The 57671-nt window shown below is 71.8% G+C and carries 48 protein-coding genes and 1 tRNA gene (1 of these 49 cut by a window edge); 35 read left to right on the top strand and 14 right to left on the bottom strand.

Features of this window, described 5'->3' with window-relative positions:
• Nucleotides 1-98, top strand: partial view of a hypothetical protein gene (locus tag K7G59_RS24595; RefSeq protein WP_225837741.1) — the end only. The gene continues 1165 nt to the left of window position 1, outside the view; only the last 98 of its 1263 coding nucleotides appear in the window; the start codon falls outside the window, past its left edge; it ends in the stop codon at nucleotides 96-98.
• A 50-nt stretch (nucleotides 99-148) separates the two neighbouring features.
• Here the strand turns inward: K7G59_RS24595 and K7G59_RS24590 are convergent, their stop codons facing one another.
• Entirely contained in the window at nucleotides 149-1141 is a 993-nt protein-coding gene (locus tag K7G59_RS24590; RefSeq protein ID WP_225837740.1) for an ATP-binding protein, read from the bottom strand.
• A 100-nt stretch (nucleotides 1142-1241) separates the two neighbouring features.
• Here K7G59_RS24590 and K7G59_RS24585 point away from each other — a divergent pair, with 100 nt between their 5' ends.
• Nucleotides 1242-2066, top strand: a complete 825-nt coding sequence (locus K7G59_RS24585) for a Fic family protein (RefSeq protein WP_225837739.1) — start codon at nucleotides 1242-1244, stop codon at nucleotides 2064-2066.
• Between the two features lie 339 nt (nucleotides 2067-2405).
• Here the strand turns inward: K7G59_RS24585 and K7G59_RS24580 are convergent, their stop codons facing one another.
• Nucleotides 2406-3251, bottom strand: a complete 846-nt coding sequence (locus K7G59_RS24580) for an HAD family phosphatase (protein ID WP_225837738.1) — start codon at nucleotides 3249-3251, stop codon at nucleotides 2406-2408.
• 568 nt (nucleotides 3252-3819) lie between these two features.
• Between K7G59_RS24580 and ssd the strand changes: the two genes are divergently transcribed.
• The 7 genes from ssd to K7G59_RS24545 all read left to right on the top strand — a co-directional run bounded on the left by ssd (nucleotide 3820) and on the right by K7G59_RS24545 (nucleotide 9087).
• On the top strand, nucleotides 3820-4926 hold the full coding sequence (ssd, locus tag K7G59_RS24575; protein WP_225837737.1) for a septum site-determining protein Ssd: 1107 nt from the start codon (nucleotides 3820-3822) through the stop codon (nucleotides 4924-4926).
• A complete protein-coding gene (locus K7G59_RS24570) occupies nucleotides 4923-6146 on the top strand; it encodes a TadA family conjugal transfer-associated ATPase (protein WP_225837736.1) in 1224 nt (407 codons plus the stop codon). The genes ssd and K7G59_RS24570 overlap by 4 nt, the downstream gene beginning before the upstream one ends.
• A gap of 22 nt (nucleotides 6147-6168) precedes the next feature.
• Nucleotides 6169-7017, top strand: a complete 849-nt coding sequence (locus K7G59_RS24565) for a type II secretion system F family protein (protein WP_225837796.1) — start codon at nucleotides 6169-6171, stop codon at nucleotides 7015-7017.
• Nucleotides 7014-7796, top strand: coding sequence for a type II secretion system F family protein (locus tag K7G59_RS24560; protein ID WP_225837735.1), 783 nt, complete (start codon nucleotides 7014-7016; stop codon nucleotides 7794-7796). Before K7G59_RS24565 ends, K7G59_RS24560 begins: the two co-directional genes overlap by 4 nt.
• A gap of 157 nt (nucleotides 7797-7953) precedes the next feature.
• Nucleotides 7954-8190 (top strand): DUF4244 domain-containing protein, encoded by a 237-nt coding sequence (locus K7G59_RS24555; protein ID WP_225837732.1) that lies wholly within the window; start codon nucleotides 7954-7956, stop codon nucleotides 8188-8190.
• A 22-nt stretch (nucleotides 8191-8212) separates the two neighbouring features.
• Nucleotides 8213-8569, top strand: coding sequence for a TadE family type IV pilus minor pilin (locus K7G59_RS24550; RefSeq protein WP_225837730.1), 357 nt, complete (start codon nucleotides 8213-8215; stop codon nucleotides 8567-8569).
• Nucleotides 8566-9087 carry an Rv3654c family TadE-like protein gene (locus tag K7G59_RS24545; protein ID WP_225837728.1) on the top strand — a complete coding sequence of 174 codons (522 nt, stop codon included), beginning with the start codon at nucleotides 8566-8568 and terminating at the stop codon, nucleotides 9085-9087. Before K7G59_RS24550 ends, K7G59_RS24545 begins: the two co-directional genes overlap by 4 nt.
• On the opposite strand, the gene K7G59_RS24540 is transcribed toward K7G59_RS24545, so the two are convergent.
• Nucleotides 8990-11506: a DEAD/DEAH box helicase gene (locus K7G59_RS24540; RefSeq protein ID WP_225837726.1), complete on the bottom strand. Its 2517-nt coding sequence runs from the start codon at nucleotides 11504-11506 to the stop codon at nucleotides 8990-8992. The genes K7G59_RS24545 and K7G59_RS24540 overlap by 98 nt on opposite strands.
• Nucleotides 11507-11588: 82 nt before the next feature.
• Between K7G59_RS24540 and bldG the strand changes: the two genes are divergently transcribed.
• The 13 genes from bldG (at nucleotide 11589) to K7G59_RS24475 (ending at nucleotide 34058) form a co-directional block, all read left to right on the top strand.
• The gene (gene bldG, locus K7G59_RS24535) at nucleotides 11589-11930 is read left to right on the top strand and encodes an anti-sigma factor antagonist BldG (RefSeq protein WP_010986038.1); all 342 of its coding nucleotides are present in this window, start codon (nucleotides 11589-11591) and stop codon (nucleotides 11928-11930) included.
• Nucleotides 11931-12091: 161 nt separating this feature from the next.
• Complete coding sequence (locus K7G59_RS24530) at nucleotides 12092-12520, top strand: ATP-binding protein (RefSeq protein WP_225837725.1); 429 nt, start codon at nucleotides 12092-12094, stop codon at nucleotides 12518-12520.
• Between the two features lie 297 nt (nucleotides 12521-12817).
• Nucleotides 12818-15226, top strand: a complete 2409-nt coding sequence (locus tag K7G59_RS24525; RefSeq protein ID WP_225837724.1) for a sodium-translocating pyrophosphatase — start codon at nucleotides 12818-12820, stop codon at nucleotides 15224-15226.
• A gap of 272 nt (nucleotides 15227-15498) precedes the next feature.
• Nucleotides 15499-16113, top strand: coding sequence for a small secreted protein (locus K7G59_RS24520; protein ID WP_225837723.1), 615 nt, complete (start codon nucleotides 15499-15501; stop codon nucleotides 16111-16113).
• Nucleotides 16114-16133: 20 nt separating this feature from the next.
• Nucleotides 16134-17663, top strand: coding sequence for a methyltransferase (locus tag K7G59_RS24515; protein ID WP_225837722.1), 1530 nt, complete (start codon nucleotides 16134-16136; stop codon nucleotides 17661-17663).
• 466 nt (nucleotides 17664-18129) lie between these two features.
• Nucleotides 18130-18327 (top strand): hypothetical protein, encoded by a 198-nt coding sequence (locus K7G59_RS24510; RefSeq protein WP_225837721.1) that lies wholly within the window; start codon nucleotides 18130-18132, stop codon nucleotides 18325-18327.
• Nucleotides 18328-18606: 279 nt separating this feature from the next.
• Nucleotides 18607-21438: a type I DNA topoisomerase gene (gene topA, locus K7G59_RS24505; RefSeq protein WP_225837720.1), complete on the top strand. Its 2832-nt coding sequence runs from the start codon at nucleotides 18607-18609 to the stop codon at nucleotides 21436-21438.
• Nucleotides 21439-21729: 291 nt separating this feature from the next.
• Nucleotides 21730-25104: a dTMP kinase gene (gene tmk, locus K7G59_RS24500; protein ID WP_225837719.1), complete on the top strand. Its 3375-nt coding sequence runs from the start codon at nucleotides 21730-21732 to the stop codon at nucleotides 25102-25104.
• A gap of 128 nt (nucleotides 25105-25232) precedes the next feature.
• Nucleotides 25233-26438, top strand: a complete 1206-nt coding sequence (locus K7G59_RS24495; protein WP_225837718.1) for a DNA polymerase III subunit delta' — start codon at nucleotides 25233-25235, stop codon at nucleotides 26436-26438.
• A gap of 109 nt (nucleotides 26439-26547) precedes the next feature.
• Nucleotides 26548-28164, top strand: coding sequence for an alpha/beta hydrolase (locus K7G59_RS24490; protein WP_225837717.1), 1617 nt, complete (start codon nucleotides 26548-26550; stop codon nucleotides 28162-28164).
• Nucleotides 28165-28272: 108 nt separating this feature from the next.
• Nucleotides 28273-28349: transfer RNA gene (locus tag K7G59_RS24485), tRNA-Thr, on the top strand.
• A 533-nt stretch (nucleotides 28350-28882) separates the two neighbouring features.
• Nucleotides 28883-29455 (top strand): hypothetical protein, encoded by a 573-nt coding sequence (locus tag K7G59_RS24480; RefSeq protein WP_225837715.1) that lies wholly within the window; start codon nucleotides 28883-28885, stop codon nucleotides 29453-29455.
• A gap of 769 nt (nucleotides 29456-30224) precedes the next feature.
• The gene (locus K7G59_RS24475) at nucleotides 30225-34058 is read left to right on the top strand and encodes an AfsR/SARP family transcriptional regulator (RefSeq protein WP_225837713.1); all 3834 of its coding nucleotides are present in this window, start codon (nucleotides 30225-30227) and stop codon (nucleotides 34056-34058) included.
• 19 nt (nucleotides 34059-34077) lie between these two features.
• Here the strand turns inward: K7G59_RS24475 and K7G59_RS24470 are convergent, their stop codons facing one another.
• From K7G59_RS24470 to K7G59_RS24455, 4 genes are all read right to left on the bottom strand, one after another.
• Nucleotides 34078-35778, bottom strand: coding sequence for a bifunctional 3'-5' exonuclease/DNA polymerase (locus K7G59_RS24470; protein ID WP_225837711.1), 1701 nt, complete (start codon nucleotides 35776-35778; stop codon nucleotides 34078-34080).
• A gap of 48 nt (nucleotides 35779-35826) precedes the next feature.
• Nucleotides 35827-36573 carry a Clp protease N-terminal domain-containing protein gene (locus tag K7G59_RS24465; protein WP_225837708.1) on the bottom strand — a complete coding sequence of 249 codons (747 nt, stop codon included), beginning with the start codon at nucleotides 36571-36573 and terminating at the stop codon, nucleotides 35827-35829.
• A gap of 60 nt (nucleotides 36574-36633) precedes the next feature.
• Nucleotides 36634-37257: a LysE family translocator gene (locus tag K7G59_RS24460; protein WP_225837705.1), complete on the bottom strand. Its 624-nt coding sequence runs from the start codon at nucleotides 37255-37257 to the stop codon at nucleotides 36634-36636.
• 81 nt (nucleotides 37258-37338) lie between these two features.
• A complete protein-coding gene (locus K7G59_RS24455) occupies nucleotides 37339-37872 on the bottom strand; it encodes a winged helix-turn-helix domain-containing protein (protein ID WP_225837703.1) in 534 nt (177 codons plus the stop codon).
• Between the two features lie 116 nt (nucleotides 37873-37988).
• Between K7G59_RS24455 and K7G59_RS24450 the strand changes: the two genes are divergently transcribed.
• Both K7G59_RS24450 and K7G59_RS24445 read left to right on the top strand, forming a co-directional pair.
• A complete protein-coding gene (locus K7G59_RS24450) occupies nucleotides 37989-38870 on the top strand; it encodes a S41 family peptidase (RefSeq protein WP_225837699.1) in 882 nt (293 codons plus the stop codon).
• 72 nt (nucleotides 38871-38942) lie between these two features.
• Nucleotides 38943-40049, top strand: a complete 1107-nt coding sequence (locus K7G59_RS24445; protein WP_225837696.1) for a DUF2786 domain-containing protein — start codon at nucleotides 38943-38945, stop codon at nucleotides 40047-40049.
• Between the two features lie 15 nt (nucleotides 40050-40064).
• Here K7G59_RS24445 and K7G59_RS24440 read toward each other — a convergent pair whose 3' ends face one another.
• Nucleotides 40065-40574: a DUF4232 domain-containing protein gene (locus tag K7G59_RS24440; protein ID WP_225837693.1), complete on the bottom strand. Its 510-nt coding sequence runs from the start codon at nucleotides 40572-40574 to the stop codon at nucleotides 40065-40067.
• A gap of 111 nt (nucleotides 40575-40685) precedes the next feature.
• Entirely contained in the window at nucleotides 40686-41141 is a 456-nt protein-coding gene (locus K7G59_RS24435; protein WP_225837794.1) for a hypothetical protein, read from the bottom strand.
• Nucleotides 41142-41557: 416 nt separating this feature from the next.
• On the opposite strand from K7G59_RS24435, the gene K7G59_RS24430 reads away from it, so the two are divergent.
• A complete protein-coding gene (locus K7G59_RS24430) occupies nucleotides 41558-41827 on the top strand; it encodes a DUF397 domain-containing protein (protein ID WP_030781778.1) in 270 nt (89 codons plus the stop codon).
• A 146-nt stretch (nucleotides 41828-41973) separates the two neighbouring features.
• On the opposite strand, the gene K7G59_RS24425 is transcribed toward K7G59_RS24430, so the two are convergent.
• Nucleotides 41974-42528, bottom strand: a complete 555-nt coding sequence (locus tag K7G59_RS24425) for an ATP-binding protein (protein ID WP_225837690.1) — start codon at nucleotides 42526-42528, stop codon at nucleotides 41974-41976.
• A gap of 345 nt (nucleotides 42529-42873) precedes the next feature.
• Here K7G59_RS24425 and K7G59_RS24420 point away from each other — a divergent pair, with 345 nt between their 5' ends.
• The 4 genes from K7G59_RS24420 to K7G59_RS24405 all read left to right on the top strand — a co-directional run bounded on the left by K7G59_RS24420 (nucleotide 42874) and on the right by K7G59_RS24405 (nucleotide 46551).
• On the top strand, nucleotides 42874-43698 hold the full coding sequence (locus K7G59_RS24420; protein WP_225837792.1) for a helix-turn-helix transcriptional regulator: 825 nt from the start codon (nucleotides 42874-42876) through the stop codon (nucleotides 43696-43698).
• 69 nt (nucleotides 43699-43767) lie between these two features.
• Entirely contained in the window at nucleotides 43768-45228 is a 1461-nt protein-coding gene (locus K7G59_RS24415) for an aldehyde dehydrogenase family protein (protein WP_225837688.1), read from the top strand.
• A 117-nt stretch (nucleotides 45229-45345) separates the two neighbouring features.
• A complete protein-coding gene (locus tag K7G59_RS24410) occupies nucleotides 45346-45885 on the top strand; it encodes a DinB family protein (protein ID WP_225837685.1) in 540 nt (179 codons plus the stop codon).
• A 24-nt stretch (nucleotides 45886-45909) separates the two neighbouring features.
• Nucleotides 45910-46551 (top strand): PadR family transcriptional regulator, encoded by a 642-nt coding sequence (locus K7G59_RS24405; protein ID WP_225837683.1) that lies wholly within the window; start codon nucleotides 45910-45912, stop codon nucleotides 46549-46551.
• A gap of 16 nt (nucleotides 46552-46567) precedes the next feature.
• Here the strand turns inward: K7G59_RS24405 and K7G59_RS24400 are convergent, their stop codons facing one another.
• The gene (locus K7G59_RS24400) at nucleotides 46568-47974 is read right to left on the bottom strand and encodes a glutamate decarboxylase (RefSeq protein WP_225837681.1); all 1407 of its coding nucleotides are present in this window, start codon (nucleotides 47972-47974) and stop codon (nucleotides 46568-46570) included.
• Nucleotides 47975-48123: 149 nt separating this feature from the next.
• Here K7G59_RS24400 and K7G59_RS24395 point away from each other — a divergent pair, with 149 nt between their 5' ends.
• Nucleotides 48124-48885, top strand: a complete 762-nt coding sequence (locus K7G59_RS24395; protein ID WP_225837679.1) for a MerR family transcriptional regulator — start codon at nucleotides 48124-48126, stop codon at nucleotides 48883-48885.
• 16 nt (nucleotides 48886-48901) lie between these two features.
• On the opposite strand, the gene K7G59_RS24390 is transcribed toward K7G59_RS24395, so the two are convergent.
• The gene (locus tag K7G59_RS24390; RefSeq protein ID WP_225837677.1) at nucleotides 48902-49267 is read right to left on the bottom strand and encodes a YbjQ family protein; all 366 of its coding nucleotides are present in this window, start codon (nucleotides 49265-49267) and stop codon (nucleotides 48902-48904) included.
• Nucleotides 49268-49408: 141 nt separating this feature from the next.
• On the opposite strand from K7G59_RS24390, the gene K7G59_RS24385 reads away from it, so the two are divergent.
• A complete protein-coding gene (locus tag K7G59_RS24385) occupies nucleotides 49409-50353 on the top strand; it encodes a DedA family protein (protein WP_225837675.1) in 945 nt (314 codons plus the stop codon).
• 10 nt (nucleotides 50354-50363) lie between these two features.
• Here K7G59_RS24385 and K7G59_RS24380 read toward each other — a convergent pair whose 3' ends face one another.
• On the bottom strand, nucleotides 50364-52028 hold the full coding sequence (locus tag K7G59_RS24380) for a threonine/serine exporter ThrE family protein (RefSeq protein WP_225837673.1): 1665 nt from the start codon (nucleotides 52026-52028) through the stop codon (nucleotides 50364-50366).
• Between the two features lie 102 nt (nucleotides 52029-52130).
• A complete protein-coding gene (locus tag K7G59_RS24375; RefSeq protein ID WP_029381130.1) occupies nucleotides 52131-52622 on the bottom strand; it encodes an inorganic diphosphatase in 492 nt (163 codons plus the stop codon).
• Between the two features lie 79 nt (nucleotides 52623-52701).
• On the opposite strand from K7G59_RS24375, the gene dacB reads away from it, so the two are divergent.
• From dacB to hpt, 4 genes are all read left to right on the top strand, one after another.
• The gene (dacB, locus tag K7G59_RS24370) at nucleotides 52702-54339 is read left to right on the top strand and encodes a D-alanyl-D-alanine carboxypeptidase/D-alanyl-D-alanine-endopeptidase (protein ID WP_374114274.1); all 1638 of its coding nucleotides are present in this window, start codon (nucleotides 52702-52704) and stop codon (nucleotides 54337-54339) included.
• Nucleotides 54340-54461: 122 nt separating this feature from the next.
• A complete protein-coding gene (locus K7G59_RS24365) occupies nucleotides 54462-55595 on the top strand; it encodes a zinc-dependent metalloprotease (RefSeq protein WP_225837671.1) in 1134 nt (377 codons plus the stop codon).
• A gap of 196 nt (nucleotides 55596-55791) precedes the next feature.
• A complete protein-coding gene (gene tilS, locus K7G59_RS24360) occupies nucleotides 55792-56823 on the top strand; it encodes a tRNA lysidine(34) synthetase TilS (RefSeq protein WP_225837669.1) in 1032 nt (343 codons plus the stop codon).
• Nucleotides 56824-56919: 96 nt separating this feature from the next.
• Nucleotides 56920-57480 carry a hypoxanthine phosphoribosyltransferase gene (gene hpt / locus K7G59_RS24355; protein WP_031165039.1) on the top strand — a complete coding sequence of 187 codons (561 nt, stop codon included), beginning with the start codon at nucleotides 56920-56922 and terminating at the stop codon, nucleotides 57478-57480.
• The last annotated feature ends 191 nt before the right edge of the window (nucleotides 57481-57671 follow it).

Genomic DNA, 57671 nt, shown 5'->3' with positions numbered 1-57671 from the left:
TGGGCGAGGCGCCCAGGCAGGGCTGGGCGTCCTTCCTCTCCGGCGGCCCGGCCCCGGCACCGAAGGGCGTGCCCGGGGCGCCGGCGGTCGCGCAGTAGGCCGTAACGGTCAGGCGGGAGCTGTCACACGGGAGTCGTCAGAAGGTCTGTCACGCGGGAGCCGTCACGCCCGCGTCGATGGCCTCGCCGAGCACGAACCCGGGGTCGACCTGCGCCGCCAGGTCGACCCCGGTGCGCTCGTTGCCCCACGCCTCGGCGTTCTTCAGGTGGAAGTGCACCATCTGCCGGGTGTAGCGCTCCCAGTCGCGCAGCTCGTACGTCGTGTCGACGGCGTCCCGAAGGATCTGCAGGGCGCGGGAGTTGGTCGCTTCCAGGAGGTCGAACCGGGGCGGGCGTCCCTTCTCCATGGCGCGCACCCACTCCGAGTGCCCGACCGTCACGAGCAGGTCGTCCCCGACCTCCGCGCGGAGGAAGTCGATGTCGTCCTGCGCCTGGACCTTGTTGCCGACGACCTTCAGCGTGATGCCGAAGTCGCGTGCGTACTCCTTGTACTGGCGGTAGACGGAGACCCCCTTCCGGGTCGGCTCGGCGACGAGGAACGTCATGTCGAAGCGAGTGAACATGCCGGAGGCGAAGGAGTCCGAACCGGCCGTCATGTCGACCACGACGTACTCGTCGGGGCCGTCGACGAGGTGGTTCAGGAACAGCTCCACCGCTCCTGTCTTCGAGTGGTAGCAGGCGACCCCCAGGTCGGCGTCCGTGAAGGGCCCTGTGACCATCAAACGGACGGCACCCCCGTCGAGTTCCACTGGACGCGCGCAGGCGTCGTAGATCGGGTTCGGCTCCCGGACCCGCACCAGCCGCGAGCCCGCGCCGGGCGGAGTCGTCTTGATCATCGTCGCGGCGGAGGCGATGCGCGGATTGCCGCCACGCAGGTGGTCCTTGATCAGCGGCAGCCGCTCGCCCATGGCCGGCAGCGCGGCGGCCTCGGCTTCGTCGAGGCCGAGCGCGGGGCCGAGGTGCTGGTTGATGTCGGCGTCGATGGCGACCACCGGGGCGCCGACAGCCGCGAGGTGGCGGATGAAGAGGGAGGAGAGCGTGGTCTTGCCGCTGCCGCCCTTCCCGACGAAAGCAATTTTCATGTTCACCAAGAGTAGTCAGGTGATCGCTGGGAGTGTCAGGTGGAGTGAAGAAGACCACTCCTTCGTGGGGTGAGGCAGTGAGGTGGCTACTGTCGTACTCATGAGTACGACAGGCGCGACCGCCGATCCGCTCGCGGCCCTGGGCTCCCTGCCCGGTGTGGCCGAGTCCGTGGAGTCCGTGCGCAAGGCCGTGGACCGGGTCTACGGGCACCGGGTCATGCGGCGCCGCAGCAACGAGATCACCTCCGAGGCGGCGCTGCGCGGCGCCCGCGGCTCCGCGGCGCTGTCCGGCGCCGACTGGGCGCTGGAGGAGGTGCGTCGGCGCACGGACTTCAGCGCCGACCCTGAGGCCCGCGTCGTGGGTGCGGCCCTGCGGTTGACCGCGGAGGCGGGCCAGCTGCTGTCCATCTGGCGGCAGTCGCCTCTCAGGGTGCTGGCCCGGCTGCACGTGGTGGCCGCCGCGGAGCCGGGTGACGAGGTCGGCAGGCCGCGTCAGGCGGGCGAGGCCGTGGACGAGCCGCTGATCGAGCTGCCACTGCCGGAGGTCCAGGAGGTGTCCGGCCGACTGGAGGGGCTGGCAGACCTGATCATCGCGGGAACCTCCGCGCCCGCGCTGGTGACGGCCGCCGTGGTGCACGGCGAGCTGCTGGCGCTGCGCCCCTTCGTCTCGCACAACGGTCTGGTCGCGCGCGCGGCCGAGCGGATCGTTCTCGTCGGCAGTGGCCTGGACCCCAAGTCCGTCTGCCCGGCCGAGGTGGGCTACGCCGAACTGGGAGGCGCTTCCTACCTGGCCGCACTGGAGGGGTACGTCTCCGGGACCCGTGAAGGCATGGCGGCCTGGATCGCCCACTGCGGCAAGGCTGTCGAGCTGGGCGTGCGCGAGTCGACGGCGGTGTGCGAGGCGCTGCAGCGCGGCGCGGCCTGAGCGAAGCTCCCTGAACGGGTTGCGGCGGTACGAGTGCTCGTACCGCCGCTGGCATGCTCACCCGGTTACCAAGCGTCCTCGATATTTCGCCCATCAGGTCGGGGTGCTTTGCCCGTCACCTGGTGCGGCTGGCCCGTAATCGACGGGTCGACGTCGCGTGGGTGCCGGATGGTCATGCGGGGTCCGTGGGGCCAGGTGCGTACAGACAGGTCATCCTCTCGGATGTCCTTTGGTCTCGCGGGCCGCTGACTCCTTTGTACTGCAGAACGGGATCAAGCGGTACCCCTGTGTGCACTTCTTTGCCATCAGGTGCAAACAGGGGTGAATAGGGCACATCGATCAGGATATGGTTCCGCGTCGCCGGTTGGAATACCACACGAAGCCGGCCGTCGCGGCGGCTGCGCCTATCGCCGCCGCCGCGACCAGGGCTGGACGCGGCGGCACGGACAGGGCGGGCAGCCGCTGCTTGAGCCGCACCGGCCGGCGGAACTCCAGAACCGGCCAGTCGCGCGCGAGCGCCTCCCGGCGCAGCGCGCGGTCCGGGTTCACGGCGTGCGGGTGCCCGACCGCCTGGAGCATCGGCAGGTCGGTCGCCGAGTCGCTGTAGGCGTAGCAGCGGGCCAGGTCGTAGCCCTCGGAGGCGGCCAGTTCCCGGACCGCTTCGGCTTTGGTCGGGCCGTAGGCGTAGTACTCCACCTCTCCGGTGAAGCAGCCGTCGGGGCCGACGACCATGCGGGTGGCCACCACCCGGTCCGCGCCCAGCAGTTCGCCGATCGGCTCGACCACCTCCGCGCCCGAGGTGGACACGATCACGACGTCGCGTCCGGCCGCGTGGTGCTCCTCTACGAGGGAGGCGGCCTCGTCGTAGATGATCGGGTCGATCAGGTCGTGCAGTGTCTCGGCGACGATCTCCCGGACCTGCTGGACGTTCCAGCCGCGGCACAACGTCGACAGGTACTCGCGCATGCGCTCCATCTGATCGTGGTCGAGACCGCCGACCAGGAACACGAACTGGGCGTATGCGGTGCGCAGTGCGGCCCTGCGGTTGATCAGTCCGCCTTGGTAGAAGGACTTGCTGAAGGTGAGCGTGCTCGACTTCGCAATGACCGTCTTGTCCAGGTCAAAGAAGGCGGCTGCGCGGGGCAAGGAGTGGTTTTCCACGACCTGAGCATATGCGCCCACCATTCGGCGTAAGGTGGGGCGCGTGGGTTTGCCTGAGAGGGCTCTCGGGTACACCATGGAAGTCACGGATCGTTCGCGACCGTGCTAACCCGGTCCGACTCCTCCCCCCCCGAGTCGGCCGTGGGGACGACCCCCGCTCTCCCCCCCGGCGGGGGTCGTCGCATGTCCGGGTGGGTTTTCCCTTTCCTTGCGTCCGTCACGGGACTGCGGCGAGCGGCTTCGGCCGCTTTTCGTCATGCGCATGATCTGTTACTCAGGGTAATCATGGAGCTGCTCTGCGGAAGTCGTACGGGGATCAGCGCAGGGGTCACCGGTATGGGTGACATCGATATTCACAGCCGCTGAGTTGTCCACAGATTTCCACCAAGATCCACATGATTTCGAGGTTCGCTCCATCGTGATTCCAGCGCGGTCCGGGCCGGCGAGTTCATGGCCGGTTCGCATTGCCGGAAGGCGTATGTCCGGTTTCTGAGGGCCGCTCATATGGAGGCCGTATGCCGGTTCTCCACACGTTCGGGAATCGCGGGACCGCAGCGGTCCGCGCGGAACACGCAGCGAAGGGGGAGCACACATGACCGGAACCGTCACCCACGACCCGCCGCCCACCGGCGCGGGCCGACCGGGCCGGCCGCTCATCGTCACCGAGGACGCGGAACTGCTGGACGACCTGCTGCGTCTGTGCGCGGCGGCCGGAGCCACACCCGAGGTCCACCACGGCGTTCCGGAACGCGGCGGCGGCTGGGAAACGGCCCCGCTCGTCCTGGTCGGCGACGACGCCGCCGGCCGGCTGCGCGGTGCCGCCCGCCGACACGCAGTGGTGCTGGTCGGCCGCGACCAGGACGACTCCGAGGTGTGGAAACGGGCCGTCCAGATCGGCGCCGACCACGTCCTGATGCTGCCCGACGGCGAGCAGTGGCTGGTCGACCGGATCGCCGACGTCGCCGAGGGTGTCGGCCGCCCGGCCCTCACCGTCGGCGTGATCGGTGGCCGGGGCGGGGCCGGTGCGTCCACCCTTGCCTGCGCACTCGCCGTCACCTCCGCGCGCGAGGGACTGCGCACCCTGCTCGTGGACGCCGATCCGCTCGGCGGCGGACTCGACGTACTCCTCGGCGGTGAGAACACGGAGGGGCTGCGCTGGCCCGCCTTCGCCGCCTCGCGCGGCCGGGTCGGGGGCGGCGCCCTGGAGGAGTCGCTGCCCGAGCTGCACGCGCTGCGGGTGCTCAGCTGGGACCGCGGCGACTGCGTCGCCGTCCCCCACCAGGCCGTCCGCGCGGTGCTCGCCGCCGCCCGGCGGCGCGGCGGCACCGTCGTGGTCGACCTGCCCCGCCGCCTGGACGACGGGGTTGCCGAAGCCCTCGCCCAGCTCGACCTGGCGCTGCTCGTCGTCCCCGGCGAACTGCGGGCGGTCGCCGCTGCAGGACGCGTCGCCTCCGCCGTCGGCATGGTCGTGCGCGACCTGCGGGTGGCGGTGCGCGGCCCGTACGCGCCCGGCCTCGACGACCGGGAGGTGGCCCGGCTGCTCGGCCTGCCCCTGGCCGGCGAGGTCCCCGTCGAACCGGCGCTGCTGCGTCCGCGGGGCGGGGCGAAACCACCCGCCGCGGCCGGACGCGGCCCCCTCGCCCGCTTCTGCGCGAACTTCTGGGAGCGGACCCTGGTCGAGACGGGAGCCACCGGATGACGTCTCCCGGACTGCTTCCCGGACTGCGTCCCGCACTCGAGCGGGCCGACGGCGCCGCCCTGCTCGACGGCGTCCGGCGCCGGCTGGCCGAGAGCGGCGCCGAACCCACCCCCGCACGCGTGGCCCAGGCACTGCGCGAACAGGGCCGCGTGCTGGGCGACGCCGAGGTGCTCGGCGCAGCCGAACAGCTGAGGTCCGAACTCGTCGGCACCGGCCCGCTGGAACCGCTGCTCGCCGCCGACGACGTCACAGACGTCCTGGTGTCCGCCCCGGACCGGATCTGGGTGGACCGGGGCGGCGGCCTCGAACTGACGCCGGTCACCTTCCCCGACGCGACCGCCGTCCGACGCCTGGCGCAACGCCTGGCCTCCGTGGCCGGACGCCGTCTGGACGACGCACGGCCCTGGGCGGACGCCCGGCTGCCCGACGGGACCCGGCTGCACGCGGTGCTGCCCCCGGTGGCCGTCGGCTGCACCTGCCTGTCCCTGCGGGTCGTACGGCCCCGGGCGTTCACCCTCGACGAACTCGTCACGGCCGGCACCGTGCCGCCCGGCGGTGACCGGATCCTGCGGGCGCTGCTGGCGGCCCGGCTGTCCTTCCTCGTCAGCGGCGGCACCGGAAGCGGCAAGACGACCCTGCTGAGTGCCCTGCTCGGCCTGGTCGGACCGGGCGAGCGGATCGTGCTCGCCGAGGACTCGGCCGAGTTGAGACCGGACCACCCGCACGTCGTACGGCTGGAGACCCGGCCCGCCAACCAGGAGGGCGCCGGCCTGGTCACCCTGGAGGACCTCGTCCGGCAGGCGCTGCGGATGCGGCCCGACAGGCTGGTCGTCGGCGAGGTGCGCGGTCCCGAGGTGGTGCATCTGCTGGCCGCGCTCAACACCGGCCACGAGGGCGGGTGCGGCACCGTCCACGCCAACGCCGCCGCGGACGTACCCGCCCGCCTGGAGGCGCTCGGCACGGCGGCCGGGCTCGACCGGGCGGCGCTGCACAGCCAGTTGGCGGCGGCGGTCGCCGTGGTGCTCCACCTCGTACGGGACCGGTCCGGACGGCGCCGGATCGCCGAAGTGCACGTCCTGGAGCGCGAGGCCGCAGGACTGGTGCGGACGGTTCCCGCCCTGCGCTGGGGCGAACGGGCCTTCGCCCCGGAGCGCGGTTGGGAGCGGCTGCGGCAGCTGCTCAGCGGATCGAGTGATTCCAGCGACTGGGAGCGAGAGTGAAGTGACCAGAGGGATCGGTGAGATGTGGGTGGCGGCTGCGCTGTGCCTCGGTGTCGCCATGTGGGTGCTCGGCGGGCGCCACTCCGGGGTGCGGCGGGCGCGGCTGCTGCTGGCGGGCGGCGGAGTGGTGGCCACCGGGCCGCCGTCATGGGAGTGGGCGCTCGGCGAACTCCGTCGGCGGTCCGACGGGTTGGGCGCCGAGTGGTGGTCGCTCGCCGTCGGGCTGCTGCTCGCACTGCTGGGCGCCTCGGTGCTCCCGGTCTTCGTGGGGGCCGCAGGAGTGCTGATGCTGCGGCGGGTACGGCTGGCCCGGCAGGCCAGGCGCGAGCGGGAGCGGCGGGTGGACGCGGTGATCGCCCTGTGCGGTGCCCTCGCCGGGGAGGTGCGTGCCGGGCGGCAGCCCGGCGAGGCGCTGCTGCGGGCCGCGGGGGACTCCGGCGGGCTGGGGGACGCGCAGCCCGCCGTGGCCGCCGCCGCCAGGTTCGGTGGGGACGTGGCGGGCACGCTCGCCGCGGCGGCCCGGCAACCGGGCGCCGAGGGTCTGCTGGGGCTCGCCGCGTGCTGGCGGGTTGCTGTGGACCAGGGCGCCGGTCTCGCGGCCGGCCTGGACCGGCTGGACGGGGCACTGCGCGCCGAGCGGGACCAGAGGGCCGACCTGCGTGCTCAGTTGGCGGGCGCCAGGGTCACCGCGCTGCTGCTCGCAGCGCTGCCCTCCCTCGGGCTGCTGCTCGGCGCGGCCATGGGTGCCCACCCGCTGCGGGTCCTGCTGCACACCGGGGCCGGGCTGGGCTGCCTGGCGGCCGGGGCGGTGTTCGAGGCGGCAGGGGTGTGGTGGGCGGCCCGGATCGTACGGGGAGCGGAGGCGGTGTGAGCGGGGAGTTCGTCCACAGGCTGGGGACGGCGGTGGCCGTGGTGACCGCCCTGGGCTGGTCGGTGCACCGGCTGGACCTGGCGCGGCGCCGACGCCGGGCGCGGCGCCGGGTGGCCGAGCTGCTGCCCCGCGAACCGGCGGTGACACCCAGGCGGCGCCACGAAATCGTCGGCACGCTACGGCGATGGCTGCCCCTGGCCGGGGCGGTCTGCGGGGTCTGGGCGCTGGTCGGCGGGTTCGCCGGGGCGCTGCTCGGTCTGGGCGCGGGCGCGGCGCTGTGGCGATGGCGCCGGTGCCGGCCGGAGGAAAACCGCGTGACGGAGGCCGACACCGCGCGCGCCGCCCGGCAACTCCCGCTGGCGGCCGACCTGCTGGCGGCCTGCATCGAGGCCGGTGCCGGCCCGGTGATCGCCGCCCAGGCGGTGGGGGAGGCCCTCGGCGGGCCCGTCGGCCTGGAGCTGGCACGGGGTGCGGCGGAGGTGCGGCTCGGCGGCGAACCGGCGGATGCCTGGCGGCGGCTGGCCGCGCTGCCGGGTGCCGCGGCGCTGGCGCGGCTGCTGCGACGGGCCGACGAGTCCGGGCTGCCCGCGGCCGGACCGGCCGCCCGTCTCGCCTCGGACGCACGTGCGGAGTGGGCCCGCACCGCCACGGCCCGGGCGCGCCGGGCGGCCGTGCTGGTCTCCGCGCCGGTCGGGCTGTGCTTCCTGCCCGCCTTCGTCGCGATCGGCGTGCTGCCCGTCGTGATCGGGCTCGCGGGTGGCGTGGTGGGAGGAAGGTGATGCGGGTGGTGGCGGCGCGCACAGGTGATCGCGAAGAACAGCAGAGCCGAACGACGAAGGGCGAATGGCGAAGCCGAGCAACTAGCCGAACGACAAAGCCGAACAACAGGGTCGAACGCAGAGCCGAGCGACGGAACCGGACCTCACGGGGGTTGAGATGAGCAAGAAGGCCGGCAGGACGGTCAGCAGGACGGTCGGGACAGCCGTGGCGTGGCTGCGGGGGCTGTGCCGCCGGGGTGCGGGACGGGACGCGGGGATGGTGACGTCCGAATATGCGATGGGGATCATCGCGGCGGTCGGGTTCGCGCTGCTGCTCTACGAGGTCGTCACCAGCGGCCAGGTCAAGGCGGAGCTGCAGTCCATCGTGAAACGAGCCCTCAGTGCGCGGATGTGAGCGGGCGGGGGACCAAGGGTTCGTGACCGCGGAGGCCGCCGTGGTGCTGTCCGTGCTGGTGGCGTTCACCATGACGCTGGTCTGGGGGCTGCTCCTGGTGGCAGCGCAGATCCAGTGCGTGGACGCCGCCCGCACGGGCGCCCGGTCCGCGGCCCGCCAGGACCCGGCCGAGGCGGTGGTGAAGGTGACCCGGGACGCGGCGCCGCGTGGGGCGCGGGTGACGGTCGGGCGCGAGGGCGACAGGGTCCGGGTGACGGTGGTGGCGAAGCCGCCGGTGCTGAGTGGACTGCCGTTCGAGGTACGAGAGGAGGCCGTGGCGTTGGCCGAGGACACCGTGGAGGCGATGGACGCCGTCGGGACCGAAGGGGCGGGGCGGTGAGGCGCGGATGCGGAAGCGGGGCCCGTCCGGGTGGCTCCGACCGGGGCTCAGCGACCGTCTGGAGCCTCGGGGCGATCGCGCTGCTGTGCGGGGTGTTCGGCGCCGTGCTCGGCCTCGGGCAGGCCGTGGTCGTCCGGCACAGGGCAGCCGGCGGTGCGGATCTGGCGGCGCTCGCAGCGGCGGACCACTGGGCCGAGGGCGGCACGGAGGCCTGCGCCCGTGCGGGGCGGGTGGCGGCGGCCCAGGGCGTACGGCTGGTGCGGTGCGCGATCGTGGGCGACACCTCGGACGTGACCGCGGCCTCGGGCCGGGGACCCTTCGCGGCGGAGGTCAGGGCGAGAGCGGGTCCTGCGGATCCTGTGGGTCCCGCGGGTCTGGTGGTTCCGGTGGACCCGGACCGCGGCTCCTCATCCGTTCGGCCTAACCTCTCGACGAATCCTCTCCCGGCTGCTGATCCGAATGCTCCGGCTGCTCCAGCGGGTCCGGGTGGTCCGTTGCCCCTCGCAGCAGGACCGTGAGGAGGCGTACCGCGCCCCTCTTGTGCAGCGGTTCGTTGCCGTTGCCGCACTTGGGGGACTGGATGCAGGACGGGCAGCCTGCCTCGCACTCGCAGGAGGCGATGGCCTCACGGGTGGCGGTGAGCCAGGCCCGGGCGGTACGGAAGGCGCGCTCGGCGAAGCCCGCGCCGCCCGGGTGGCCGTCGTAGACGAACACCGTCGGCAGGAGGGTGTCGGGGTGCAGCGGGACCGAGACCCCGCCGATGTCCCACCGGTCGCAGGTCGCGAACAGGGGCAGCATGCCGATGGAGGCGTGCTCGGCGGCGTGCAGGGAGCCGCCGAGGATCTCCGGGCCGATCCGGGCCTCGTCCAGCTGGTCCTCGGTGACCGTCCACCACACCGCGCGTGTGCGCAGCGTACGAGGAGGGAGGTCGAGTTTCGTCTCGCCCAGCACCTCCCCGGTGATCAGACGCCTGCGGAGGAAGGAGACGACCTGGTTGGTGACTTCGACGGAGCCGTAGCACAGGCGGCCGGCGCCCCACGGGATCTCGGTGTCCGTCTCCAGGACGGCGATCGACGTGGTGTCGCGGGCGACCGTCGAGTACGGGGGGTCGGCCTGCTCGACCAGGGCCACGGAGTCCTCCAGGTCGAAGGAGCGGACCAGATAGGTGCGGCCCTGGTGCAGGTGCACCGCGCCCTCGTGGACCGTGGAGTGCGCGGCGGCGGCGTCGACCGTGCCCAGCAGGCGTCCCGTGCCGGACTCCACGACCTGGACCGGGCGCCCGCCGGTGCCGCGGATGTCGGTCAGGTCGGCGGCTCGTTCCCGGCGGGTCCAGTGCCAGGCCTTCGTCCGGCGGCGCAGCAGCTTCGCGGCCTCCAGCTGCGGCAGCAGCTCCGCGCAGGCGGGGCCGAAGAGGTCCAGGTCCTCCTCGGTCAGCGGCATCTCCGCGGCGGCGGCGCACAGGTGCGGGGCGAGGACGTAGGGGTTGTCGGGGTCGAGAACGGTGGATTCGACCGGCCGGTCGAACAGGGCCTCGGGGTGGTGGACGAGGAAGGTGTCCAGGGGATCGTCGCGGGCGACGAGGACCGCCAGGGCGCCCTGCCCGGAGCGGCCCGCGCGGCCCGCCTGCTGCCACAGAGAGGCGCGCGTGCCCGGGTATCCGGCGATCACCACCGCGTCCAGGCCGGAGACGTCCACGCCCAGCTCCAGGGCCGTCGTGGCGGCGAGGCCGAGGAGTTCACCGGAGTGCAGGGCGCGTTCCAGGGCACGGCGCTCCTCGGGGAGGTAGCCGCCACGGTAGGCCGCGACACGCCGGGCCAGGGAGCGGTCGACCTCGGCCAGTTTCTCCTGGGCGATCACCGAGATCAGCTCGGCGCCGCGCCGGGAGCGTACGAAGGCGACCGAGCGCACGCCCTGCACGGTGAGGTCGGTCAGCAGGTCGGCGGTCTCGGCGGTGGCGGTACGCCGAACGGGGGCGCCCTTCTCACCGTGCAGCTCGGTGAGCGGGGGCTCCCACAGGGCGAAGACGAGCTCTCCACGCGGGGAGGCGTCGTCGGCGACCTCGACCACCGGCAGGCCGGTCAGCCGGCGGCCGGCGGCAGCGGGCTCGGCGGCGGTCGCGGAGGCCAGCAGGAAGACGGGCGAGGCGCCGTAGCGCGCGCACAGGCGGCGCAGCCGGCGCAGCACCTGGGCGACGTGCGAGCCGAAGACACCCCGGTAGGTGTGGCACTCGTCGATGACGACGTACTTCAGGGACTTCAGGAAGGAGGACCAGCGCGGATGGGAGGGCAGTACACCCCGGTGGAGCATGTCGGGGTTGGTGAGGACGTAGTTGGCGTACTGGCGGATCCACTCGCGTTCCTCGAACGGAGTGTCGCCGTCGTACACGGCCGGGCGTACGGCGGTGCCCAGCGGTCGTGACAGTTCCTTCACCGAACGGCACTGGTCCGCCGCGAGTGCCTTGGTGGGGGCCAGGTAGAGGGCGGTGGCGCCGCGGCCGTTCGGGGCCTCGGAGCCGTCCAGGAGAGCGGACAGGACGGGCACGAGGTAGGCGAGGGACTTGCCGGAGGCGGTGCCGGTGGCGACGACCACCGACTCCCCGTCCAGGGCGTGCTCGGCGACCTGCGCCTGGTGTGCCCACGGGTGCTCGATGCCGCACGCCCGGACGGCTGCGATCACCTCGGCCCTGATCCGGTCGGGCCAGATGGCATGGCGGCCCGCGCGCGGGGGCAAGTGCTCCGTATGAGTGATGCGTGCAGCCCGGCTCGGCCCGGAGGCGAGCCGGCCCAGGACCACGCCCGGAGACGGGCGGGACGCCGGGTCCGCCAGGGGTCGATCGGATCGGTGATTCTCGGCCATCGGGACCGAGTGTGTCACTGGCGTGACGGACAATGGGGCCAAGGCGTCGTGCACGCCTGCCAGTAAGTGATTGAATGCCATCGCGGCTGGCGATGCGTCCCGGGGGCCGCAAGCCCAGGTGTCCCGAGGGGCGACCGCTCGATAGCAAGGTGCTGGAGGATCCGTGGACCTGTCCCTGTCGACCCGTACCGTCGGCGATCGTACGGTCGTCGAGGTCGGTGGCGAAATCGACGTATATACCGCGCCCAAGCTGCGTGAACAGCTGGTCGAGCTGGTGAACGACGGGAATTTCCACCTCGTCGTCGACATGGAGGGCGTGGACTTCCTCGACTCCACCGGACTCGGCGTGCTCGTCGGCGGCCTGAAGCGAGTGCGCGCCCATGAGGGCTCGCTGCGCCTGGTCTGCAACCAGGAGCGCATTCTCAAGATCTTCCGTATCACCGGCCTCACCAAGGTGTTCCCGATCCACACCTCGGTCGAGGAAGCGGTGGCGGCCACCGACTGACCCGGGCCGCACACACCGACACCGGGTCGCCGACCGGCCCGTACGTCGGTCGGCCCAACCCCGCCCGGGCCCGTTCGGCCGGAGCGCAGAAGTTCATCAGGGGGCTCGGGCTTTCGGCGGCCCGGCCCCCGACCGCACGCCCGTAGTCGCGAGGGGGATGCATGGCCACCGTCGAACTCCGCTTCAGCGCGCTGCCCGAGCACGTCCGTACCGCCCGACTGGTGGCAGCGGCGGTGGCGCGCAGGGCCGGGGTGGACGAGGCCGTCCTGGACGAGGTCCGGCTCGCCGTGGGCGAGGCCTGCTCCCGTGCCGTCGGACTGCACCAGAGCAGCGGCATCACCTCGCCCGTGAAGGTGGCGCTGATCGAGGAGGAGAAGCAGTTCTCCATCGAGGTCGGCGACGAGGCCCCGCACGCGGTCCGCGGTGAGGGCACAGCCGCCCAGGAGGGCGAGGCGGAGGCCGAGGAGGACGAGATGGGCCTCGCGGTCATCAGCGGCCTCGTCGACGACGTGAAGGTCACCACCGGGGAGAACGGCGGGCTGATCCGCATGACCTGGCCGACCGCACCGCCGCCCGCCGCACTCGTCTGAGCTGTACCCGCGACACCACAGGGGCCCTGCTGAGCAGGGCCCCTGTGGCGTTTCCGGTCGCCGTTTCCCATCGCCGTTTCGGATCGCCATGGAATTAGTGAAGAAATTCACGATCAATAGCCCGATAATTTGATCAAGCGTCAATGCGGCCGTCAATGCTTTTGAGGCGTTACCTCGTTCGGGTTTGCTGAAGGGCAGGTCGTAGCCAATTTCGTTTACCGTGCCCTTTTTAGATCACTCCGGGGTACCTACAATCCGTCCACATCTTGAGCTCAGCCCAAGCGTCAAGGAGGACGAATGGCGGGGCTTTCTACCCCTCATCAGTTGGGTCACCCCACACCCCTCGCAGCCGCGGTCCTGACCCACGACAACCGGATCCTCGTGGCGGTGATCGCCGCCGTTGCCCTGGCCGCGCTCGTGGTCGCGGGCATCCTGGTACGCCAGGTGCTGGCGGCGGGCGAGGGCACCGACAGCATGAAACGGATCGCCGAGGCGGTCCAGGAAGGCGCCAAGGCGTATCTCGCGCGGCAGTTGCGCACCCTCGGTGTATTCGCCGTCGTGGTGTTCTTCCTGCTCATGCTGCTGCCCGCGGACGACTGGAATCAGAGAGCCGGACGGTCGGTGTTCTTCCTGATCGGTGCGGCGTTCTCGGCGGCCACCGGTTATATCGGCATGTGGCTCGCCGTGCGCAGCAATGTGCGAGTCGCCGCCGCGGCGCGGGAAGCCACCCCGGCCGAAGGCGAACCGAAAAAGGATCTCACCACTGTCTCGCACACCGCGATGAAGATCGCATTTCGCACGGGCGGCGTCGTCGGCATGTTCACGGTGGGGCTCGGCCTGCTGGGCGCCTCGTGTGTGGTGCTGGTGTACGCGGCCGACGCTCCGAAGGTGCTGGAGGGCTTCGGCCTCGGCGCCGCCCTGATCGCCATGTTCATGCGTGTGGGCGGCGGCATCTTCACCAAGGCCGCCGACGTCGGCGCCGACCTGGTCGGCAAGGTCGAGCAGGGCATTCCGGAGGACGACCCGCGCAATGCTGCGACCATCGCCGACAACGTGGGCGACAACGTCGGCGACTGCGCGGGCATGGCGGCCGACCTGTTCGAGTCGTACGCCGTCACCCTGGTGGCCGCGCTGATCCTCGGCAAGGCCGCGTTCGGCGACTCAGGACTGGCCTTCCCCCTGCTGGTGCCCGCGATCGGCGTGCTCACCGCGATGATCGGCATCTTCGCGGTCGCCCCGCGCCGCAACGACCGCAGCGGTATGACCGCGATCAACCGCGGCTTCTTCATCTCCGCGGTGATCTCCCTGGCGCTGGTCGCGGTCGCGGTCTTCGTCTACCTGCCCGCGAAGTACTCCGACCTCCACGGCGTCACCGACGCGGCGATCCGGGGCAAGGACGGCGACCCGCGGCTCCTCGCCCTGGTCGCGGTCGCCATCGGCATCCTGCTCGCCGCCGTCATCCAGCAGCTGACCGGCTACTTCACCGAGACCAACCGCCGCCCGGTGCGGGACATCGGCAAGACCTCCCTCACCGGCCCCGCCACCGTCGTCCTCGCGGGCATCTCGGTGGGCCTGGAGTCGGCCGTCTACACCGCCCTGCTCATCGGGCTGGGCGTGTACGGCGCGTTCCTGCTCGGCGGTACGTCGATCATGCTGGCGCTGTTCGCGGTCGCCCTGGCCGGCACCGGCCTGCTCACCACGGTCGGCGTGATCGTTGCCATGGACACCTTCGGTCCCGTCTCCGACAACGCGCAGGGCATCGCCGAGATGTCCGGCGACGTGGAAGGCGCGGGCGCCCAGGTGCTCACCAACCTGGACGCGGTCGGCAACACCACCAAGGCCATCACCAAGGGCATCGCGATCGCCACCGCCGTCCTCGCGGCGTCCGCGCTCTTCGGGTCGTACCGGGACGCGATCACCACCAACGTGCACGACGTGGGCGCGAAGCTCAGCGGGCCGGGCTCACCCCTGACCCTGTCGCTGGACATCTCGCAGCCCAACAACCTGGTCGGCCTCATCGCGGGCGCCGCAGTCGTCTTCCTCTTCTCCGGACTCGCCATCAACGCCGTGTCGCGGTCGGCGGGTTCGGTGGTCTTCGAGGTGCGGCGGCAGTTCCGTGAGAAGCCCGGGATCATGGACTACACGGAAAAGCCCGAGTACGGCAAGGTCGTCGACATCTGCACCAGGGATGCCCTGCGGGAGCTTGCCACACCGGGACTGCTCGCCGTCATGGCGCCGATCTTCGTCGGGTTCACGCTCGGCGTCGGCGCGCTCGGTTCCTACCTCGCCGGCGCCATCGGCGCGGGCACGCTCATGGCCGTGTTCCTCGCCAACTCCGGCGGCGCCTGGGACAACGCCAAGAAGCTGGTGGAGGACGGCCACCACGGCGGCAAGGGCAGCGAGGCCCATGCGGCCACGGTGATCGGCGACACGGTCGGTGACCCCTTCAAGGACACCGCCGGACCCGCGATCAATCCGCTGCTGAAGGTCATGAACCTGGTCTCGCTGCTCATCGCGCCCGCGGTGATCAAGTTCTCCTACGGCGAGGACAAGAACATCGGCGTGCGGATCCTGATCGCGGCCCTCGCGCTCCTGGTGATCGCCGGCGCGGTCTACGTCTCCAAGCGGCGCGGCATCGCCGTGGGCGACGAAGAGGGGAGCGCCGAGCGGGTCAGCAACTCGACCGATCCCGCGGTGGTTTCATAGGTCGCCCCGAGAGGCCCTGCGCAACGGGCGGGCGGGTGGCGCGTGCTGACGTGCCGCCCGCCCGCCTTCGCGTGTGGTCCATGTGGGTCCACGTCCGTCCGTGCGCCGGTCCGTGCGTGGTCTCGTGCCTGGTCTCGTGCGTGGTCTGCCGTGGTCTCGCCCACGTCGTGAGCCTTCTCTCTCTTGGTGCAAAGAGTCACAAAAGGCTCCTCGGGGGGCGTTCGGTATGTGGAGGGTGTCCGTCCGCGTGTAGATTCCGGGGGCCGAGAGCCATGGAAGGGACCGATCCGGTGAACAAGAAGCTCACGGCCGCACTGTCCGGCGGTGCGGTACTGGTGGTGGCGGCGCTGTCGGGATGCAGCAGCAAGGACAGCGGGCCCGACCCCAAGCTGGTGGCCTGGGCCAAGACGGTGTGCGACGCGGTGCCCGCGCAGGACATGAAGATCAAGGCTGCGAACGCGGCGATCGCCGAGACGGCTGCGGACACCACCAATCCGCCCGGGACCATCCAGAAGACGGACTCCAAGGCGTTCCAGGACATGGCTGACGGCTACAAGGCGCTGGCCACCGCGATCAGCAACGCCGGCGCGCCTCCCGGGGTCGACGGCGGCGCCAAGCGGCAGCAGGACGTCGTCAGGAACCTCAACAGCCTCTCCTCCTCGTACGCCGACCTGAAGAAGAAGGTCGACGCGCTCAACACCAAAGACCAGGGGAAGTTCGCGAAGGGGCTGCACGACGTCGCCTCCCAGATGACGGAGCTGGAGACCAAGAACAAGAGCGGCACCGAGGCGCTCAAGAACCTGGAACAGGGCGACGTCAAGGACGCGATCGCCCAGCAGCCCAGCTGCAAGAAGGTCGCCTCGACGGCGTCCGCCACGACCGGCTGAGGCCGCCTGCGCGGGCCACAATGGGGGGCGTGACTGACTCCGGACTCGCCCCCCTGCCCGCCTCCGACCGCCCCGCAGCCGCCGCCCGGCTGCGCGAGGCGCTGCTCGCCGCCTCCTTCACCGCCGACGGCCTGCTCGATCTGCTCGGCGCCCCCGCGTACGCGGCGCTGGCCCGCAGCGAGACCGTGCCCGCGCTCCGGGCGACCCGTGGCGACACGCCGCTGGAGATCCTCGTACGGCTGTTCCTGCTCCAGCAACCGGTGCCCCACGCGCGCGTGACGGCCGTTCTGCCGGTGGAGGAGGCCCTGGAGGCCGGGTGGCTGCGGCGCGTGGGCGGCGACGAGGTGGCCGCGACCGTCGACGTACGGCCCTACGGCGGGCCCGGCGGCGAGGACTGGTTCATCGTGTCCGACCTCGGCTGCGCGGTCGGCGGTGCGGGAGGCATCGGACAGCGGGACGAGAGCGTCGTCCTGGGCGTCGGCGGCGCCTCCACCACACTGGCCGGCATCACCGTGCGCACACCCGTCGCCTCCGCCCTCGACCTCGGAACCGGCTCCGGCATCCAGGCGCTGCACGCCGCCCAGCACGCCACGCACGTGACCGCCACCGACCTCAACCCGCGCGCGCTGCACATCACCGCACTCACCCTCGCGCTCTCCGGCGCGCCCGCCGCCGATCTGCGCGAGGGTTCGCTGTTCGCACCGGTCCGGGACGACGAGACGTTCGACCTGATCGTGTCCAACCCGCCCTTCGTCATCTCGCCCGGTGCCCGGCTGACGTACCGCGACGGCGGAATGAGCGGGGACGATCTGTGCCGCTCGCTCGTTCAGCAGGCAGGGGAACGGCTGAACGAGGGCGGGTTCGCGCAGTTCCTCGCCAACTGGCAGCACGTCGCAGGGGAGGACTGGCAGGACAGGCTCAGGTCATGGGTGCCGCGCGGGTGCGATGCCTGGATCGTGCAGCGCGAGGTGCAGGACATCACGCAGTACGCCGAGCTGTGGCTGAGGGACGCCGGCGACCACCGCGGGGACCCGGCGGAGTACCAGGCGCGCTACGACGCCTGGCTCGACGAGTTCGAGGCACGCAAGGTCAGGGCGGTCGGCTTCGGCTGGATCACCCTGCGCAGAACGCAGGCGGCCGAGCCGACGATCACCGTGGAGGAGTGGCCGCACCCCGTCGAACAGCCCCTCGGAGACACGATCCGAGCGCACTTCGAGCGACTCGACTACCTCCGGGAGCACGACGACGCGGCGCTGCTCGAAAGCCGCTTCAAGCTTGCCGCCGAGGTGGTCCAGGAGCAGGTCGGGCTGCCCGGTGCCGAGGACCCGGAGCACGTGGTGCTGCGCCAGCACCGCGGCATGCGCCGCGCCAGCAAGGTGGACACGGTCGGCGCCGGCTTCGCGGGCGTGTGCGACGGCACGCTGAGCGCGGGCGTCATCCTCGACGCCATCGCCCAGCTGGTCGGCGAGGACCCGGTGCTGCTCCGCGACCGCACGCCCGCGCAGATCCGGCTGCTGGTGGAACAGGGATTCCTGGAGCCGGCGCGCTGAGGGCTCTCCCGGCCGGGCTCCTGTGGCCCGGCCGGGAGCAGTGGCACGGGTCGCCGGCCGGCTGTCGCACGGGGGCTGCCCGGGCCCGCGTAGCCGCCCTCGGAATCGTCTGCCATGGGCAGGCGGCACGGGCCGCGAGCGCGCGGCCGAGCCGTCGGCGGGAGCGCGTGTCCGAGTCGGCGGGAGCGTGTGGCCGTGGCAGCGGGAGCGTGTGGGCGTGGCGCCGGGGGACATGGCCGTCGCAAGCCGGGGCGGGTGGCCGTCGCAAGCCGAGGTGGGTGGCCGTCGTAAAACGGCTTGAAAATTTCGGGACCCGGTCTGGATCTCACCCTCCGAGCGTCGTTCGATCGTCCGTTCGGTAAGTTCGTTGCCCCTCAGTTCACCCCGATGTCGCCCCCGCGTCTCCTGCGCGTGCCACTCTCCCCGCGCTGGGCGGGCACACGGTACGAGAGGGGCGGACGGGGCCATGGAGAGCGGACCGGCGATCTTCGCCGGAGCGGTGTTCGCCCTGTTCGGGGGTGCCCTGCTGGCATGGACGGTCACCCGGGTCCGGCGCCGCGAACCGGTGGCCCACGGTGTGAACCGGGTCGCATCGGCGACCCTCGCGGGCGTCGTCTCGCTCCTCGCGCTGGGGCTCGGCGCGTACTGCCTCACCCGCCTCTGAGGTCGGCGGGCGCAGGTCGGCGGGGGTGGCGCGGGAGTAACGCGGGAGTAAAGGGAGCAGCACGCTCCGGACAGGGGACCGAGGGATACCGAGCACTCCGGGCGGCAGGAATGGCGGTAGTCGGGTTACCGTTCGAGTGGCCGTTGTGGGCTTTTCCCGTTTGACACGGGGGCGGGATGTACCGTCACACTCCGCAGCGTCACACGAGCCAGTAGTACGCCGCGACCCCGGGACGAAGGCCTGGGGAGGCCCCAGCGTCGACCGGAGAGAAGAGCCAAGTTGTCCCCGACCAGCGAGACCGCACAGGGCGGCCGCCGACTCGTCATCGTCGAGTCGCCTGCCAAGGCGAAGACGATCAAGGGCTACCTCGGCCCCGGCTACGTAGTCGAAGCGAGCGTCGGGCACATCCGTGACCTTCCCAACGGCGCCGCGGAGGTGCCCGAGAAGTACACCGGCGAGGTCCGCCGTCTCGGTGTGGACGTCGAACATGACTTCCAGCCGATCTATGTGGTCAACGCCGACAAGAAGGCCCAGGTCAAGAAGCTCAAGGATCTCCTGAAGGACTCCGACGAGCTGTTCCTGGCCACCGATGAGGACCGGGAGGGCGAGGCCATCGCCTGGCACCTCCAGGAGGTCCTCAAGCCGAAGATCCCGGTCAAGCGCATGGTGTTCCACGAGATCACCAAGGACGCGATCCGCGAGGCCGTGGCCAACCCGCGCCAGCTCAACCAGAGGCTGGTCGACGCCCAGGAGACCCGCCGCATCCTCGACCGCCTCTACGGCTACGAGGTCTCGCCCGTCCTGTGGAAGAAGGTCATGCCCCGGCTGTCCGCCGGCCGCGTGCAGTCCGTCGCGACGCGCCTCGTCGTCGAGCGGGAACGCGAGCGCATGGCTTTTCGCTCTGCCGAGTACTGGGACCTGACGGGTACCTTCGCGACCGGCCGCGCAGGGGACTCCTCGGACCCGTCGTCGCTGGTCGCCCGCCTGCAGACGGTCGACGGCAGGCGGATCGCGCAGGGCCGCGACTTCGACTCCCTGGGACGGCTCAAGAGCGCGAACATCCTCCACCTCGACGAGGCGACCGCCCGCGCCCTCGCCGCCGCCCTGGAGAACACCCGTTTCTCCGTGCGCTCCGTCGAGTCCAAGCCGTACCGCCGCTCGCCGTACGCTCCGTTCCGCACGACGACGCTGCAGCAGGAGGCCAGCCGCAAGCTGGGCTTCGGCGCGAAGGCGACCATGCAGATCGCGCAGAAGCTGTACGAGAACGGCTACATCACGTACATGCGTACGGACTCCACGACGCTGAGCGACACCGCGATCGCCGCGGCCCGCGCCCAGGTCACGCAGCTGTACGGCGCCGACTACCTGCCGCCGCAGCCGCGTACGTACGCCGCCAAGGTCAAGAACGCGCAGGAGGCCCACGAGGCGATCCGCCCCTCGGGTGATCGTTTCCGTACTCCTGCCGAGACCGGCCTGACCGGCGACCAGTTCAAGCTCTATGAGCTGATCTGGAAGCGGACCGTCGCCTCCCAGATGAAGGACGCGACCGGCAACAGCGTGACCGTGAAGATCGGCGGCAGCGCCGCCGACGGCCGGGACGTCGAGTTCAGCGCCTCGGGCAAGACGATCACCTTCCACGGCTTCCTCAAGGCCTACGTCGAAGGTGCCGACGACCCGAACGCCGAGCTGGACGACCGCGAGCGCCGGCTGCCGCAGGTCGCCGAGGGGGACGCACTGTCCGCCGAGGAGATCACCGTCGACGGCCACGCCACCAAGCCCCCGGCCCGGTACACCGAGGCCTCCCTGGTCAAGGAGCTGGAAGAGCGGGAGATCGGCCGCCCGTCGACGTACGCGTCGATCATCGGCACGATCCTGGACCGGGGCTACGTGTTCAAGAAGGGCACGGCCCTGGTGCCGTCCTTCCTGTCCTTCGCCGTCGTGAACCTCCTGGAGAAGCACTTCGGGCGGCTCGTCGACTACGACTTCACGGCCAAGATGGAGGACGACCTCGACCGCATCGCCCGCGGCGAGGCCAAGGCCGTGCCGTGGCTGAAGCGTTTCTACTTCGGCGAGGGCGACGCGACGGGCGCCGCCGAGGCAGGCAACGGCGACGGCGACCACCTCGGCGGCCTCAAGGAGCTGGTGACCGACCTGGGCGCCATCGACGCGCGCGAGGTGTCGTCGTTCCCGGTGGGCAACGACATCGTGCTCCGCGTCGGCCGCTACGGCCCTTACATCGAGCGCGGCGAGAAGGACACCGAGCAGCACCAGCGCGCCGACATCCCGGACGACCTGGCGCCGGACGAGCTGACCGTCGAGCTGGCCGAGGAACTGCTGGCCAAGCCCAGCGGTGACTTCGAGCTGGGCACCGACCCGGCCAGCGGGCACGCGATCGTCGCCAAGGACGGCCGCTACGGCCCGTACGTCACGGAGATCCTCCCCGAGGGCACCCCGAAGACGGGCAAGAACGCGGTCAAGCCGCGCACCGCCTCGCTGTTCAAGTCCATGTCGCTGGACACGGTGACGCTCGAGGACGCGCTGAAGCTGATGTCGCTGCCGCGCGTGGTCGGCACCGACGCCGACGGCGTGGAGATCACCGCCCAGAACGGCCGCTACGGGCCGTACCTGAAGAAGGGCACGGACTCGCGCTCGCTGCAGTCCGAGGACCAGATCTTCACGATCACGCTGGCGGAGGCCCAGGCGATCTACGCCCAGCCCAAGCAGCGGGGCCGGGCCGCAGCCAAGCCGCCGCTGAAGGAACTGGGCGAGGACCCGGTCTCCGGCAAGCCGGTCGTGGTCAAGGACGGCCGCTTCGGCCCGTACGTCACCGACGGCGAGACCAACGCGACGCTCCGCTCCGGCGACAGCGTCGAGACGATCACCCCGGAGCGCGGCTTCGAGCTGCTCGCCGAGAAGCGCGCGAAGGGGCCCGCCAAGAAGACGGCGAAGAAGGCCACCGCGAAGAAGGCGGCGGCCCCGGCGAAGAAGACCGCCGCCAAGAAGACGGCGGCGAAGAAGACGACGGCCGCCGCGAAGAAGACGACCGCCAAGAAGACCACCGCGAAGAAGGCGACGGCTTCCAAGGCGACGGCTTCGGGCGCGGAGGAGTGACGGTTCCGTCACACGCGGAGCACTGACGGTTTCGTCCGGCGCGGACGGCTGCCGGTGCGTCCGGCGTGGACGGCTGACTGGTGACGGGGCGGCCCTCGATCGGCAGGACGACCGAGGGCCGCCCCGCCGCGTCCTGACTCGTTACTCGTTACTCGTTGCTCGCTACTGCCTACTCGTTACTCGTTCGCTCGGGTTCGCGAAGAGAACGCCTTGGCATCGCTTCGGTGTCGGCGGCTGTCCATCTCCGGCCGCTCGGGGCGGGCTGTCGGTCGCTGCCGATAGGCTGAACGCATGACGCGAGCCGAGCAGCCAACGGCCCACCCCACACCACCGGACGACGCCACGGCGCCCGACGACGCCCTCGTCGCGGACTCCCGCGAGCGTGCCGTCCGTTCTCTGCTGCGCCGGCCGCAGCTGAGGCGACTGTGGAGCGCACAGCTCGTCAGCGGTGTCGGCGACACGCTCGCGCTCCTCGTACTGGTCCTCCTCGCCCTTCAGACGGCGATCGCCGAGGGCTCCTTCGGCGGGGGCTACCGAGGCGTGGCGTTCGCAGTGGCGACCGTCCTCGGAGCCCGGATCCTCGCCACCCTGCTCTTCGGAGCGGTCCTCCTCGGCCCGCTGACCAAGCTCACCGCGTACCAGGGCCCGCTCGACCGGCGCTGGACCATGGTCGGCGCCGACGGGCTGCGCGCCGCACTGCTGATCGTCGCGCCCCTGTGGATCGACTGGACCCCGGGCAGCGCACTGGCCGCCCTGCTGGTCACCGCATTCGTCACCGGCGTCGCCGAGCGGCTGTGGACGGTGTGCCGGGAGAGCGCGGCCCCCGCGCTGCTGCCCGCCCCGCCCCCGGAAGGGGCGACGGTACGGCCGCTGCCGGACCACTTGGACGCCCTGCGCCGCCTCGCACTGCGCACCAGCTTCCTGGCGGTCCCGCTGGCGGCGGCGGTGCTGGTCGTGGCCGCCCTGCTGAACAACCTGCTGGGCACCGGCGTCGCCTGGTTCGACCAGCACCAGGCGGCCCTCGGGGCGTATGTGGCGGCCGGTCTGTTCGCCGCCTCCCTGTCCCTGCTGACCTTCCTGGAGCTGCCCGAGGCGCGCACCCCCCGCGCGCGGTCCCCGCTGGAGGGCCTGCGCCGCCCGCGCACCGGAACGGGCGTCGACAAGGGCCGTACGGGGGCGATTCCGCTGCTCGTCCTGGCCTGCGCCGCCGTGGCGGGCGCCGTCTCCGCCGCCGCCGCCGTGTGCGTGCTGCACGCCAAGGACCTGGGCGGCGGCCCCGTCCTGTACGGCCTGCTGGTGCTCGGCCTGACCGGCGGTGTCACCGTCGGCATCCGTACCGCGCCCGCGCTGCTGCCCTCGCTCTCGCGCCGTCGGCTCCTCGCCCTCGCGATCGCCTTCACCGGCATCGCGCTGCTGGCCGCCGGCCTCGTCCCGGACGTCACCACGGTGCTGCTGATCCTCACGCTGGCCGGTACCGGCGCGGGCGTGGCCGCGAACACCGGGCACACCCTGCTGGACCAGGAGACCGAGGAGTACCGCCGGGGGCGCACGACCGACCACCTGCACGCGGTGGCCCGGGTCTTCATAGCGCTCGGCGCGCTGGTCGCGCCCCTGGTGGCGGCGCTCATCGGGCCGCACCGTCTGGAGAACGGCAGGTTCGTCTTCGCACACGGCGGCGCCGCCTTCATGCTGATGCTGGTGGGCGCGCTGCTGCTGCCGGTGGCCGCACTGGTGCTCGCCAAGGTCGACGACCGCTCCGGCGTGCCGCTGCGCCAGGACCTCAAGGACGCGCTGCTCGGCGGCGACGACCCCGTCCAGGCACCCGCGACGAACGGCTTCTTCATCGCCCTGGAGGGCGGCGACGGCGCCGGGAAGTCCACCCAGGCCGAGGCCCTCGCGGAGTGGATCCGCGCCAAGGGCCACGAGGTCGTGCTCACCCGCGAGCCGGGGGCCACCCCCGTGGGCAAGCGGCTGCGGTCGATCCTGCTGGACGTGTCCTCGGCGGGCCTGTCGCACCGCGCGGAGGCGCTGCTGTACGCCGCCGACCGGGCCGAGCACGTCGACACGGTCGTACGCCCCGCCCTGGAGCGCGGCGCGGTCGTGATCTCCGACCGCTACATCGACTCCTCCGTCGCCTACCAGGGCGCCGGCCGCGACCTGTCTCCGACCGAGATCGCCCGCATCAACCGCTGGGCGACCGCCGGGCTCGTTCCGCACCTGACCGTCCTGCTGGACGTCCCCCCGGAGACCGCCCGTGAGCGGTTCACGGAGGCCCCCGACCGGCTGGAGTCCGAGCCCGCCGAGTTCCACGCGCGGGTGCGGGCCGGTTTCCTCACCCTCGCCGCCTCCGACCCGGGCCGCTATCTGGTCGTGGACGCCGGGCAGGAACCGGACGCCGTCACCACGGTGATCCGGCACCGGCTCGACACCGTGCTGCCGCTGTCCGAGGCCGAGATCAAGGCCAAGGAGGAGGCGCGGAGACAGGCCGAGGAGGAAGCGCGCCGCAAGGCCGAGGAAGAGGCCGCGCGCAAGGCCGAGGAGGAGCGGCTGGAACGCGAGCGCCAGGAGCAGCTGGCCCGGCTGCGCGCCGAGGAGGAGGAGCGCAAGCAGCGCGAGCTGGAGGAGGCGCAGCGTCGCGAGGCCGAACGGCAGGCGGAGGAGGCGCGGCAGCGGGCCGAGGAGGCACGCCGCCGCGCCGAGGAGGAGCGGCAGCGGCTCCTCGCGGAGGAGAAGGCACGCGCCGAGGCGGAGGCCCGTCGCAAGGCCGAGGAGGAGCGGCGCCGCAAGCTGGCCGAGGAAGAGGCGCGGCTGCGCGCGGAGGAAGAGGCGCGTCGCCTGGAGAAGCAGCGGAAGGCCGAGGAGGCGCTGCTGCGGGCGGAGGCGGCCCGCCGTCAGGCCGCCGAGGCTGCTGCGGCGGCCGACGTGGCGGCTCGCAGGCCCAGCGCACCCCGGCCGACGGCCCCGGGTGTGACGCCCGAGGCGTCGACCGTGCCGACGCCGGCGGTGTCGCCGGGCGCCGAGGAGACGGCGGTGCTGCGGCCCGTACGCGGGGAGCGGGACGACGAGACCGGACGCGCGGGGCGGGACGCCCGCTCCGCGGAGACGTCCGGCTCCGGCTTTTCCAGCGCTGCGTCTTCCGGCACCGGCCCGTACGGCACCGGCGTGTACGGCACGGGCGTGTCCGGCGCCGACGCGTACGACTCCGGCTCTGCGGGCTCCGACTCGGAGGTGACGGCCGAGCTGCCGCAGCCGCCGACTGCCGGGGCGTCGGACGAGACGACCGTGCTGCCGCAGGTGGCTCCGCTCGCCGCGGACGAGACCGCGGTCCTGCCGCAGGTCCCTGCCGGACCCGCCGACGAGACCGCCGTACTGCCGCCCGTGCGCGGTGACGACCCTGCGGACCGGGTGCCGCCCGGCTTCTTCCGGGACGAGCGGCCCGCCGCGGGCCCCGACGGCTCCGAGGACCGTACGCGTGAGATGCCCCAGCTCGACGCCGAGGGCAGGCCGCGCCGCAGACCGCGCCCCGAGTGGGCCGAGGAGACCCCGCTGGACGACCTGCCGTCGCTGGCGGACGAGCTACTGGGGTCGTACGACGAGCAGGAGTACGGCGAGTCCGCCGAGCACGGCGAGGACCAGGGCCGCCGTGGCCGTGGCCGGCGCGGCTGAGCCGGAGAGCACAGGGCCGACAGGGGCGGCGTCCGCCGGGGTGCCGACGGGCGCCGCCCCTCGTTGTCGGTGCCGACCCGCACAATGGACTGCGGAACGCGGAGTGTGACGGAAGGGCGGCGTGACCCATGACCGTATGGGACGACCTCGTCGGGCAGGAGAAGGTGAGCGCCGTGCTCGGCGCCGCCGCGCGGGACGCCGACGCCCTCGTCACCGCCGCCGCGGCGGACCAGCCGCTGCCCGAGGCGTCGAAGATGACCCACGCCTGGCTGTTCACGGGCCCGCCCGGAGCGGGCCGCAACCAGGCGGCGCGGGCCTTCGCCGCGGCCCTGCAGTGCGTGAGCCCCGACCGCGCGCTCGGCGGAGCGCCCGGCTGCGGTTTCTGCGACGGCTGCCACACCGCGCTGCTCGGCACCCACGCGGACGTCACCACCGTCGCCGCCGTCGGCTCGGAGATCCTGGTGAAGGACATGCGGGACACGGTCCGCAAGTCGTTCACCGCCCCGGCGAACGGCCGCTGGCAGATCATCCTGGTGGAGGACGCCGAGCGGCTCAACGAGAAGTCGGCCAACGCCGTCCTCAAGGCCGTGGAGGAGCCCGCCCCGCGCACGGTCTGGCTGCTGTGCGCCCCCTCCATCGAGGACGTCCTGCCGACCATTCGCTCCCGCTGCCGCCACCTGAACCTGCGCACGCCGTCGGTCGACGCCGTCGCCGACATGCTCGTACGCCGCGACGGCATCGAACCCGGGGTCGCCGCGTCCGCGGCCCACGCCACCCAGGGCCACGTCGACCGGGCCCGACGCCTGGCCACCGACCCTGCGGCCCGCGAGCGCCGCGCCGCCGTCCTGAAGCTGCCGCTGCGCCTGGACGAGGTCGGGGCGTGCCTCAAGGCCGCCCAGGAGCTTGTCGACGCAGCCGCCGAGGACGCCAAGCAACTCGCGGAGGAGATGGACGGCAAGGAGACGGAGGAGATGAAGGCGGCGCTCGGCGCGGCGCAGGGCGGCCGGCTGCCGCGTGGCACCGCGGGCGTGATGAAGGAGCTGGAGGACATGCAGAAGCGCCGCAGAACGCGCACCCAGCGTGACAGCCTGGACGTCGCCCTCAGCGACCTCACCGGCTTCTACCGTGACGTCCTCGCCCTCCAGCTCGGCTCCCGCGTGGCGATCGCCAACACCGACGCCGAGGACGCGCTGGAGCGCCTGGCCCGCGGCAGCACGCCCGAGTCCACGCTTCGCCGCATCGAGGCGATCGCCGCCTGCCGCGAGGCGCTGGACCGCAACGTGGCCCCGCTTCTGGCGGTCGAGGCGATGACGATGGCGCTGCGGGCGGGATGACCGGGAGCCGGGTGACCAGGGGCACCCGGAAATTGACGGCGCGTCCTCCGTACGAGCCACGACGAGCACACAGCGCACTCAGGCCAACGCACAGCGTTACGCTCGCATGATGCACACCAGGCCCTCACCCTGCCGGACCCGAGCCCGGTCCCCCCGCCGCACCCGCCCCACGGTCGCCCGCCTCGCCCTCGCCCCGCTCGTGTCCCTCGGGCTGCTCGTGTCCGCCTGTTCCCCCATGGGTTCGACCGCGTCCGCCGGAGACTCCGCGGGCACGGTGCTGGCCGCGCTGCCGCGTGAGACGCCCTCCGCGCTGGCGCCGTACTACGGGCAACGGCTGCACTGGCGCAGCTGCGGTGTCCCCGGCTTCCAGTGCGCGACGATGAAGGCCCCGCTGGACTACGCCGATCCGGGGGCCGGTGACGTCCGGCTGGCAGTCGCCCGTAAGCGGGCCACCGGCAGGGGCAGGGCACTCGGCTCGCTGCTCGTCAACCCGGGCGGCCCCGGGGGCTCGGCGGTCGGCTATCTCCAGCAGTACGCGGGCGTCGGCTATCCCGCCGGGATCCGCGCCCGCTACGACATGGTCGCCATGGACCCACGGGGCGTCGCCCACAGCGAGCCGGTCGAGTGCCTCGACGGCCGCCAGATGGACGCGTACACCGAGGCGGACAGCACGCCCGACAGCCAGGAGGAGAGGGACGCGCTGGTCACGGCGTACAGGAAGTTCGCGGAGAGCTGCGGAGCCCACTCGGCGCGGCTGCTGCGGCACATGTCCACGGCCGAGGCCGCGCGGGACATGGACATCCTCCGGGCGGTCCTCGGCGACCCGAAGCTGAACTACGTGGGCGCGTCGTACGGCACCTACCTCGGGGCGACCTACGCCGGGCTGTTCCCGGAACGGGTCGGCCGCCTGGTCCTGGACGGCGCGATGGACCCGGCCCTCGACGCGCGCAGCATCAACCTGGGCCAGACGGCGGGCTTCGAGACGGCGTTCCAGGCGTTCGCGAAGGACTGCGTACAGCAGTCCGACTGCCCGCTCGGCGGCAGTGGCACGACCCCCGCCCAGGTCGGCGACCGCCTCAAGGCCTTCTTCCGCCAGCTCGACGCCGACCCCCTTCCGGCCGGCGACAAGGACGGCCGGCAGCTGGGCGAGGCGCTGGCCACCACCGGGGTGATCGCGGCGATGTACGACCAGGGGACGTGGGAGCAGCTTCGCGAAGCCCTGACGTCGGCGATGGAGGAGGACGACGGCGCGGGCCTGCTCGCCCTCTCCGACAGCTACTACGAGCGTGACGCGGAGGGCCGTTACAGCAACCTGATGATGGCCAACGCCGCCGTGAACTGCCTGGACCTGCCGCCGGCGTTCAACGACGCCCAGCAGGTGGAGAAGGACCTGCCGGAGTTCGAGAAGGCGTCCCCGGTGTTCGGTGAGAGCCTGGCCTGGGCCTCGCTGAACTGTGCGTACTGGCCGGTGAGGGCCACGGGCGAGCCGCACCGCATCCGGGCGGAGGGCGCGGCTCCCATCGTCGTGGTCGGTACCACCCGCGACCCGGCGACCCCCTATCCCTGGGCCCGGTCGCTCACCCGCCAGTTGGCCTCGGCCCGCCTCCTGACGTACGTCGGCGACGGCCACACCGCGTACGGCCGCGGCAGCACCTGCATCGACTCGGCGATCGACACCTACCTCCTCCACGGCACCCCACCGGCCATCGGAAAGCGCTGCTCATAGGCCCTGCGACCGGCCCCGAGGCACTCCGCTCCGGGGCTGGTACGAAGCACCCCTGGAAACTGTGTAGACTTACCGACGTTGCTGATCGCACCATAGTGCGGACGGCGCGCCGCTTTAGCTCAGATGGCCAGAGCAACGCACTCGTAATGCGTAGGTCTCGGGTTCGAATCCCGAAAGCGGCTCCATTCAACCCCAGGCCGGAAACGTTTCCGACCTGGGGCTTTTTCGTTCAGTGGACGCGACGGCGATGCCGGGAGCGGGCCGCGCGGGTGTCGGCGGTCTCGTTTTGGTCCCAGTGGGGTCCGTCTGGGGACCCGCCGGGGCAGGCACGAAGAACTCGCCATGCGCCGCACGGCGTCCCCGGCAGGCGTGATCTGCCTTCCACGTACCGGCGTGTCCGGCTGATCTGGGTGTGCCGCAGGATCTCCCTGACGGTGGGCATGTCCACACCCAGCTCGTTCAGGATCGTGCCGGCGGTGTAGCGCCTTGTCGTCGTACAGGCGGCGGTCATCGTCTGCCGTTCCTTCTCACAGGTCGTCCGCCCGCGGAGGCGGAGCGCCGCCACGGCGTGGAACACAGTTCAGGCGCTCATGAGGCAGACCGGCCGTGAAGTCCAGGCCGGTGTCGATTCACTCCTCGACCGGTACGTCGGCATCTCCCCCGGCGATCACTGCGTCGTCGCCTTCTCCCGGACAGCCGGGAGGCGGCCGCCTGGCTGGTGGCAGGCCTGAAGCAACGAAAGCTCGGCGCGCGAGTGGTGGGCGTGCGGCCGCTGGTGGACCACGAGTTCGCCCAGCGCCTGAACTCCGCTGTCGTCGAAGCCGATCCCCTGTCCGGGCGGCTCGTCATTTTCACGCTTGAGCGAGACGCGATGTCTCACTTCTCGCCCCTCGACGACGTGCTGCGACGGGTCGGTGGTGACCGGTGCATGGTGGTGCGCATCGTCAGCGCGCCGCGTGAGTTCTTCGAGAAAGCGTTGAACCTCGGACCGGACGAACTCAATGCGCGGAACGCCGCCGCCCTGCTCACGCGGCTGACCAGGGCGCGTACCGTTCGGATTCGCACGCGCGGCGGTACCGACCCCCACCGCTGCCGCTTTCGAGGCGCTCCTGCACGAAACCGGCCACCAACCAACGGCGACGCCATGGTGACCCACCCGCTGCGTCCCGAACCGCGGCCGGTCGCGGGCGCTGTGCATGCCGCGCATGTCCTCGCACGCATGACGTACGGACTCGCTCGCCCGATGGGCGCTGGAGGAGACGGCGCCGCTGGAGGTCTTGGAGTGGCGTGACAAGGCGCTGCTACGTCTCCGGTGAACCGTCGCGGCACTGGAGCCGGTCGCCTAGTGGACCGACAGAGGCCGGTTGTACTTCGAAGATCTCCTCAAGCGGGAGCAGGAACTGACGGATGCTCATGGCGGCTTGCTCATGGCGGCTGGCGGCTGGCGGCAGCGCGGCTCCGCATCCCGTGTCGGTGCCTTCGCCGGAGTCGCAGCAGGTAGGGAGGGGCGTCTACCCGATGTCCCGAGATCGGCTCCACTGAAACCCCCCGGGGCGGAAGCTTCCGGTCTGGGGCCTTCCGGTGTGGTTCGGTCCGGTGTGGTCCGGAGCCCGGGTGGTGCCCGGTCGGGAGCGTGAGGTCAAGGGGTAAGGGGGAGCCGTCCAGCGGACGGCGGCGGGACGGGGCCCCGGTCGTTCACCTCCGCCGACCGGGGCCCTTCTGCGTCCCCGGATCCAGCCTGCGGCGACACTCCCCCGAGTTACGCGCCGTGCGCGCGCGCCGTCGGCCCGGATCCGATGGAATGATCAGATCAGGACGCGCCAACGGATCGCTAACATATGGCCAACGGTTCCTTTCCAGGCCCCGCATCGGCTGGCCGGAACTCTACGGACGGCGGTGGAGGTGTCCGGGAAACCCGGCGGATCCTGGCCGGACCGGTCGACAGAAGGTGGCGGGAAACCGTTGTGGGAAGGGTGGAATTCCGCCATGAGACGGTGGGCGCGTGCCCGCCTCGGAGCACGGTCGGCCCCGACCGCGTGGGAAGGCAGTGGAGCGGAGTGATGGGGCGGTGCGAGCTGCGGTTCGGACTGCTGGGGCCACCTGTTCTGTACGACCGACCGCCGTACGGCATCTCGTCCGACGGGCAGTCCCGTGCATCCCATGACCGCGGCGCCCCGGAACCCCCCGGTACCGATGGCACCGTCCGTGCCATCGGCAGCCCCAAGGTGCGAGCCCTGCTCGCCGCGCTGTTGCTGGAGCCCGGCCGGGTCGTGTCCGTCGAGTCGCTGAAGGACGCCCTGTGGGGCGGGGCCCCGCCCGTCTCCGCGCAGGCGTCGCTGCACAACCACGTCGCCCGGCTGCGGCGGCTCCTGGACGACCCCGAGCGGCTCAGGGCCGTGCCCCCTGGGTACGTACTGCGCGTCGACCAGGGCGAGTTGGACGTGCACGTCTTCGACGCCCTCCTCGCTGAAGCGCGTGCCGCGTACGCCCGGCGGGACTGCGCCGGGGTCGAGCGCGCCTGCACCGCCGCGCTCGCGCTGTGGCGCGGCACCCCGCTCAGCGGACTCTCCCCCGAGGCGGACCTCGGCGGCTACGCCCTCGTGCAGCGCCTGGAGGAGGCGCGGCTGCTCCTGCTGGAATGGCGTTACGACGCCGAACTCGCCCTCGGCGGTTCTCGGTTGGCCGCCCTCGTGCCGGAGCTGGCGGCACTCGTCGCCGAGCATCCGCTGCGCGAGGCGTACCACCGCCAGCTGATGCTCGCCCTGCACCGCACCGGCCGCCAGGCCGAGGCCCTCGCCGTCCACCGCGATCTGCGTGCCCGTCTCGTCGGCGAACTGGGCATCGAGCCCGGTGCGGCGGTCCGGGCGGCCCATATCGAGGTGCTGCGCGGGAACGACGGCACGGGGCAGGTGTCCGGCGTGGGGGCCGGCAGCATCGCGCCCGCATCCGCAGCCTCCCGCGAGGCCGCGCTGAGTGCGCCGAGTGCGCCGAGTGCGCAGGTCGGGTCGATCGCCTCCGTAAGCGGGCAGGGCCATGCGTCGCCCTCTCCCACGACTGCGGGTGGCACCGCCGCATTGACTGGTTCGACGACCGTGCGCGAGGCCGCACCCTCCGGCTCCGACGGCTCCGACGGCTCCGACGACTCAGACGCCGTCGACGGGTCCGCGAGGTCGGGCGAGTCTGCGCCGGTCGCCGCGGGCAGCGGGCCCGGGCGTGCGCCGGACGGTGCCGGAAGTCAGCGCGAGCATGCCCCGTTCGCGCATCCCGACTCCGCGCACACCCCTTCGGACCAGCGGCCTTCGGCGGCTTCCTCGTCCGCGGGTGAGCAAGCACCGCCGGCTTCCGCCTCCCCTCGCGACGGCATCCCGACGGCCACCCGCAACACGCCCCGCCCCGCCCAGCTTCCCGCCCCGCCGGTTCACTTCACCGGCCGTGCCGACGTGAGCCACGCGCTGCGCCGGGCCCTGACCGAGCCGCCGTCCGCCCCGGCCGCCGCCGTCGCGGTGATCAGCGGCATGGCCGGTGTCGGCAAGAGCGCGCTGGCCCTGCATGTGGCACACGAGCTGAGGGATCGTTTCCCCGACGGTCAGCTGTACGTCAACCTGCATGGCGCCACCCCCGGCATGACCCCGCTCAGCTCCACGCAGGCGCTCGCCGCGCTGCTGCGGGACCTCGGTGCCGAGTCCCGGAACATCCCCGAACACCCCGACGCAGCTGCCGCGTTGCTCCGCTCGCTGCTCGCTCCGGCCCGCACCCTGCTGGTGCTGGACGACGCGGCGAACGCGGCCCAGGTACGGCCTCTGCTGCCGGCTGGGCCCGGCTGCGCCGTCATCGTCACCAGCCGCTCGCCGCTGACCGCCCTGGACGGGGCCCGGCGCTTCCCGCTGGGCCCGCTGACCGGGGAGGACAGTGCCGCCCTGCTACGCGCGGTGAGCGGACGTGCAGGGCTGGACGCCGGGCACGCCCTGGTCGAGCTGACCGGTCGGCTCCCGTTGGCGCTGCGCGTCGTCGCCGCCCGGCTGGCCGCGCGGAGCGCGCTCACCCCCGATGCGCTGGCGGGGCAACTGGCTGCCAGGGACGGGCGGTTGCGCGAGCTGGAGTACGACGACCTGAGCGTCCGGCGTTCGCTGGCCGTCGCGCATGAGGCGCTCGCCGCCGCCGAGCGCGAGGCCGACCGGGACGCGGCCCGCGTGCTGCGCGGCATCGGCGCCCTCGACCTGCCGACGTACGGTGCCCCGCTGGTCGCCCTCCTCGCCGGCACGGACGAGCGCCGTGCCGAGGCCGCCCTGGACCGTCTGGTCGACGTGGCCCTGTTGGAGGAGACGGCGTACGGCCGCTACAGCCCGCACGACCTGGTCCGCGACTTCGCCCGTGAACTGGCCGAGGAGTCCACTCACACGCATCCCGGGACCCGTCCCGTCTCCGCGACGGACACCCCCTCCGGGACGAATCCCGCCCCCACTACGGACACCGCCTCCAGGACCGGCTCCGCCCCGGGCCCGGGCGCTGTCCCCGTCCCGGGCACCGCCCTCGGCATGGGCGCCACTCTCGTCCCGGGCACCACCCTGGGCACGGGCACCGCCTCCAGGACCGGCATCGCTCCTGCGCCGGGTACGGCCCCTGGCCCGGGCGCTGTGTCTGTCCCGGGCACCACCCTGGGCACGGGCACCACCCTGGGCACGGGCACCACCCTCGGCGCGGGCGCTGCCCCCGCCGCGGACACTGCTTCCAGGGCCGGCACCGCCCCCGGCGTGGACACCGCCCCCGACACCGCCGCCCTCCGCTGGTACGCCTCCGTCGCCGGGCGGCAGCTCATGGCGATCGTGGAGACCGGGCTCGACCAGGAGGACCGGCTGCGGCCCACCGCCGCCGAGCCGGCGGAGCACGCCGCGGACGTGGCGGCCCTGCCGCCGTTCGAGTCCGCGGAGGTGGCCTTCGCCTGGGGCGACCTGGAGCTGGAGAACATCGTGGCGCTGGTGGCGCGCAACGTCGGCACCTCCGACCGGCGCCGGGCCGCGTATCTGTCCGTGCTCGTCCGGCTGCTCATCCCTTACGTCCAGCGCCGCGGCCGAGTCGCCGAGATGGACGTCCTGGGGCGGGCCGGGCTCGCCGCCGCACGTTCGCTCGGGGACGCGCCGGCGGAGGCGTACGCGCTCAGCGACCTCGCGGGGCTGCACTTCCTGACCGGCCGCCACAACGACGCCCTGGTCCTCACCGATCAGGCGCTGGAGATCTGGCAGCGGCTCGGTACGTTCGCCGCCCGGGTCCGGCGCTCCCTGAACAACCGGGGTCTGCTGCTGGAGGGCCTCGGACGGTACGCGGAGTCCGAGGAGGCGCTGCGGCAGAGCCTTGCGTACTCCAGGCACCTGAACGATCCGTACGGCGAGGCCGTCACCTACAGCCACCTCGGCAACCTCTACGAGCACACCGACCCGCGCGCCGCCATCGAGCAGCACCGGCGCTCGCTGGCGATCGGGGACGCGATCGGCGCCGTCATCGTGCAGCACTCGGCGCGCTGCAACATGGGCTACGCGCACCTCACGCTCGGCGAACCGGACGCCGCCGCCCGGCATTTCGAGGAGAGCATGCGCATTCTCGGCGGTCACGAGGACTGGCACGGCGAGTCCCAGACCCGGCTCGGGCTGATCCGCGCGCTGCGCCAACTGGGCGAGTCCGAGCGGGCGGGCCGCGAGTGCGCCGAGCTGCTGGCCCGCGCCGACGCCCGAGCCGACCGCTACATGGGCGGCCTCGCCCGGCACCAGCACGGTCTGCTGCTGCGGGAGCAGGGGCGCCACACGGAGGCCTACGGCGTCTGGCGCGCGGCACTCGCGGCGCTGGACGGCACCGACGAGCAGACGGTGTCGGCCGAGCTGCGGGCGCTCCTCGCGGACTGACCGAAGGGCCCCTGAATGCTCACTTGGCGTCGGCGTAGCACTCCACCACCGCCGTCGTGAACGGGAACCGCACCGGCGTCTGTCCGAACGTCAGCCGCCCGGCGAGGTCCGCCGCCTCGCGGATGGCCCGGACGACGGTGTCGGCCTCCTCGGCGGGGCAGTGCACGATCACCTCGTCGTGCTGGAAGAAGACCAGCTCGGCCCGGAGGTCCGCGCAGGCCCGGCGCAGCGCGGCGAGCAGCAGCAGCGCCCAGTCGGCGGCGCTGCCCTGCACGACGAAGTTGCGTGCGAAGCGGCCACGCGCACGGGAGTTCGCGGAGGCGTAGCCCGGGACCCAGCCGGCCTGGCCGTCGGTCTGTGTCTCGGTGTCGTCCTCGTCGACCGGGATGCCCGCCTCCTCTGCCGCGTCCTCGCCCGCTCCGGCGGCCGGCGGGCAGGTGCGGCCCAGCCAGGTGCGCACGAGGCGGCCCTCCTCACCGGCGCGGGCGGCCTCGTCCACGTAGGCGACGGCCTTGGGGAAGCGGCGGCGGAGCGCGGCGAGGTTCTTCAGGCCGTCACCGGAGGTCTGGCCGTAGACCGCGCCGAGCACGGCGAGCTTGGCCTGGTCGCGGTCGCCGGAGAAGGCGCGGTCGGAGACGGACTGGTAGAGGTCGCTCTCGCGGGCGGCGACGTCCATCAGGCCCGGGTCGCGGGAGACGGCCGCGAGGACGCGTGGCTCCATCTGGTCGGCGTCGGCGACGACGAGCCGCCAGCCGGGGTCGGCGACCACGGCCCGGCGGATCACCTTGGGGATCTGCAGCCCGCCTCCGCCGTTGGTCACCCAGCGCCCGGTGACCGTGCCGCCGGCGAGGAACTCCGGTCGGAAGCGGCCGTCGCGCACCCAGTCCTGGAGCCAGGACCAGCCGTGGGCCACCCAGATGCGGTACAGCTTCTTGTACTCCAGCAGAGGCTGGACGGCCGGGTGGTCGATCGACTGGATCTCCCAGCGGCGGGTGGATCTGACCTTGATCCCGGCCTGGGCGAACGCCCTGACGACATCGGCGGGCAGATCGGGTCGCACGCGGCGGCCGAAGGCGGCCGACACCTCGTCGGCCAGCTCTGCGAGGCGGCGCGGCTCGCCACCGCCCGCGTACCGCTCGCCGAGCAGGTCGTGCAGCAGCCGGCGGTGGACCTCGGCGCTCCAGGGCAGGCCCGCATGGTTCATCTCGGCGGCCACCAGCATCCCCGCCGACTCGGCGGCGGTCAGCAGCCGCATCCGGTCGGGATGGGTGCTCTTCTCTTGCCGCCGCTGCTGGTCGGCGTAGACCGCGAGGAGGTCCTCGAGGGGCAGACGGGTGGCGGTGGGTTCGAACAGGGGGGACTGGGCGCCCGGTTCGGCCGCGCGCTGCGGCGGGTCGGGAGGTACGGGGCCGCCGCGGAGGCGGGCCAGGGCGGCGGCGGCCGAGCGCGGCTCGCCGTACCGTCCCTCGTGGCCCAGCAGGAGTGTCTCGGCGTCCTCGATGTCGTAGCACCGCGCAACTCGCACCCCCGTGGCGAGCAGACGCGGGTAGACCTCGGCGGTCGACCGCCACACCCAGCGCGTCACCTCCGGGCGGCTCCGCACCGCCCCGGCGAGATCGCTCTCCCGCCGCACCGGCCCGGTGGGCAGCCCGTCCGGGCCGAGGGGGGCGACGTCCACGCCTCCGTCCTCGGCCGGTGCGAGCGCCCACCGGTCGGTCATGACAGCGAGTGTGGCAGGCGGGTCTGACAATCGCTCCGACCAGGGATTTCAGCCCTCCTGGGGGGACTGGGACCCCTTCTTCTCCAGCAACAGTGTCAGCATTCTGTCGAGGTACTCCTCGATCGCCGCCTTGGTGATGCCGAGCCCGTTGAGGACCCCCTCGCCGTTCTCGTGCTCCAGCAGGGCCAGCAACAGGTGCTCGGTGCCGATGTAGTTGTGGCCGAGCCGGAGCGCCTCGCGGAAGGTGAGTTCGAGGACCTTCTTGGCCTCGGGGCCGTAGGGGACGAGGTCCGGGACCTGCTCCGCGGCGGCTGGGAGCGCGGCGCTCGCGGCCTGGCGTACGGCGTCCAGCGGGACGCCCTGCGCGGTGATCGCCTTCGCGGCCAGGCCCTCCGGCTCGGCCAGCAGCCCCAGGAGCAGGTGTTCGGGACGGCCCTCGGGGTTGCGCGCGGCCAGCGCCTCGTTGTGGGCGGCCATGACCACGTTCCGCGCGCGCGGGGTGTAGCGGCTGAAGCCCTGGCTGGGGTCGAGGTCGGTGGACTCCTTCGGCACGAACCGCTTCTGCGCCGCCTGCCGGGTCACCCCCATGCTCTTGCCGATCTCCGTCCAGGACGCGCCGGACCGCCGGGCCTGGTCCACGAAGTGCCCGATCAGATGGTCGGCCACGTCACCGAGGTGGTCCGCGGCGATCACTGCGTCCTGGAGCTGGTCGAGGGGTTCGGGGTGCACCTTCTTGATGGCCTCGATGAGGTCGTCGAGGCGTACCGATGCCGTGATGTTCGGGTGCGTCGCCATGTGTCAACCGTAGGTTGTCACCCCCAGGGTGTCAACCTACGGTTGACATTCGACGTCCCCTTACTCGGGTGCGGCAAGCCGCACGGCCAGTCCGGCGAACACCGTCCCGCTGAACAGGTCCAGCGCCCGGGTCACCCGGCGGCTGCGCCGCAGCAGTGACGCGAGCCTTCCGGATAGCAGCCCGACCGAGCCGTCCACGATCAGGCCGATCGCCGTGAGGGTGACGCCCAGGACCAGGAACTGCTCCCGTACGTGCCCCAGGCCGGGGTTCACGAACTGGGGGAGGAAGGAGACGTTGAAGAGGATCACCTTGGGGTTGAGCAGGTTGGTGACGGCTCCCCGCCAGAAGGCCCGCCGTCGCCCGCGGTGCGGCTCGGCCTCCTCCTCGGCGGTTCCGGCTGCGCCGCGGAACGCCTTCACCGCGAGGTACAGCAGATAGGCCGCACCAGCCCAGCGCAGCACGTGGTAGAGCGTCGGCAGGGTCAGGAACAGGGCCGACAGTCCGAGGGCCGCCGCGACCGTGTGCACCAGCATGGCGCAGGCGACCCCCACGGCCGCCGTCACCCCCGTCAAGGGGTCGCCCCGGCCGCCCATCGCCACAATGAACATCATGTCCGGCCCGGGAGTCACGCACAGCGCGAAGGCTGCCACCAGGAACGCCGCGTAGAGAGACATGTCCACCATGCCGCCATGCTCGTCGCCGCCCGCCCGGGCGGTGCGGAATTCCAGCCAGTGAGACCGCGCCTCGGCTGCGACCGTGCGCCGCTACGAGCCCCCGTGCTCGTACATCACCACCAGCACCCCGTGCACCGGCTCGTCGCCCACGTCCTCCTCGGCCTCGTCGACCAACTCCGCCAGGGTGTCCCGCAGCCGCCGCGCCCGCTCCGGTGACAGGCGCAGATGCCGGAGGCTGAGGAGCGGGTCGCCCGGGGAGCGGTCCAGTTCCTGGGCCACCGCGCCGAGCAGCGCCTCGGTGCCCGCCGCCTGCGGCTCCGTCACCCTCAGCCGCCGGACGGCCCGGCGGTAGTACTGCTCGGTCCCGCCCCGGACCTGCCGGGTCTCCGTGACCTGTACGAGCCCTGCCTCGCGCAGCACCTTGAGGTGGTGCGCCACGCTGCCCTTGGCCACCCCGAGCCGCACCGCCAGCTGGCTTGTCGTGGCGGGCTGGTGGGTCAGCACGAAGAGCAGTCGCTGACGCAGTTGGTGCGCGAGCGCGGCGAACTGCTCGGGTGCGGAGATCTCCAGTACGTCTTCGTGTTCGTGTTCGTGTTCGTGTGCGTCGTCCTGTCGTCCGGTCACCTGCCAAGCGTCCAATTCTCTTGACGCTTGCGCAAGTCGATGTTGTACTCGCCGCCATGACCACCTTGATGCCCGGTACATCCGGGACGCCCGGTGAGTCGGAAACCCCGACACCCGTGACCGGCACAGCCGCCGTGATCGAGCAGACCGCCCGGCTCGTCGCTGAGCAGTACGTCTTCCCGGAGGTCGGCGAGCGGCTCGCCGCGCTGCTGCGCCGCCGCCTTGCCGAGGGGGCCTACGACGTGGGCAGCGCCGAGGAGCTCGGAGCCCGGGTCACCGCGGACCTCCAGTCGGACAACGGCGACCTGCACCTGCGCCTGAGACACCACCCCGATCGGGTGCCCCAGGAGCAGGGCGAGGCAACGCTGGCCGAGATGCGCCGCCGGTTCGACGCCTCCCTGGGCGGAGTCCCGCGGGTGCAGCTGCTGGCCGGTGGTGCCGCCCTCCTCGAACTGGGCCCGTCACTGTTCCCGCTCGCCTGGTCCGCCGAACCGCTCTCGGCCGCGTTCACGCTGGTCGCGCGGGCGGACGCGCTGATCCTCGATCTGCGGGGCAACCGCGGCGGCGACCCGGAGACGGTGTCCTTCGTCTGCAGCTACCTGCTCGACGAGCGCACCCACCTCAACACCCAGTACGTGCGCGCGGGGGAGCGCCACGACCAGTACTGGAGCCTGCCGCACGTCCCGGGAGCCCGCTTCGGCGGCACGAAGCCGGTCTGTGTGCTCACGAGCGGCCACACCTTCTCCGGCGCCGAGGAACTGGCGTACAACCTGCAGCAACTGGGCCGGGCGGTGATCGTGGGGGAGACCACCAAGGGCGGTGCGCATCCTCGCGAGGGCTGGACGGTCCACCCGCATCTGGAGGTCACGATCCCGGTCGCCCGTTCGCTCAACCCGGTGTCCGGCACCAACTGGGAGGGCACCGGCATCCAGCCGGACATCCCGTGCGCCGCCGAGGAAGCCCTCGACCGGGCGCTGCTGGAACTGGCACGGTCCTGACGGCGGGCGCGGCTGTCCACAGCCTGTGGACAGCCGCGCCCCGCTGTCGGCGGCCCATGGCACGATCGACGCGTGACCAGCACCAGCAGCACCGTCGACCAAGCCTTCCAGGCCTCCCTGTACGACGACACCGACTCCGGCCTCGACACGGGCGCGTCCCTCCTCGCGGCCGACCCGGCCGCGGATGCCGAACTCGCGCGGCGGGGCGAGGAGTTCGTGGCGGCGGCCTGGCGGCGCGGCTGGCAGCCCGCCGACGTCGTACGGCTCGTGCGGCGGGAGCTGGACGACCTGCACGCAGGGCTGGCCGCCGGGCTGATCCGGGCGCAGGCCGGAGGCGACCGCCCGCGCGGGCGCCGCTGGGCCGCCCAGCTGGAGGACCTCCCGCAGGACCCGCCGCACGCGGGCGACCGCTTCTCGCACGCCACCGCCGTCCTGGAGCTGTACCGCCTGCTGCTGCGGCTGCCCGCGCTCGAACCCCTGGAGGAGTCCCGCCGGGAGCACGGTCCGGCCGCCTCCCGCATGCTCACCCGCATTCGCGCGCTGCTCGCCAAGGCGGAGGCGACCGGCTTCCCCCAGGAGGCGGAGGCACTCACCGCGAAGGCGCAGGAGCTGATGGCCCGGCACAGCGTCGACGAGGCGCTGCTCGCCGCCGCCGCGCCCGCGCCGGACGCGCCCGGCGCCTGCAGGATCGGGGTGGAGCCGCCGTACGAGCAGTCCAAGGCGGTGCTGCTGGACGCGCTCGCCACCGCCAACCACTGCCGCGCGGTGTGGAACGAACCGCTGGGCTTCAGCACGGTCGTCGGTTTCGAGGCCGACCTGGAGGCGGTCGAGCTGCTCTACACTTCGCTGCTGGTGCAGGCCGCGCACGCGATGACCAAGGCGGAGGCCGCGCAGCGAGCCGGCGGCCGTAAGCGGACCAAGATTTTCCGGCAGTCGTTCCTCGCGGCCTACGCGCACCGCGTCGGCGACCGGCTCAGGTCCGCCGCCGAGGCCCAGGTCACCCAGGATCTGCTGCCGGTGCTGGCCACGCGCGCGATAGCCGTCACCGACCGTCTGGACCGGATGTTCCCGGAGACGACCACCACCCGGCTGCGCGGGGTGAGCGACGCGGCCGGCTGGACGGAGGGCGCGGCAGCGGCGGACCGGGCGCAGGTCAGAGCCCGGCCCCGGCTCGGGTGAGCGGCTGCGGGCGGCTCAGTCCCCGACCTGCTGGAAGGCGCTGACGGACGCGTTGGGGCGGCTTGCCGTGCCGTTCTCGCCGGCGATCGGGCCGTACTTCCACGGGTAACCGCGGGTGGTGGTGGACCCGGGCAGGCCGATCTTCACGGTCTGCGCCTGCAGGCTGCCCCGGTCGCCCGCCCTGCCGCGCACATAGGTGATCGTGAAGGTCGCGGAGTCGCCCTTCGCGAGTCTCAGCTTCTGGGGCCTGGCGCCCCGCTGCGCGGGCACGGGCGCCTCGGTGCCGCCCGCGGCCAGCAGGACGCCGGGGAACCTGTCGAGTGTGCAGGGGGCGCTCTGGTTCGTGATGCTGACCGGCACTTCCCCCGTGTCACCGGCCGCCGGCGCCACGCTCGCCGGGCCCACCTGCACCGAGACCTTGTCGACCCGGCACGCGGAGCCGCCCGTGCCGCCGCTGCCGCCTTCGCAGGCGGTCAGCGCCAGTGCGGCGGCGAGGACGGTGACGGTGAGCGGAATGGCGCGCATGGGCAGGTCCCAATCGAGGTCGTTTCGGTGCCCCTGCATCATGGCGCCTGCGCCCCGGGTCCGTTCGCGCGCCCCTCCGGCATCACTGCTGCGGAGCAGTGCCCCCGGGCGTCACTGCTTGAGGCCGGTCGGCAGCCCGGAGGGCAGTCTGCCGCCCTCGGCCCGGGTGAACGTCTCCTGCCCGAGCTTGCCCGACCAGGTCACCTTCATGGTCTTCGCGCCGACCGAGTCGACCATGCCCGACACCCGGTCCTTGCTGCCGTCGGTGCAGGTCAGATGAATCATCTGCATCCCGGCCTCGGTGCCCGCCGTGCCGCTGCACACGGAACCGCCGGTCGCGAAGAGCCCCGCCTGATCACCGTTGACCACCAGGGCCACGATCTTGCCGCCGGCGGTGGTGATCCAGCTGCCCTGGAGCTTGCCGGAGGCCCCGGGCGCAGCGCCGGTGGCGGCACCGGAACCCGCGGTGGCCGTCGGGGACGCGCTCGGCGTGGGGCCGTCCTTGGCGCCGTCCCCCCCGCCGCCGCACGCCGTCAGCGCGAGCGCGCCCGTCAGGCCCGCGGCCATGGCCACGGCAGCGCTCCGCGTCCTCGCAGTCGCCCACGTCACGTCCAACCCCCTAGTTCCAGCGGCCGGCCCGCCCGCGGCCGGAAGACCGCAGCAAGCTACCAGCAGGTACCGCGGACCCCGGGCACCGCGCGGTCGAATCCGGGGGTGAACGTGGCCGCGGTCGAGGAGGCGGGCGGGAGCCTGCAACAGTAAGGGGGCCGTATGCGTCTGTTACTGAGAGGGTGCATGTCCTGCCTGCTCCGGGCAGGTGACGGAATAACTTCGGTAAAGCGGGCGTCAATTGTGTAATCGCAGGACCACCCCTCGTGCACGTGCATCTGCTCGCGCATCTGCATGTGAACAGAGTTATGATCCGGGTCAGTTGACTACAGCATCTATGGCCACACCAGCCAGTGCACCACCGGGGAGCGACTGTGGACCGCGACGTTGACGGCGTTTACGGGGGGTACGACGTGTACAACGGCATGGCTGCCACGCAGCTGGACGGAGTGGCCTGGCAGAAGAGCCGGCACAGCAACTCACAGGGGTCCTGTGTGGAATTCGCGCGGTTGCCCGGCGGTGACGTGGCCGTTCGCAACTCACGCTTCCCGGACGGGCCCGCACTCGTCTACACGCGCGCGGAGATCGAGGCGATGCTCCTCGGTGTCAAGGACGGCGAGTTCGACCACCTGATAGCGAGCTGACACGCGTCTGCCGGTCGTGAGCGGGCCGGGGCGTGACGGTACCGGCGGGGTTGACGCGCGTAGCGGACGGGCGCGGAACGGTTCCGCACCGCGGCTCGAGCCGAACCGGGTCCTCCAGGAGGGCCGGGCTCCCGGCGGGCCGGGCTTCAGTCGGTGGCCGGAAGCCGGAACAACGCCCAGACCACCTTGCCGCTCAGGGTGCCCGCGAGCGGGTGCCAGCCCCAGCTGTCACTGAAGGAGTCGACCAGGAACAGGCCGCGCCCCGACTCCGCCGAGAAGTCGTCCGAGTCCCGTGGCGCGGGCGTCTCGTGGCTCGGGTCGCGCACCGCGCACACCAGCCGCTCTTTCCAGCACATCAGATGCAGTCGTACGGACGAGCTGTGGTCGCCGGCCCGGCCCGGCTCGGGGCCGGCCGGGTCACGAGGCGCGGCCCGCAGGGCCTCTCCGGAAGGGCGGTGGGCAGCGGGCAGCCCGTGGCGCAGCGCGTTGGTGACGAGTTCGGAGACGACCAGGCATATGTCGTCGAAGCGGTCCCCCACGTCCCACTGGCCCAGCGTGTCACGGGTGAAACGGCGGGCCTCGCGCACCGCTTCGTAGCGGGCGGGCAGGGCGCAGGAGGCGGCATCGGACACGGCCGCGGGGTCGAGTGGCGGAAGGCCCTGCCGTAACGGCTTGAGCATGGTCGATCCATTCGTTCCCATGCGAGGCACTCCCGGGAATTCGCGGTCGTTGCGATGCAGCGGTGGCGCGGGACCATGGTTTCGGATGGGAAGAGCAGATGCAAGGGCAGATGCACGTGCACGCGACCGAATTGGACCCGCCCGTACCACTTCTTGGCCATTTTTTCCGCCATCGCGGAGTTCCCGTCGCACTCTTGTCACGCGTGAGCCCCCGGTCTTCCTGCGGGACAACGGCCGAGCTCTTTCCGTTTCCGTAACCGGATGAGTACTGCGCGAAGCGTTTACATGGCAGACTTCGGCCCCTGAAGACGGTTGGGGAGGCTGACGAAGGTGAGCGCGGGAGAGCCCGGATCGGTGGTGCGGCGGATGCTGCTCGGTTCGCAACTCAGGCGACTGCGCGAAGCGCGGGGAATCACGCGCGAGGCGGCAGGGTACTCCATCCGTGCCTCCGAGTCGAAGATCAGCCGGATGGAGCTGGGCCGGGTGAGCTTCAAGACCAGGGATGTCGAGGACCTGTTGACGCTGTACGGCATCACCGACGAGGCGGAGCGCGAGTCGCTGCTCTCTCTCGCCCGCGAGGCCAACGTCGCGGGCTGGTGGCACAGTTACTCCGATGTGCTGCCCAGCTGGTTCCCCACCTATGTGGGCCTGGAGGGCGCCGCCTCTCTCATCCGAGTCTACGAGGTGCAGTTCGTGCACGGCCTGCTGCAGACCGAGGCGTACGCACGCGCGGTGGTCCGGCGCGGCATGAAGGGCGCGGGCGCGGCCGACGTGGAGCGGCGGGTCGCGCTGCGCCTGGAGCGGCAGAAGCACCTGCTGGACGACAACGCCCCCGAGTTCCACATCGTGCTGGACGAGGCCGCGCTGCGCCGCCCCTACGGCGACCGCGAGGTGATGCGCGGCCAGCTCCAGCACCTGATCGACCTGTCCGAGCGGCCCAACGTACGGCTGCAGGTCATGCCGTTCAGCCTCGGCGGGCATTCCGGCGAGAGCGGCGCCTTCACCATCCTCAGCTTCCCCGAGTCCGACCTGTCCGATGTGGTCTACCTGGAGCAGCTGACCAGCGCCCTCTACCTCGACAAGCGCGAGGACGTCGCCCAGTACGAGCAGGCGCTCAAGGAGCTCCAGCAGGACAGTCCCGGCCCGGACGAGAGCCGGGATCTGCTGCGCGGACTCATCCAACTCACTTGATACGCAAGTACGATGACGTGTGATCAGAGTGACAGTGGATCTGGTGTCTGCTAGCGATTGAGGGATCACATGTCGTCCTACTTCACCGACCTGGCTCAGCAGTACATCGACGGTGAGTGGTGCACGGGCACCGGCTCCTGGGACGTCATCGACTTCAACCCCTACAACGACGAGAAGCTGGCCTCGATCACGGTGGCCACGGCCGACGAGGTGGACCAGGCCTACCGGGCCGCCGCCCGCGCGCAGAAGCAGTGGGCCGCCACCAACCCGTACACCCGGCGTGCCGTCTTCGAGCGCGCTCTGCGGCTGATCGAGGAGCGCGAGCAGGAGATAGCCGACCTGATCACCGCGGAGCTCGGCGGCACCCGCGTCAAGGCGGGCTTCGAGCTGCACCTCGCCAAGGAGTTCCTGCGCGAGGCGATCCACCTCGCGCTGCGCCCCGAGGGCAAGATCCTTCCCTCCCCCCTGGACGGCAAGGAGAACCGGGTCTACCGGGTTCCGGTGGGCGTCGTCGGCGTGATCAGTTCCTTCAACTTCCCGTTCCTGCTGTCGCTGAAGTCGGTGGCTCCGGCACTCGTCCTCGGCAACGGCGTGGTCCTCAAGCCGCACCAGGACACCCCGATAGCCGGCGGCACCCTGATCGCGAAGATCCTCGAGGAGGCGGGACTGCCGGGCGGCCTGCTCAACGTCATCGTCACCGACATAGCCGAGATAGGCGACGCCTTCATCGAGCACCCGATCCCCAAGGTCATATCCTTCACCGGTTCCGACGAGGTCGGCCGGCACGTCGCGACCGTGTGCGCCAGGGACTTCAAGCGCGCGGTCCTCGAACTCAGCGGCAACAGCGCACTGGTGGTGCTGGACGACGCCGACGTCGACTACGCGGTGGACGCGGCGGTCTTCAGCCGGTTCGTCCACCAGGGCCAGGCCTGCATGGCCGCCAACCGGGTCCTCGTGAACCGTTCGATCGCCGACGAGTTCACCGAGAAGTTCGTCGCCAAGGTCAGGACCCTCACGGTCGGCGACCCGAGAGACCCCCGGACCGTCATCGGCCCGGTGATCAACGGCACGCAGGCCAACGTCATCTCCGGCGCGGTCGAGCAGGCGCTCGCCGAGGGCGCCACCGCCCTCGTGCAGGGCACCATCTCCGGCAACCTGATCGGCCCGACCGTGCTGACCGGCATACCCGCCGGCTCCAGCCTGCTCCGGCAGGAGATCTTCGGCCCGGTCGTCTTCCTCATCCCGTTCGACAGCGAGGAGGAGGCGGTCCGGATCGTCAACGACACCCCCTACGGCCTCAGCGGCGCCGTGCACACCGGTGACATCGAGCGTGGTGTGGCCTTCGCCAAGCAGATCGAGACCGGCATGTTCCACGTGAACGACGGCACCGTCCACGACGAGCCGCTCGTCCCCTTCGGCGGGGAGAAGCACTCCGGCATCGGCCGCCTGAACGGCGAGACGACCCTGGAGGCCTTCACCACCACCAAGTGGATCTCGGTGCAGCACGGCCGCACCGGCTTCCCGTTCTAGGTCTCCTCCCCTTTCGGGTTCCCTCCGGGCCGCGCGCCCTTGCGGACAGAAGCTGACCGCAAGGGTCCGTAGCGTTCCCGGTGTCAGGAAAACGGATGCGGGGAAGGGCGGCCGGTCATGGTCACGCACGTGAGCGCGGAGGCGAAGGGCGACGAGCGCGGGGCGCTGCTCGCCTTCCTGGAGGAGCAGCGCGGAGGGATCCGAAGGGCGCTGCTGGGACTGACCGAGGAGCAGGCCCGGATGCGCCCCAGCGCGAGCGAGCTGTCCCTGGGCGGACTGCTCAAGCACGTCGCCGAGGTCGAGCAGGGCTGGGTGGCCCGCGCCATGCGCCGGTCCCCGGCGGTCCGGCGCGACGAGTCCGACTGGCACGAGTGCTTCCGGCTGACCGAGGACGAGACGGTCGCCTCGCAGCTCGCGTACTGGGCGGAGGTCGCCGCCGAGACGGAGAAGTTCATCCGCTCCGCGCCCAGCCTCGACGACACCTTCCCGCTGCCGCCCGACCCCTGGTTCCCGCCGGAGGGCCGTGTCTCGCTGCGCTGGCTGTGCCTGCACCTGATCCGCGAGACGGCCCGGCACGCCGGCCATGCCGACATCATCCGGGAGTCGCTGGACGGCAGGACGGCGTTCGAACTGGTGGCCCTGGAGCAGGCCGGATAGCCGTACGCCCCTAACCTGGACCGCATGTCAGCGATCCGTCTGCTCGTGCTGGGCGCGGTCCGCCAGCACGGGCGGGCCCACGGCTACCAGGTCCGCGCCGACCTGGAGTACTGGGGCGCGCACGAGTGGTCCAACGCCAAGCCGGGCTCGATCTACCACGCCCTGAAACAGATGGCCCGGCAGGGGCTGCTGCACGCGCACGAGATCGCCCCGTCCACGGCCGGGGGACCGCCCCGCACCGAGTACGAGGTCACCGACAAGGGCACCGAGGAGTACTTCACCCTCCTCAGGGAGGCCCTGGTCGCCCGCGACCGGAGCATCGACATGCTCTCCACCGCCATCGGCTTCATGGTCGACCTGGAGCGCGCCGAGGTCGTGGCCCTGCTCCGGGAGCGCCTGCGCCGCCTGGCCGCGTGGCGCGATTCCGTCACCGAGCACTACATCCCCGGGGACGGCCCGGAGAAGCTCGGCCACATCGGCGAGATCATGAACATGTGGGTCCACGCGGCCGACGGCGAGGCCGCCTGGACCCGTGGCCTGGTCGAACGTGTCGAGAACGGCGCCTACACCTTCGCCGGCGAGGGCGAACCGTTCGTCGGCGTGCTCGCCGAAGGCCAGGAGAACCCGTACGCGACGGGGGAGCGGCACCCGCAGGACACTCGCTAGCGCCGGCCCGTGCCCGCTAGTGGTGGAAGCCGGTCGCCGCCTCCTTGTCCCGGGTCAGCGGATGCGGCTGCCGGCGCAGGTCGGGCAGCAGGCGGGTCAGGTCCGCCACGAACAGGTCGGCCAGGTCGTGCGAGAAGCCGTTGCGGCACACGATCCGCAGCACGGACAGGTCCTCCCGGTTCGGCGGGAAGGTGTACGCGGGCACCAGCCAGCCGCCCTCGCGCATCCGCCGGGAGACGTCGAAGACGTCGTAAGCCGTCACGTCGTCGGCCACGGTGAAGGCGAAGACGGGCAACTGGTCCCCTCGGGTGAGCAGCCGGAAGTCGCCGAGCGCCTCGATCCGCTTCGCGAGCGAGCGCGCCACCTCCCGGGTGGACCGCTGCACCATCTGGTAGCCCTCCCGGCCGAGCCGCAGGAACGTGTAGTACTGCGCGACCACCTGCGCGCCGGGCCGGGAGAAGTTCAGCGCGAAGGTCGGCATGTCGCCGCCCAGGTAGTTGACCCGGAAGACCAGTTCCTCGGGCAGCGCCTCCGCGTCCCGCCACAACGCCCAGCCGACGCCCGGGTAGACCAGGCCGTACTTGTGCCCCGAGGTGTTGATCGAGGCCACCCGGGGCAGCCGGAAGTCCCACACCAGGTCCTCGTCCAGGAAGGGCGCCACCATGCCCCCGGACGCCGCGTCGACGTGCACCGGGATGTCGAGTCCGGTGCGTTCCTGCAGGGCGTCCAGGGCCGCGCACAGGTCGGCGACGGGCTCGTACGACCCGTCGAAGGTCGAGCCGAGGACGCCGACGACCCCGATGGTGTTCTCGTCGCACAACCGCGCCGCGGCCTCGGGGTCCAGGTGGTAGCGGTCGCCCTGCATCGGCACCTGCCGGGCCTCCACCTCCCAGAAGTTGCAGAACTTCTCCCAGCAGACCTGGACGTTGACGCCCATGACCAGATTGGGCCGGGCCCCCGGATAGCGGTCGGCGTTGCGCCGGGCCCACCGTCGCTTGAGCGCCATCCCGGCGAGCATGCACGCCTCGCTCGACCCGGTGGTCGAGCAGCCGACGGCGGCCGACGGGTCCGGCGCGTTCCACAGGTCGGCGAGCATCGCCACGCAGCGCCGCTCCAGCTCGGCCGTGCGCGGGTACTCGTCCTTGTCGATCATGTTCTTGTCGCGGCACTCCGTCATCAGCACCCCGGCCTGCGGCTCCATCCAGGTGGTCACGAAGGTCGCCAGGTTCAGCCGCGAGTTGCCGTCCAGCATCAGCTCGTCGTGGACCAGCTGGTACGCCGTCGAAGGGGCCACCGGGGTGTCCGGGAGCCGGTGCGTGGGCGGAGCCTCGGTCATGCCGCCGACGGGGTTGGCCTCCCCGAAGAACGGGTTGACCGACACAGTCCGTTCCTCGTGCTTCTCGGGACCTCGGTGCAGCGCCATGGGCATGCCCTCCTTTGGGCCACCATAAAGCGGACAGCGCCGGACCAACATCCGGAATGACCCGGACCCGACCCGGGGACGACCCGGACTTGCACCTCACGTGGCGTGAGGCCGCACCGTGGAGCGCGTACCGACCGAAGGAGCGGAAAGTGAGCTACTCCGTAGGCGAGGTCGCGGGGTTCGCCGGAGTCACGGTGCGCGCCCTGCACCACTACGACGAGATCGGCCTGCTCGTGCCCGGCGAGCGCACCCACGCCGGGCACCGGCGCTACGGTGACGCCGACCTCGACCGGCTCCAGCAGATCCTGTTCTACCGGGAGCTCGGCTTCCCGCTCGACGAGGTCGCGGCCCTGCTCGACGACCCGGACGCGGACCCGCGTGCGCACCTGCGCCGCCGGCACGAACTGCTGACCGCCCGGATCGAGAGGCTCAAGAAGATGGCCGCGGCCGTGGAGCACGCCATGGAGGCACGCAAGGTGGGCATCAACCTCACGCCGGAGGAGAAGTTCGAGGTCTTCGGGGACAAGGACCCGGAGAAGTACGCCGAGGAGACGGAACGGCGCTGGGGCGGCACCGAAAGCTACGCGGAGTCGCAGCGACGGGTCGCCCGCTACACCAAGGACGACTGGAAACAGATACAGGCCGAGGTCACCGCCTGGGGCGAGTCCTACGCAGCCCTCATGGCGGCGGGGCAGGCGCCCACGTCGGAGGCGGCCATGGATCTCGCCGAGGCGCACCGGCAGCACATCAGCAAGTGGTTCTTCGAGTGCCACGTGAAGACCCACCGGTGCCTGGGGGAGATGTACGTCTCCGACGAGCGCTTCAAGGCGTTCTACGACTCCATGCGGCCCGGTCTCGCCGAGCACCTGCGGTCGGCGATCACCGCGAACGCCGACCGGCACACGGTGTGACCCCCTGGCCCGGAACCTACTCCCGGGCCAGGACCACGGCCGTCCCGTAAGCGCACACCTCGGTGCCCACGTCCGCGGCATCGGTCACGTCGAACCGGAACGCCAGCACTCCGTTGGCGCCGCGCGCGCGTGCCTGCTCCACCAGCCGCTCCATGGCCTGGTGACGGGTCTGCACGAGCGTCTTGGTGAGCCCCTTGAGTTCTCCGCCGATCATCGACTTCAGTCCGGCGCCGATCTGGCTGCCGAGGTGGCGTGAGCGGACGGTGAGCCCGAAGACCTCACCGATCACTTCCTTCACCCGGTATCCGGGCACCTCGTTCGTCGTCACGACCAGCACGTCCGGCTGGGGCCCCTGGCCGCCGCCGTAGTCATCGAGTCCCATGGCTCACAGCTTTGCCCTGTCTGTCACACAGCGCATCCCGGAGACACCCGTGGAACCCGGGGCGGTCCCCCCACGTTGATAGCTTTGTGCGGCCGCACCTGGATGCCGTAGCCGCCCTCGTCCCCTCAGGAGCCCGGACCCGTGATGACACTCGCCCTCGGCCCGAGCTGGCTGGATCCCAATTACCTGCTGGACACCTACAGCATCTGGGGTCTGCTGCTCGTCGTCTTCGCCGAGTCCGGCCTGCTCATCGGCTTCTTCCTGCCGGGCGACTCGCTGCTGTTCACCTGTGGTCTGCTCATCACGTCGCACCAGCTCGACTTCCCGCTGTGGGGCGCGATCGGGCTCATCTGCCTCGCCGCGGTCCTCGGAGACCAGGCGGGCTACATGTTCGGCAAGAAGGTCGGCCCGTCCCTCTTCAACCGGCCCGACTCCCGCCTGTTCAAGCAGGAGAACGTGACCAAGGCGCACGAGTTCTTCGAGAACTACGGCCCGAAGTCCCTGGTCCTGGCCCGCTTCGTACCCATCGTGCGCACGTTCACGCCGATCATCGCCGGCGTCAGCGGCATGCGGTACCGCTCGTTCCTGACCTTCAACGTCATCGGCGGCACCCTGTGGGGTGCGGGCGTCACCCTGCTCGGCTCCTGGCTCGGCAACGTCGGCTTCGTGAAGAAGAACATCGAGGCGATCCTCATCCTGATAGTCCTCGTCTCGGTGGTGCCGATCGCCATCGAGTTCCTGCGGGCGCGGAGCAAGGAGAAGAAGGCCCCGCAGCCGGCACCGGAGGCCCCCCGCCCGGCTCCTGTCCTGGACGACGCCACGACGAGGCTGCGCCGCATCGAGCAGGAGCCGCAGTACGCCCAGCAGGAGCAGCAGTACTGGAACCAGGGCTATGACGACCAGGGCCACGGCAACCAGGGCCACAACCAGGCCTACGGCAACCAGGGCTACGACCAGCAGCAGTATCCGCAGCAGCAGTACCCCCAGCAGCAGTACCCGCAGCAGCCGTACTACGACCAGCAGTACCAGCAGCAGTACGACCGGACTCAGTACCCCCACGACTACGACCAGGGCAACTACCGCTGAGACAGGCGGCTCAGAATCCCCTGGTCCGCTTGGCCGCCGCCCGGCGCTTCCCGGCGGAGCCGATCCGCAGGGTGAGCCGGGAGATCTCCGAGCCGAGGTTGACCCCGATGGCGATGGCCATGGCGAGCGAGGCAGCCTTGGCCAGCGACACCAGGCCCTTGTCGATCTGGTTCTGTGCGATGGACAGCAGTCCGAAGTACGTCGCGGAACCGGGCAGCAGGGGCCCGATCGCCGCCGTCGTGTACGGCAGCGCGGAGGCGAACCGGTAGCGCGACAGCAACTGCCCGAACAGGCCGACCAGACCCGCTGCCACGGCCGTGGAGGCGACCGGGGAGATTCTGCCCGCGTAGTGCATCGCGCCGTACACCGACCAGGCGACACCCCCGTTGAGCGTCACCCACAGCACCGTGGACCGTTCCTGCTGGAGCAGCACTGCGAAGGTCAGCGACACCAGCATGGAGGCCACGATCTGGATCACGGGCCGTTCGGAGATGTTCAGCGCCGCGTCCGGGTTGAGTCTGCCGCCCACCTTCACGCCGAAGTACAGGACGACCAGCACCCCGATGACGATGCCTGCGAAGAAGTACATGACCTCCAGCAGGCGGGCCGACGCGGTGATGTAGAAGCCCGTCAGCCCGTCCTGCACACCCGCCACCAGCGCCCGTCCGGGCAGCAGCGCGAACAGCCCACCGGTGATGACCGCGGAAGCCAGCACATCGACGTGCGCCAGCGCGAAGGCCACCCCGATCGCCGCCGGCGGCATGGCCGCCACCGTGAACTGGTAGAACTCCGGCAGCCCCCGCCCGGCGGCCAGCCAGGCGAGCCGGTCGCCGAGCATCGCGCCGATCGCCGCCGCGACGAACACGATCAGGTCACCGCCGACCAGGATGGAGGCCGCGCCGGCCAGCAGCCCGCTCGCCAGGGTCAGCGCCCAGCCGGGGTACGGGTGCCGGTTGCGGCGGATCTCCGCCAGCCGCCGGTACGCCTCCTCCAGGGAGACATGGGTCTCCGGGTCGGTCAGATCGTCCACCAGCCGGAACACGGCCGCGAGGCGCGTGTAGTCGGTGCCCCGCCGCCGCACCGTCCGGGACGCCGTGACCGGGTCATCGACCAGGGACGGCTGGTGCGAGATCGACAGCAGCGTGAAGGTCACGGTCGGCTCGCAGCGGTCCAGGCCGTAGGAGCGGCACACCGCGAACATCGCGGCCTCCACGTCCTCCGCGCCCTCGCCGCCCGCCAGCAGCAGCTCGCCGATACGCAGGGTCAGGTCGAGCACGCGCGGCACCGCCGGGGCGCCCTCCTCCGCCCGCTGCACCGGCTCCGGCGCGGGCCGCTCGGTCACCGGCATGCGCAGCATGGTGCGCATCCGGTCCTGCCAGGGCGCGTCCTTCGTCAGGGAGACCAGGGGCATCCCGGTGGCCGGGGTGAACCCGGGTGGCGCTTCCCTGGCGCTGTAGGTGCTCGGCGGGCTGAACGCCGACGCCTCCGGTGCGGCACCGGGCGGCTGCGGTGCCTGCAGGCCCTTCGGCACCGCGAACTCGGACGTCGTCTCCGGCTCAGCGCCGCCGTCGGGGACCTCGATGCCCTGGGGAACGGCGAACTCGGATGTGATCTCCGGGTCGTACACGCTCCACGCCTCGTCCGACCGGGGCTTGCTGTCCTCCGCCTCCGTCACCTCGCACCGCTCCCTGAACGCAACCTTCCGTATGGCTCAGTATGCGCATGGGTGCGCGAACGGGCCGCACGCGTGCGCGTGCGGCCCGTGGAAGCGGACAGCTCAGTGACCGCCCTGCTCCTTGAAGCGCTTGTACGACCGCTCGATCTCCGCCTCGGCGTCCGTGCGGCCCACCCAGTTGGCACCCTCGACCGACTTGCCGGGCTCCAGGTCCTTGTACACCTCGAAGAAGTGCTGGATCTCCAGGCGGTCGAACTCCGACACGTGGTGGATGTCACGCAGGTGCTCCACACGCGGGTCGGTGGCCGGAACGCACAGCAGCTTGTCGTCGCCGCCGGCCTCGTCCGTCATGCGGAACATGCCGATCGCGCGGCAGCGGATCAGGCAGCCCGGGAAGGTCGGCTCGTCCAGGATGACCAACGCGTCCAGCGGGTCGCCGTCCTCGCCGAGCGTGTTCTCCACGAACCCGTAGTCGGTCGGGTAGGCGGTCGAGGTGAAGAGGCGACGGTCCAGGCGGATCCGACCGGTCTCGTGGTCCACCTCGTACTTGTTGCGCGAACCCTTCGGGATCTCGATCGTGACGTCGAACTCCACCGGTGGCTCCTCCATGATCAGCACATAGTTCTGGTGATTAAGTGTCCCTCACGCAGGTGTGTGATCGCGAAAGGGGCTGGTGGTCGTGCCAGAGCTGAGACCTTGGCGAGCCGCGAGACCGCACGTGGTGCGGGCCGCGAACGCCGTACGGCCGCGTCTGGCGCGCGCCATGACGGCCGCGACGCTGCGGACGGCACGGCTGACCGAGGCACTGCGACCGCTCACCGAACGCCTTCCCCGGCCCGGGACCCTGGGGACCTGGCACTACACCGCGGGTGCCGCCACCGCCGGGCTGGCGCTGGCCGTGGGTGCGGTGTCCGTGGCAGGTCCCTGGGACGCCGACGGTCAGCGTACGGCCGAGCGGGACCGGGCGGTTGCCCTTGAGCGGACGGGTGGCGCAGATCACGGCGACTCCGGTACGACGGCGGGGGCGGTGCGCCCCGCGCCGAGCGCCCGGGCCGTCCTGACGGGCCTGGGGGGCGCCGACGGACCCGTGACGACCAGACAGGCGCCGTCGGGCGCCAAGCCCCTCGAGGACGTCCTGCAGCCCCTCCTGGACGCCCCCGCGCTCGGCGGCGGCCACGCGGCGGCCGTCGTCGACGTCACCACCGGCAAGCGCCTCTACGGCACCGACGCCGACAAGGCCCTCGCCCCTGCCTCCACCACCAAGATCGCCACCGCCGTCGCCGCGCTGTCCGCTCTCGGTCCCGACCACCGCTTCACCACCCGCGCCGTCCTCGAACCCGACACCCGGGAACTGGTCCTGGTGGGCGGCGGCGACCCGACGCTGACGGCCCGCCCACAGGGCGGGGGCACCTCCCGCTCGAGCGAACCCGGGAGCGGGGGAGACCGGGCGAGCCTGCGCACCCTGGCGACGGACACCGCGAAGGCTCTCAAGGGCCGCGGCATCCGCAAGATCACCCTCTCCTACGACACCACGCTCTTCTCCGGACCCGCGCTGCACCGCATCGGCGTCAACGACAACCTCGCGCCCGTCAGCGCGCTGACCGCCGACGAGGGCCGCACCGACGGATCGACCACCGGCCCGGCAGCCCGGGTCGCCGACCCGGCGGCGGACGCCGCCGGCAAGTTCGCGGGCTTCCTCAAGGACGCCGGAATCACCACCACGTCCCCCGGCCCTTCCAAGGCCACCACGCGGGCGCGGACCCTCGCCGCCGTCTCCTCCCCGCCGCTGTCCGCGGTGGTCGAGCGCATGCTGACCTACAGCGACAACGACATCGCCGAAACCCTGGCCCGCCAGACCGCCCTCGCGAGCGGCGAACCGGCGAGCTTCGACGGCGGTGCCAAGGCCGTCGGCGCACAGCTGCGGAGGCTGGGCCTGCCGGTGTCCGGCGCCGCCTTCCACGACGGCAGCGGCCTCGACCGCGACGACCGGCTCACCGCCGACCTGCTCACCGCCCTCCTGGTCAAGGCCGGCGACCCGGCCCGCCCCGGCCTGCGCCCCGTCCTCACCGGCCTCCCCGTGGCAGGCTTCACCGGCACCCTGACCAACCGTTTCGCCGACGGCGCGGCCGGAGTCGTACGAGCCAAGACGGGCACCCTGACCGGCGTGAACACCCTGGCGGGCACGGTCGTGGACCAGGACGGCCGCCTCCTCGCCTTCGCGTTCCTCGCCCACGACACGACGAACCCCCTGGAAGCCCAGTCGGCCCTGGACAAGACAGCCACCGCGCTGGCGGCGTGCGGCTGCCGCTGACCGGTGCGGCTGCCGCCGCGGCCCGGCCGTACCGCTCCGCTCCCGCGCACCCGTCCGACGCCCCGAACCCGCCTGTCCCACATGGCCTGCCCCAAGTGGGAACGCTCACGTACGGTTGACACATGACGAGCTTCGGTGGCGCCGCATCTCCCGGGATGGTCGACTGGAACCTCGCGGTGACGACCGCGACACGGCTCGTACGACCGGGCCCCGACGTCAGCCGCGACGAGGCCAGGGCCGTCGTCGCGGAACTGCGCCGGCACGCCAAAGCCTCGGAGGAGCACGTCCGGGGCTTCACTCGTATGGGCACCGACGAGGCCCGCGACACGCCCGTCCTGGTCGTCGACCGGCCCGGCTGGGTACGCGCGAACGTCGCAGGCTTCCGGGAGATCCTCAAACCGCTGCTGGAGAAGATGCAGCAACGGCGCGGCAACACCCCCGGCAACGCGGTCCTCGGCGCCGTCGGCGGCAAGGTCACCGGCGTCGAACTCGGCATGCTGCTGTCGTTCCTGTCCTCCCGGGTCCTCGGGCAGTACGAGACCTTCGCCCCGACCACCCGCGACCTTCCCGCCGCCCCGAACGGCGGCGGCCGGCTGCTGCTCGTCGCGCCCAACATCGTCCACGTCGAACGGGAACTCGACGTCGAGCCGCACGACTTCCGCCTGTGGGTGTGCCTGCACGAGGAGACCCACCGCACCCAGTTCACCGCCGTGCCCTGGCTGCGCGACCATCTCGAGGGCGAGATCCAGTCGTTCCTGGCGGAGACCGACGTCGACCCGATGACCTTCCTGGAGCGCGTCCGGGACGCCGTCCAGTCCCTCGTCGGCGGTCGCCCCGAGGGCGAGGAGGACAACGGCGGACGCTCCTTCGTGGAACTCGTGCAGACCCCTGCCCAGCGCGAGATCCTCGGCCGCCTCACCGCCGTGATGTCACTGCTGGAGGGCCACGCCGACTACGTGATGGACGGGGTCGGACCGAGCGTGGTGCCGACCGTCTCCGAGATCCGCGAGAAGTTCCAGCAGCGCCGCGCCAAGGGCGCCTCCCGGCTCGACCTCGCCCTGCGCAAGCTGCTCGGCCTGGATGCCAAACTCAGGCAGTACCGCGACGGCGAACGCTTCGTACGGGCCGTCGTCGACCAGGTCGGCGTCGACGGCTTCAACCGCGTGTGGACCTCACCCAACACCCTGCCCACCAAGACGGAGATCGCCAAACCGGCGGACTGGGTCGCGCGGGTGCACCGCAAGACCGAGTCGTGAACCGCGCGGGAGGGTCGCGCGACGAATTCGGCCGACGGCAGTCGAACGCCTCTCCAATCACCCGTCCGAGGGACCGTGGGCGACGGGTGGGCGTGCAATGCTCGGGGAAGGGCCCGCTTCTGTCACCATCGACCCACTCTGAGTGACCGACCTCGGGCTCACCCCCCGAAAACTTCATGAACGAAGGGAACCGGACATGGGTCCCCATCCTGCGGTCGCGGCGATACGCCTGGCGGTCCGCCGCGTCCTCCACGACATCCTCAACGACCACCAGACCTCCGGCGAGCACCCGGACCGGCCGGCCGAGCGGTTCCCCTCCCCGCTCGTGCTCGTCGCGTGCTCCGGCGGTGCCGACTCCATGGCGCTCGCCTCCGCACTGGCCTTCGAAGCCCCCAAACTCGGCATCCGCGCCGGCGGCATCACCGTCGACCACGGCCTCCAGCCCGGCTCCGACCTACGCGCCGACGAGGTCGTCCTGCGGTTGCACGGGCTGGGGCTCGCCCCCGCCGAGTCCGTCGCCGTCACCGTCGGCCGCGAAGGCGGCCCCGAGGCCGCCGCCCGGGACGCCCGATACGCCGCCCTGGACGCCGCGGCCGTCCGCCACGGCGCCACCGCGGTCCTGCTCGGCCACACCCGGGACGACCAAGCCGAAACCGTCCTGCTGGGCCTCGCCCGAGGCTCCGGCATCCGCTCCCTGTCCGGCATGGCCGCGGTCTCGGGGGCCGGCGGTCGTTACCGGCGCCCCTTCCTGCACATCGACCGGCAGACCGCCCGCAAGGCCTGCATGGTCCAGTCCCTGCCCGTCTGGGACGACCCGCACAACACCGACCCGGCCTACACCCGCTCCCGGCTGCGCCACGAAGGACTGCCCGCCCTGGAGAAGGCCCTCGGCAAAGGCGTGATCGAGGCGCTCGCCCGCACCGCCCAGCTCTCCCGCGACGACGCCGACGCCCTCGACGCCTGGGCCGGCCAGGCCGAGGCGTCCGTACGCGACGCCGCGGGAATGCTGGAGTGCGCCAAGCTCTACGCCCTGCCGCCCGCCGTGCGCCGTCGCATCCTGCGCCGCGCCGCCATCGAGGCCGGTGCCCCGGCCGGTTCGCTCTTCGCCCGGCACATCGAGGAAGTGGACCGGTTGATCACCGGCTGGCGCGGTCAGGGAGCCATCAATCTCCCGGGCAAAGTCGTCGCCCAGCGCCAGGGTGGCAGACTGGTGATTCGGCAAGGCTGAATCGTCGTGATTCGGCAAGGCTGATTCCGGCCCGGGAGCGACGCTCCGAGGGGGTCCGGGCAGCCGGTGGCCGTAAGTGCGGGACGACCGAAAGTGATGCGGGTGGACGCGAAAGACATGGGTGCCGACCTTCAGCAGGTGCTCATCACCAAGGAAGAGATCGACGCGAAGCTGGCCGAGCTGGCCGCGAAGATCGACGCGGAGTACGCGGGCAAGGACCTGCTCATCGTCGGTGTGCTCAAGGGCGCGGTGATGGTCATGGCGGACCTCGCCCGAGCGCTGTCCACCCCCGTCACCATGGACTGGATGGCCGTGTCCTCCTACGGCGCGGGCACCCAGTCCTCCGGTGTCGTCCGCATCCTCAAGGACCTCGACACCGACATCAAGGGCAAGCACGTCCTGATCGTCGAGGACATCATCGACTCCGGCCTGACGCTGTCGTGGCTGATCAACAACCTCGGCTCGCGCGAGCCCGCCTCCCTGAAGGTGTGCACGCTGCTGCGCAAGCCGGACGCCGCCAAGGTCGCCATCGACGTCGAGTGGGTCGGCTTCGACATCCCCAACGAGTTCGTCGTCGGCTACGGCCTCGACTACGCCGAGAAGTACCGCAACCTGCCGTTCGTCGGTACGCTCGCGCCCCACGTCTACGGCGGCTGAGCCCGACCGGGCTCAGACTGGGCCAATTGGGCCAGTCCCTGTAAGACGATCGGGAACCCCAGCGGGTTTCGCGCCGTTGGAGCATGCAGAGACGGGATTGCCGGCCGTCGATACCGCTCCGTGCGGCTTCGGGCAACAATGCTGGGGTACCGTCAGAAGAACTGTCTTATCAAACTCACTATGGCAGGAGG

Source organism: Streptomyces sp. NK08204, from assembly GCF_020400585.1.
Classification (GTDB): domain Bacteria; phylum Actinomycetota; class Actinomycetes; order Streptomycetales; family Streptomycetaceae; genus Streptomyces.
The sequence above is the reverse complement of the archived record's forward strand: the minus strand, read 5'-3'. Positions and strand labels throughout refer to the sequence as shown.

Coding starts and splice junctions, on each gene's coding strand:
- K7G59_RS24495 (WP_225837718.1), top strand. CDS start 25,233: ATGACCGTATGGGACGACCTCGTCGGGCAGGAGAAGGTGAGCGCCGTG.
- K7G59_RS24460 (WP_225837705.1), bottom strand. CDS start 37,257: ATGGTGGACATGTCTCTCTACGCGGCGTTCCTGGTGGCAGCCTTCGCG.
- tmk (WP_225837719.1), top strand. CDS start 21,730: ATGACGCGAGCCGAGCAGCCAACGGCCCACCCCACACCACCGGACGAC.
- K7G59_RS24565 (WP_225837796.1), top strand. CDS start 6,169: ATGTGGGTGGCGGCTGCGCTGTGCCTCGGTGTCGCCATGTGGGTGCTC.
- K7G59_RS24400 (WP_225837681.1), bottom strand. CDS start 47,974: ATGGCGCTGCACCGAGGTCCCGAGAAGCACGAGGAACGGACTGTGTCG.
- K7G59_RS24425 (WP_225837690.1), bottom strand. CDS start 42,528: ATGGGAACGAATGGATCGACCATGCTCAAGCCGTTACGGCAGGGCCTT.
- K7G59_RS24415 (WP_225837688.1), top strand. CDS start 43,768: ATGTCGTCCTACTTCACCGACCTGGCTCAGCAGTACATCGACGGTGAG.
- K7G59_RS24420 (WP_225837792.1), top strand. CDS start 42,874: ATGCTGCTCGGTTCGCAACTCAGGCGACTGCGCGAAGCGCGGGGAATC.
- K7G59_RS24390 (WP_225837677.1), bottom strand. CDS start 49,267: ATGGGACTCGATGACTACGGCGGCGGCCAGGGGCCCCAGCCGGACGTG.
- K7G59_RS24570 (WP_225837736.1), top strand. CDS start 4,923: ATGACGTCTCCCGGACTGCTTCCCGGACTGCGTCCCGCACTCGAGCGG.
- K7G59_RS24540 (WP_225837726.1), bottom strand. CDS start 11,506: ATGGCATTCAATCACTTACTGGCAGGCGTGCACGACGCCTTGGCCCCA.
- ssd (WP_225837737.1), top strand. CDS start 3,820: ATGACCGGAACCGTCACCCACGACCCGCCGCCCACCGGCGCGGGCCGA.
- K7G59_RS24465 (WP_225837708.1), bottom strand. CDS start 36,573: ATGGCGACGCACCCGAACATCACGGCATCGGTACGCCTCGACGACCTC.
- K7G59_RS24585 (WP_225837739.1), top strand. CDS start 1,242: ATGAGTACGACAGGCGCGACCGCCGATCCGCTCGCGGCCCTGGGCTCC.
- K7G59_RS24475 (WP_225837713.1), top strand. CDS start 30,225: ATGGGGCGGTGCGAGCTGCGGTTCGGACTGCTGGGGCCACCTGTTCTG.
- K7G59_RS24525 (WP_225837724.1), top strand. CDS start 12,818: ATGGCGGGGCTTTCTACCCCTCATCAGTTGGGTCACCCCACACCCCTC.
- K7G59_RS24590 (WP_225837740.1), bottom strand. CDS start 1,141: ATGAAAATTGCTTTCGTCGGGAAGGGCGGCAGCGGCAAGACCACGCTC.
- K7G59_RS24410 (WP_225837685.1), top strand. CDS start 45,346: ATGGTCACGCACGTGAGCGCGGAGGCGAAGGGCGACGAGCGCGGGGCG.
- K7G59_RS24365 (WP_225837671.1), top strand. CDS start 54,462: ATGACGAGCTTCGGTGGCGCCGCATCTCCCGGGATGGTCGACTGGAAC.
- K7G59_RS24405 (WP_225837683.1), top strand. CDS start 45,910: ATGTCAGCGATCCGTCTGCTCGTGCTGGGCGCGGTCCGCCAGCACGGG.
- K7G59_RS24435 (WP_225837794.1), bottom strand. CDS start 41,141: ATGGCCGCGGGCCTGACGGGCGCGCTCGCGCTGACGGCGTGCGGCGGC.
- K7G59_RS24515 (WP_225837722.1), top strand. CDS start 16,134: ATGGGGGGCGTGACTGACTCCGGACTCGCCCCCCTGCCCGCCTCCGAC.
- K7G59_RS24530 (WP_225837725.1), top strand. CDS start 12,092: ATGGCCACCGTCGAACTCCGCTTCAGCGCGCTGCCCGAGCACGTCCGT.
- K7G59_RS24555 (WP_225837732.1), top strand. CDS start 7,954: ATGAGCAAGAAGGCCGGCAGGACGGTCAGCAGGACGGTCGGGACAGCC.
- hpt (WP_031165039.1), top strand. CDS start 56,920: ATGCGGGTGGACGCGAAAGACATGGGTGCCGACCTTCAGCAGGTGCTC.
- K7G59_RS24510 (WP_225837721.1), top strand. CDS start 18,130: ATGGAGAGCGGACCGGCGATCTTCGCCGGAGCGGTGTTCGCCCTGTTC.
- K7G59_RS24490 (WP_225837717.1), top strand. CDS start 26,548: ATGCACACCAGGCCCTCACCCTGCCGGACCCGAGCCCGGTCCCCCCGC.
- tilS (WP_225837669.1), top strand. CDS start 55,792: ATGGGTCCCCATCCTGCGGTCGCGGCGATACGCCTGGCGGTCCGCCGC.
- K7G59_RS24440 (WP_225837693.1), bottom strand. CDS start 40,574: ATGCGCGCCATTCCGCTCACCGTCACCGTCCTCGCCGCCGCACTGGCG.
- K7G59_RS24470 (WP_225837711.1), bottom strand. CDS start 35,778: ATGACCGACCGGTGGGCGCTCGCACCGGCCGAGGACGGAGGCGTGGAC.
- K7G59_RS24520 (WP_225837723.1), top strand. CDS start 15,499: ATGGAAGGGACCGATCCGGTGAACAAGAAGCTCACGGCCGCACTGTCC.
- K7G59_RS24580 (WP_225837738.1), bottom strand. CDS start 3,251: ATGGTGGGCGCATATGCTCAGGTCGTGGAAAACCACTCCTTGCCCCGC.